This window comes from Photobacterium sp. DNB23_23_1, assembly GCF_052873815.1.
Genome location: NZ_JBNNXT010000025.1, coordinates 1 through 57671 on the forward strand (window position 1 = coordinate 1; position 57671 = coordinate 57671).

The 57671-nt window shown below is 50.1% G+C and carries 55 protein-coding genes and 1 riboswitch (1 of these 56 running past the window's edge); of the genes, 35 read left to right on the plus strand and 20 right to left on the minus strand.

Annotated elements, in window-relative coordinates; genetic code table 11:
- Nucleotides 1-219: 219 nt before the first annotated feature.
- Genes hemG through ACVA53_RS15525 form a run of 3 tightly spaced genes read right to left on the minus strand, consistent with a single transcriptional unit; the run spans nucleotide 220 to nucleotide 2880 of the window.
- Complete coding sequence (gene hemG / locus ACVA53_RS15515) at nucleotides 220-744, minus strand: menaquinone-dependent protoporphyrinogen IX dehydrogenase (protein WP_446505583.1); 525 nt, start codon at nucleotides 742-744, stop codon at nucleotides 220-222.
- Between the two features lie 11 nt (nucleotides 745-755).
- Complete coding sequence (locus tag ACVA53_RS15520; RefSeq protein ID WP_255045416.1) at nucleotides 756-2213, minus strand: TrkH family potassium uptake protein; 1458 nt, start codon at nucleotides 2211-2213, stop codon at nucleotides 756-758.
- Between the two features lie 43 nt (nucleotides 2214-2256).
- Nucleotides 2257-2880, minus strand: a complete 624-nt coding sequence (locus ACVA53_RS15525) for a YigZ family protein (protein WP_446505584.1) — start codon at nucleotides 2878-2880, stop codon at nucleotides 2257-2259.
- A gap of 456 nt (nucleotides 2881-3336) precedes the next feature.
- Between ACVA53_RS15525 and fadB the strand changes: the two genes are divergently transcribed.
- The 3 genes from fadB to acuI all read left to right on the plus strand — a co-directional run bounded on the left by fadB (nucleotide 3337) and on the right by acuI (nucleotide 7837).
- Nucleotides 3337-5499, plus strand: a complete 2163-nt coding sequence (gene fadB / locus ACVA53_RS15530) for a fatty acid oxidation complex subunit alpha FadB (RefSeq protein ID WP_255045413.1) — start codon at nucleotides 3337-3339, stop codon at nucleotides 5497-5499.
- 27 nt (nucleotides 5500-5526) lie between these two features.
- Entirely contained in the window at nucleotides 5527-6693 is a 1167-nt protein-coding gene (gene fadA / locus ACVA53_RS15535) for an acetyl-CoA C-acyltransferase FadA (RefSeq protein WP_255045412.1), read from the plus strand.
- A gap of 163 nt (nucleotides 6694-6856) precedes the next feature.
- A complete protein-coding gene (gene acuI, locus ACVA53_RS15540; protein WP_255042787.1) occupies nucleotides 6857-7837 on the plus strand; it encodes an acrylyl-CoA reductase (NADPH) in 981 nt (326 codons plus the stop codon).
- A 71-nt stretch (nucleotides 7838-7908) separates the two neighbouring features.
- Here the strand turns inward: acuI and ACVA53_RS15545 are convergent, their stop codons facing one another.
- On the minus strand, nucleotides 7909-8850 hold the full coding sequence (locus ACVA53_RS15545; RefSeq protein ID WP_255042788.1) for a LysR family transcriptional regulator: 942 nt from the start codon (nucleotides 8848-8850) through the stop codon (nucleotides 7909-7911).
- 114 nt (nucleotides 8851-8964) lie between these two features.
- Nucleotides 8965-9147, minus strand: a complete 183-nt coding sequence (locus ACVA53_RS15550) for a hypothetical protein (protein ID WP_255042790.1) — start codon at nucleotides 9145-9147, stop codon at nucleotides 8965-8967.
- A gap of 139 nt (nucleotides 9148-9286) precedes the next feature.
- On the opposite strand from ACVA53_RS15550, the gene tusA reads away from it, so the two are divergent.
- Complete coding sequence (gene tusA, locus ACVA53_RS15555) at nucleotides 9287-9535, plus strand: sulfurtransferase TusA (RefSeq protein ID WP_255042792.1); 249 nt, start codon at nucleotides 9287-9289, stop codon at nucleotides 9533-9535.
- 63 nt (nucleotides 9536-9598) lie between these two features.
- On the opposite strand, the gene ACVA53_RS15560 is transcribed toward tusA, so the two are convergent.
- From ACVA53_RS15560 to ACVA53_RS15570, 3 genes are all read right to left on the minus strand, one after another.
- Complete coding sequence (locus ACVA53_RS15560; protein WP_255042793.1) at nucleotides 9599-9859, minus strand: hypothetical protein; 261 nt, start codon at nucleotides 9857-9859, stop codon at nucleotides 9599-9601.
- 175 nt (nucleotides 9860-10034) lie between these two features.
- Nucleotides 10035-10592: a TMEM165/GDT1 family protein gene (locus tag ACVA53_RS15565; protein ID WP_255042794.1), complete on the minus strand. Its 558-nt coding sequence runs from the start codon at nucleotides 10590-10592 to the stop codon at nucleotides 10035-10037.
- 93 nt (nucleotides 10593-10685) lie between these two features.
- A riboswitch (yybP-ykoY riboswitch) is annotated at nucleotides 10686-10787 on the minus strand.
- Nucleotides 10788-10874: 87 nt separating this feature from the next.
- On the minus strand, nucleotides 10875-11564 hold the full coding sequence (locus tag ACVA53_RS15570; protein ID WP_255042795.1) for an OmpA family protein: 690 nt from the start codon (nucleotides 11562-11564) through the stop codon (nucleotides 10875-10877).
- A gap of 286 nt (nucleotides 11565-11850) precedes the next feature.
- Here ACVA53_RS15570 and glyQ point away from each other — a divergent pair, with 286 nt between their 5' ends.
- The 3 genes from glyQ to ACVA53_RS15585 all read left to right on the plus strand — a co-directional run bounded on the left by glyQ (nucleotide 11851) and on the right by ACVA53_RS15585 (nucleotide 16517).
- Entirely contained in the window at nucleotides 11851-12762 is a 912-nt protein-coding gene (gene glyQ / locus ACVA53_RS15575) for a glycine--tRNA ligase subunit alpha (protein WP_255042796.1), read from the plus strand.
- 9 nt (nucleotides 12763-12771) lie between these two features.
- Nucleotides 12772-14841, plus strand: coding sequence for a glycine--tRNA ligase subunit beta (glyS, locus tag ACVA53_RS15580; protein ID WP_446505585.1), 2070 nt, complete (start codon nucleotides 12772-12774; stop codon nucleotides 14839-14841).
- 425 nt (nucleotides 14842-15266) lie between these two features.
- Entirely contained in the window at nucleotides 15267-16517 is a 1251-nt protein-coding gene (locus tag ACVA53_RS15585; protein ID WP_446505586.1) for a valine--pyruvate transaminase, read from the plus strand.
- Between the two features lie 329 nt (nucleotides 16518-16846).
- Here the strand turns inward: ACVA53_RS15585 and ibpA are convergent, their stop codons facing one another.
- From ibpA to dnaA, 5 genes are all read right to left on the minus strand, one after another.
- A complete protein-coding gene (ibpA, locus tag ACVA53_RS15590; RefSeq protein WP_255042799.1) occupies nucleotides 16847-17287 on the minus strand; it encodes a small heat shock chaperone IbpA in 441 nt (146 codons plus the stop codon).
- A 312-nt stretch (nucleotides 17288-17599) separates the two neighbouring features.
- Entirely contained in the window at nucleotides 17600-20014 is a 2415-nt protein-coding gene (gene gyrB / locus ACVA53_RS15595) for a DNA topoisomerase (ATP-hydrolyzing) subunit B (protein WP_446505587.1), read from the minus strand.
- 19 nt (nucleotides 20015-20033) lie between these two features.
- Nucleotides 20034-21113 (minus strand): DNA replication/repair protein RecF, encoded by a 1080-nt coding sequence (gene recF, locus ACVA53_RS15600; protein ID WP_255042801.1) that lies wholly within the window; start codon nucleotides 21111-21113, stop codon nucleotides 20034-20036.
- 4 nt (nucleotides 21114-21117) lie between these two features.
- Nucleotides 21118-22218 carry a DNA polymerase III subunit beta gene (gene dnaN, locus ACVA53_RS15605; protein ID WP_255042805.1) on the minus strand — a complete coding sequence of 367 codons (1101 nt, stop codon included), beginning with the start codon at nucleotides 22216-22218 and terminating at the stop codon, nucleotides 21118-21120.
- 1 nt (nucleotide 22219) lies between these two features.
- Nucleotides 22220-23647, minus strand: a complete 1428-nt coding sequence (gene dnaA / locus ACVA53_RS15610; protein WP_255042806.1) for a chromosomal replication initiator protein DnaA — start codon at nucleotides 23645-23647, stop codon at nucleotides 22220-22222.
- A gap of 307 nt (nucleotides 23648-23954) precedes the next feature.
- On the opposite strand from dnaA, the gene ACVA53_RS15615 reads away from it, so the two are divergent.
- From ACVA53_RS15615 to ACVA53_RS15745, 27 genes are all read left to right on the plus strand, one after another.
- On the plus strand, nucleotides 23955-24710 hold the full coding sequence (locus tag ACVA53_RS15615; protein WP_255042808.1) for an amino acid ABC transporter substrate-binding protein: 756 nt from the start codon (nucleotides 23955-23957) through the stop codon (nucleotides 24708-24710).
- A gap of 86 nt (nucleotides 24711-24796) precedes the next feature.
- Complete coding sequence (locus ACVA53_RS15620; RefSeq protein WP_446505588.1) at nucleotides 24797-25468, plus strand: amino acid ABC transporter permease; 672 nt, start codon at nucleotides 24797-24799, stop codon at nucleotides 25466-25468.
- Entirely contained in the window at nucleotides 25465-26202 is a 738-nt protein-coding gene (locus tag ACVA53_RS15625) for an amino acid ABC transporter ATP-binding protein (RefSeq protein ID WP_446505589.1), read from the plus strand. Before ACVA53_RS15620 ends, ACVA53_RS15625 begins: the two co-directional genes overlap by 4 nt.
- A 184-nt stretch (nucleotides 26203-26386) precedes the next feature.
- The gene (gene rpmH, locus ACVA53_RS15630; protein ID WP_006233350.1) at nucleotides 26387-26521 is read left to right on the plus strand and encodes a 50S ribosomal protein L34; all 135 of its coding nucleotides are present in this window, start codon (nucleotides 26387-26389) and stop codon (nucleotides 26519-26521) included.
- Nucleotides 26522-26534: 13 nt separating this feature from the next.
- Nucleotides 26535-26891 (plus strand): ribonuclease P protein component, encoded by a 357-nt coding sequence (gene rnpA / locus ACVA53_RS15635; protein WP_107351527.1) that lies wholly within the window; start codon nucleotides 26535-26537, stop codon nucleotides 26889-26891.
- Nucleotides 26858-27115, plus strand: coding sequence for a membrane protein insertion efficiency factor YidD (yidD, locus tag ACVA53_RS15640; protein WP_107351526.1), 258 nt, complete (start codon nucleotides 26858-26860; stop codon nucleotides 27113-27115). Before rnpA ends, yidD begins: the two co-directional genes overlap by 34 nt.
- Before the next feature lie 2 nt (nucleotides 27116-27117).
- A complete protein-coding gene (gene yidC, locus ACVA53_RS15645; protein ID WP_255042813.1) occupies nucleotides 27118-28725 on the plus strand; it encodes a membrane protein insertase YidC in 1608 nt (535 codons plus the stop codon).
- A gap of 136 nt (nucleotides 28726-28861) precedes the next feature.
- Entirely contained in the window at nucleotides 28862-30229 is a 1368-nt protein-coding gene (gene mnmE, locus ACVA53_RS15650) for a tRNA uridine-5-carboxymethylaminomethyl(34) synthesis GTPase MnmE (RefSeq protein ID WP_255042814.1), read from the plus strand.
- A 172-nt stretch (nucleotides 30230-30401) separates the two neighbouring features.
- On the plus strand, nucleotides 30402-30845 hold the full coding sequence (gene mioC, locus ACVA53_RS15655; RefSeq protein WP_446505590.1) for an FMN-binding protein MioC: 444 nt from the start codon (nucleotides 30402-30404) through the stop codon (nucleotides 30843-30845).
- A 433-nt stretch (nucleotides 30846-31278) separates the two neighbouring features.
- A complete protein-coding gene (gene mnmG, locus ACVA53_RS15660) occupies nucleotides 31279-33168 on the plus strand; it encodes a tRNA uridine-5-carboxymethylaminomethyl(34) synthesis enzyme MnmG (RefSeq protein ID WP_255042816.1) in 1890 nt (629 codons plus the stop codon).
- A gap of 9 nt (nucleotides 33169-33177) precedes the next feature.
- Nucleotides 33178-33798: a 16S rRNA (guanine(527)-N(7))-methyltransferase RsmG gene (rsmG, locus tag ACVA53_RS15665; protein ID WP_255042817.1), complete on the plus strand. Its 621-nt coding sequence runs from the start codon at nucleotides 33178-33180 to the stop codon at nucleotides 33796-33798.
- Nucleotides 33799-33814: 16 nt separating this feature from the next.
- Nucleotides 33815-34609 (plus strand): ParA family protein, encoded by a 795-nt coding sequence (locus ACVA53_RS15670; protein ID WP_255042818.1) that lies wholly within the window; start codon nucleotides 33815-33817, stop codon nucleotides 34607-34609.
- 15 nt (nucleotides 34610-34624) lie between these two features.
- A complete protein-coding gene (locus ACVA53_RS15675) occupies nucleotides 34625-35512 on the plus strand; it encodes a ParB/RepB/Spo0J family partition protein (protein ID WP_446505609.1) in 888 nt (295 codons plus the stop codon).
- Between the two features lie 179 nt (nucleotides 35513-35691).
- Entirely contained in the window at nucleotides 35692-36081 is a 390-nt protein-coding gene (locus ACVA53_RS15680) for a F0F1 ATP synthase subunit I (protein ID WP_255042819.1), read from the plus strand.
- A gap of 8 nt (nucleotides 36082-36089) precedes the next feature.
- Nucleotides 36090-36878 (plus strand): F0F1 ATP synthase subunit A, encoded by a 789-nt coding sequence (gene atpB, locus ACVA53_RS15685; protein ID WP_255042820.1) that lies wholly within the window; start codon nucleotides 36090-36092, stop codon nucleotides 36876-36878.
- A gap of 66 nt (nucleotides 36879-36944) precedes the next feature.
- Nucleotides 36945-37202: a F0F1 ATP synthase subunit C gene (atpE, locus tag ACVA53_RS15690; RefSeq protein ID WP_005302247.1), complete on the plus strand. Its 258-nt coding sequence runs from the start codon at nucleotides 36945-36947 to the stop codon at nucleotides 37200-37202.
- A gap of 49 nt (nucleotides 37203-37251) precedes the next feature.
- Entirely contained in the window at nucleotides 37252-37722 is a 471-nt protein-coding gene (gene atpF / locus ACVA53_RS15695) for a F0F1 ATP synthase subunit B (protein WP_255042821.1), read from the plus strand.
- A gap of 16 nt (nucleotides 37723-37738) precedes the next feature.
- A complete protein-coding gene (gene atpH, locus ACVA53_RS15700) occupies nucleotides 37739-38272 on the plus strand; it encodes a F0F1 ATP synthase subunit delta (protein WP_446505591.1) in 534 nt (177 codons plus the stop codon).
- Between the two features lie 16 nt (nucleotides 38273-38288).
- Nucleotides 38289-39830 (plus strand): F0F1 ATP synthase subunit alpha, encoded by a 1542-nt coding sequence (atpA, locus tag ACVA53_RS15705; RefSeq protein ID WP_255042823.1) that lies wholly within the window; start codon nucleotides 38289-38291, stop codon nucleotides 39828-39830.
- A gap of 44 nt (nucleotides 39831-39874) precedes the next feature.
- Nucleotides 39875-40741 (plus strand): F0F1 ATP synthase subunit gamma, encoded by an 867-nt coding sequence (atpG, locus tag ACVA53_RS15710; protein ID WP_255042824.1) that lies wholly within the window; start codon nucleotides 39875-39877, stop codon nucleotides 40739-40741.
- 32 nt (nucleotides 40742-40773) lie between these two features.
- The gene (gene atpD / locus ACVA53_RS15715) at nucleotides 40774-42180 is read left to right on the plus strand and encodes a F0F1 ATP synthase subunit beta (protein WP_107351512.1); all 1407 of its coding nucleotides are present in this window, start codon (nucleotides 40774-40776) and stop codon (nucleotides 42178-42180) included.
- A 17-nt stretch (nucleotides 42181-42197) separates the two neighbouring features.
- On the plus strand, nucleotides 42198-42620 hold the full coding sequence (locus tag ACVA53_RS15720; RefSeq protein WP_446505592.1) for a F0F1 ATP synthase subunit epsilon: 423 nt from the start codon (nucleotides 42198-42200) through the stop codon (nucleotides 42618-42620).
- Between the two features lie 204 nt (nucleotides 42621-42824).
- Entirely contained in the window at nucleotides 42825-44183 is a 1359-nt protein-coding gene (glmU, locus tag ACVA53_RS15725; RefSeq protein ID WP_446505593.1) for a bifunctional UDP-N-acetylglucosamine diphosphorylase/glucosamine-1-phosphate N-acetyltransferase GlmU, read from the plus strand.
- 196 nt (nucleotides 44184-44379) lie between these two features.
- On the plus strand, nucleotides 44380-45147 hold the full coding sequence (locus ACVA53_RS15730; RefSeq protein ID WP_446505594.1) for a DeoR/GlpR family DNA-binding transcription regulator: 768 nt from the start codon (nucleotides 44380-44382) through the stop codon (nucleotides 45145-45147).
- A gap of 18 nt (nucleotides 45148-45165) precedes the next feature.
- Nucleotides 45166-46998, plus strand: coding sequence for a glutamine--fructose-6-phosphate transaminase (isomerizing) (gene glmS / locus ACVA53_RS15735; protein ID WP_255042828.1), 1833 nt, complete (start codon nucleotides 45166-45168; stop codon nucleotides 46996-46998).
- 318 nt (nucleotides 46999-47316) lie between these two features.
- Nucleotides 47317-47697, plus strand: coding sequence for a helix-turn-helix transcriptional regulator (locus ACVA53_RS15740; protein WP_255042829.1), 381 nt, complete (start codon nucleotides 47317-47319; stop codon nucleotides 47695-47697).
- 228 nt (nucleotides 47698-47925) lie between these two features.
- Nucleotides 47926-48315 carry a helix-turn-helix transcriptional regulator gene (locus tag ACVA53_RS15745; protein WP_255042830.1) on the plus strand — a complete coding sequence of 130 codons (390 nt, stop codon included), beginning with the start codon at nucleotides 47926-47928 and terminating at the stop codon, nucleotides 48313-48315.
- Nucleotides 48316-48376: 61 nt separating this feature from the next.
- Here ACVA53_RS15745 and ilvA read toward each other — a convergent pair whose 3' ends face one another.
- The 5 genes from ilvA to ilvG all read right to left on the minus strand — a co-directional run bounded on the left by ilvA (nucleotide 48377) and on the right by ilvG (nucleotide 54699).
- Nucleotides 48377-49930, minus strand: coding sequence for a threonine ammonia-lyase, biosynthetic (gene ilvA, locus ACVA53_RS15750; protein WP_255042858.1), 1554 nt, complete (start codon nucleotides 49928-49930; stop codon nucleotides 48377-48379).
- 6 nt (nucleotides 49931-49936) lie between these two features.
- Nucleotides 49937-51778 carry a dihydroxy-acid dehydratase gene (gene ilvD / locus ACVA53_RS15755; protein ID WP_255042831.1) on the minus strand — a complete coding sequence of 614 codons (1842 nt, stop codon included), beginning with the start codon at nucleotides 51776-51778 and terminating at the stop codon, nucleotides 49937-49939.
- Nucleotides 51779-51848: 70 nt separating this feature from the next.
- A complete protein-coding gene (gene ilvE / locus ACVA53_RS15760; protein WP_255042832.1) occupies nucleotides 51849-52784 on the minus strand; it encodes a branched-chain-amino-acid transaminase in 936 nt (311 codons plus the stop codon).
- Between the two features lie 20 nt (nucleotides 52785-52804).
- Nucleotides 52805-53053 (minus strand): acetolactate synthase 2 small subunit, encoded by a 249-nt coding sequence (gene ilvM, locus ACVA53_RS15765; RefSeq protein ID WP_255042833.1) that lies wholly within the window; start codon nucleotides 53051-53053, stop codon nucleotides 52805-52807.
- Nucleotides 53053-54699, minus strand: a complete 1647-nt coding sequence (gene ilvG, locus ACVA53_RS15770) for an acetolactate synthase 2 catalytic subunit (RefSeq protein ID WP_255042834.1) — start codon at nucleotides 54697-54699, stop codon at nucleotides 53053-53055. The genes ilvM and ilvG overlap by 1 nt, the downstream gene beginning before the upstream one ends.
- 415 nt (nucleotides 54700-55114) lie before the next feature.
- On the opposite strand from ilvG, the gene ACVA53_RS15775 reads away from it, so the two are divergent.
- Nucleotides 55115-56644, plus strand: a complete 1530-nt coding sequence (locus ACVA53_RS15775) for a YifB family Mg chelatase-like AAA ATPase (protein ID WP_446505595.1) — start codon at nucleotides 55115-55117, stop codon at nucleotides 56642-56644.
- A 101-nt stretch (nucleotides 56645-56745) separates the two neighbouring features.
- Here the strand turns inward: ACVA53_RS15775 and ACVA53_RS15780 are convergent, their stop codons facing one another.
- Nucleotides 56746-57348 carry a DsbA family protein gene (locus ACVA53_RS15780; protein ID WP_255042835.1) on the minus strand — a complete coding sequence of 201 codons (603 nt, stop codon included), beginning with the start codon at nucleotides 57346-57348 and terminating at the stop codon, nucleotides 56746-56748.
- A 72-nt stretch (nucleotides 57349-57420) separates the two neighbouring features.
- Nucleotides 57421-57671, minus strand: the end of a protein-coding gene (locus tag ACVA53_RS15785) for a serine/threonine protein kinase (RefSeq protein WP_446505596.1). Its footprint extends 742 nt past the window's final position; the window shows 251 of its 993 coding nt (coding positions 743-993); its start codon lies beyond the right edge, outside the window; its stop codon occupies nucleotides 57421-57423.

Genomic DNA, 57671 nt, shown 5'->3' on the forward strand with positions numbered 1-57671 from the left:
ATTCTTTTGTTGACTATCATTTCACGAGTGCCCACACAGATTGCATGGTCAAATTGTTAAAGAACAATACTGATTGGTTAGCGGCTTAAGTTGCCGTGCTCCGTGTCAGTGAGGTCGCATTATAGAGAGTTCGATCTGGTTGGCAAGGGGCTATTTAAAAAAAAATGGCCAAAGCTGATAGTTCGAACAAAAAACAAACAAGGCTATCAAAAAGGCAGCTTAAAAGCTCTTAAAACGGTCTGCGAACGCCTCAACTTTTTGCCAATCGGTGTATTCGACCTCTTTGCTGGTGTCGGTTTCCCCACCGGTAATACGCATAATGAACTGAATCATCATCCGATCAAACCAACCATAACGAGGGTAACGCAACGCTCCTGCAAAAACAGCTTGCAGTTCAGGTTGCCAAGGTGAACGCCTGAGGAACGTCTTCATATATACACTTGTCTCTGGTGTATTCTTTCCTTCTTTACGTGCCGTAAGGTTCACACAGAAAAAACCAACCTTTGCTTGTTTCAGGGCAAGGAGGTTATTTTCTATAAATTTATATAGCTTTTTATTCAAATGCCCATAGCGGATAGAGGCGCCGATTAGGACGCGACTATAGTCGGCAAAGTTCACTGAGGTTATCGTATTCAGATCAACAAGCTCACATGCACAGCCTTCACCCAGGTTTTTTTCTATATATTTTAAAATCTTAACCGTTTGACCATCACTGCTGGAGTGAAGCAATAATACTTTTTCCATACCGTCCTCTACTAATTACGCCAAAACGTTGGAGTAAATAACACTAATAACGTAAAGACTTCTAAACGACCAAAGAGCATCGAGATAATGAGAACCCACTTAGCAGGGTCATTAACTTCGCCAAAATGCACTGCCACTTCACCAAGGCCTGGTCCTAGGTTATTCAACGTAGCGGCGACCGCAGAGAAGGCAGTAAGCTCATCGAGACCAGTGGCAATCAATGCCAGCATACAGATCACAAACACCAGAGCATAAGCTGAGAAAAATCCCCATACCGCATCGACAACACGTTGCGGCAGGGCTTTATTGCCAACCTTGATAGTATAAATTGCTCTCGGGTGAACCAACCGCTTAAGCTCCCTGACACCTTGTAATAACAACAAGAACATCCGGATCACCTTTATCCCCCCGCCCGTTGAGCCAGCACAACCGCCAACAAAAGAGGAAAACAGCAATAAGACCGGCAGAAACAGTGGCCATTCCGAGAATCCAGTGGTGGTAAAGCCAGCCGTGGTTGATATTGAGACAGTTTGGAACAGTGCCTGATCAAACGCATCGTGATACGAGTTATAGGAATGGTGTTTGAGCAACATTCCAAAGCAGATCAGAAACAATATTAATTGTGATGCAAAAAAGGCCCGAAACTCCGGGTCCCGCCAATAAGTACGCAGATGAATGCCGCCATTAGCGAACGCGGCAAAGTGCAATGAGAAATTACAGGCCGATATTAGCAGGAACACAACAGTGATCATGTTAATCGTTGGGCTATTAAAGTAGCCCATACTGGCATCATGAGTAGAAAAGCCCCCAATCGCCACGGTCGAAAAGCTATGTGCTATCGCATCAAACGCCGTCATACCTGCCAGCCAAAAGGCCAACGCACAGCTTATAGTCAAGGCGAGATAGATGTACCAGAGAGCCTTGGCAGTCTCGGCAATACGCGGGGTCATCTTGCTATCTTTAACCGGGCCAGGAATTTCCGCCCGATATAACTGCATCCCACCGATACCAAGTACAGGCAAGATGGCAACGGCCAAGACGATGATCCCCATGCCTCCGAACCATTGCAACATCTGGCGGTAAAATAAAATAGCCTTGGGAAGATAATCGAGCCCGACAATCACCGTAGCACCGGTTGTCGTCAGTGCCGAAAAGGATTCAAAAAAGGAGTCAGTCGTGGACAAGTCGGGGGTTTTGGCCAAAATAAAAGGTACCGCACCGGCACTGCCGATAACAGTCCAGAACAACACGACAATAAGGAAGCCATCCCTTGCCTTGAGCTCCCTGCGGTAATGCCTGTTTGGCACCCACAACAATGCACCACCGGCAAAAAGAAGAAAGAAAGTCACGACAAACGGCAAACCTGCACCGTCACGATAGATAAATGCCACCAACGCTGGCGCCAGCATGGTGACACTGAATAAGGCGAGCAATAGCCCGACAATCCTGATAATGGAACGAAATTGCATTGCCTATTAGGCTCTCATCTATATATTGAAAAAGTTAACAGAGCTACTCTGAACGGTCGACCGCACTCACCTGCCCACCGCTGCGGCTGAAGAGTGTCGCACTGAATGCCTCGACCTGACGGCGATCCAATTCAATCACCAGTGTGACCCGCTGCCCATAGTCAGCTTCGATCTGGCGGCCTAAGAATTCCGTGGCCAATGACTCCACCAGCGATACCTGATTATACCCGCAGCTGATCAGCAGTTCCGAAGTTATTAACTTTTCTTTGGTTTGCAGCACAGTTAAGGCTTGTTGAACACCCCCACCATAGGCTTTAACCAAGCCACCAGTCCCCAACTTTATACCGCCAGAATAGCGGGTAACAACGGCGGTGATCTCCCCGATGCCTGATCCAGCCAGTTGAGCAAGGATAGGTTTACCGGCTGTTCCCGATGGTTCCCCATCATCACTGAATCCCCACTTCATCGAATCTTCAGGCCGCCCAGCGACAAAAGCCCAACAATTGTGTCTAGCATCATGGTGCTGGTTTTTGATGTGCTGGACGAATGCCTTGGCTGCCTTCACATTTGGGGTATGTGCCAAATAAGTAATAAAGCGGCTTTTTTTAATTTCTTCTTCGAAGGTCGCACTACTTGCCGGGATCAGGTAAGGCTCACTGACGGTCATATCCTGCCGCATTTCTCTGTTATAGGTGGAATATCTCAGGATACCACAACCTCGGTAGTTGCTGTAATTTGTCCACGGGGCTGCACATAGACACGAATGTTAGTCGATTCTTCAAACCGATCGCTCCTTCGATTGAAATACGTCCGCAGCACTGTGCTCACAGATAGTCCCATTTACGATTAACAAACCGCTCAACACTACAAATTAATAACAACATAATAAAAATCTTAGGCGCACCCCAAAAACAACTACCCACTTGATATAAAAAACAAAAAAACCTTATCCGCCCACACACTCCTGATCGATTGAACCTCTTACCAACCACAAAAGTTAAACAAATGTTTAAAATAAGTATTGTAATAGTTGCACAACAGGTTCAGACTATAATTTAACCTACTGACAGGTCAAACCAGTTAAATCAAATTCGGCACAGACCGGAACTCATGGAGATAGAAGATGATTTACCAAGGTGAAACCCTATCCGCTCGCTATCTGGAAGATGGCATCGCCGAGCTCAACCTCAATGCTCCCGGCGCAATCAACAAGTTCGATCTAAAAACCCTTGAAAGCTTCAATGAAGCCCTTAATGCGCTCTACCATCAGAGCGACCTCAAGGGCCTATTGATCACTTCAAGCAAAGACGCGTTTGTCGTCGGGGCTGATATCACTGAATTTCTCGGCTTATTTACTAAGCCGGTAGAGGAGTTGTCACAGTGGGTAACCCATGCCAACGACATCTTCAATAAATTGGAAGACTTATCGGTTCCAACCCTGTCAGCCGTCAATGGCCATGCTCTGGGCGGGGGGTGTGAGTGTATTCTGGCCACCGATCTACGCTTGGCCGATAGCAAAGCCCGCATCGGTTTGCCAGAAACCAAACTCGGTATCATGCCTGGCTTTGGTGGCACCGTTCGCCTGCCCCGCCTGATCGGTGCTGACTCCGCCATGGAGATCATCACTGCCGGTAAAGACAAAAAAGCCCTCGATGCTCTTAAGCTAGGTCTTGTCGATGGCGTTGTCGAACCCGAGCAATTACATTCTGCAGCACTGGCCATGCTAAAAGACGCTATTGCCGGTAAGCTAGATTGGCAATCACGCCGCGCCCAGAAAAAAGCACCACTGACTCTTAACAAAATCGAAGCGACCATGAGCTTTACCATGGCCAAAGGCATGGTTGCACAAGTCGCCGGACCACATTACCCGGCGCCAATGGCTGCCGTAAAGGCCATCGAGGAAGCAGCAAGGTGCCAACGAGACGAAGCACTGGCGATTGAAAGCAAACATTTTGTCACCTTGGCTAAAACCGATGTCGCCAAATCGCTGGTTGGGATCTTCCTTAACGACCAGTACATCAAGGGGCAAGCAAAAAAAGCGGCTAAAGCCGGACAACCGACCAGCAAGGCAATGGTGCTAGGTGCCGGGATTATGGGTGGTGGCATAGCCTACCAATCGGCGCTTAAAGGCGTACCAGTACTGATGAAAGACATCAGCGATGCGTCCCTTGATCTTGGTATGGGAGAGGCCGCTAAACTACTGAACAAGCAGCTCGAACGCGGGCGTATTGATGGCCTAGGCATGGCGAAAGTTCTTAGCGGGATCACTCCAAGCCTACACTACGCCGGTGCAGAAGAGACCGACATAGTGGTTGAAGCCGTGGTCGAAAACCCCAAAATCAAAGCGGCAGTACTTAGTGAAGTCGAAGGCTTGGTGGGTGAAAATACCGTAATAACCTCTAATACTTCGACGATCCCTATCAACTTACTCGCCAAGTCACTAAAACACCCAGAGAAGTTCTGTGGGATGCATTTCTTCAATCCAGTGCACCGCATGCCTTTGGTCGAGATTATCCGCGGTGAACAGACCTCTGACGAAACCATCAACCGAGTTGTCGCCTATGCTGCCAAGATGGGTAAATCCCCTATTGTGGTAAACGACTGCCCGGGGTTCTTCGTCAACCGTGTGCTGTTCCCTTACTTCGCTGGCTTTAGCCTACTGTTACGCGACGGGGCCAACTTCCAGCAAATCGACAAAGTGATGGAAAAACAATTTGGCTGGCCAATGGGTCCTGCCTATCTCTTGGATGTAGTCGGTATTGATACTGCGCACCATGCTCAGGCCGTGATGGCCGAAGGCTTCCCTGCGCGAATGGGCAAAGACTACAAAGATGGCGTCGATGTGATGTTCGAAAATGGCCGCTACGGTCAAAAGAGTGGCCAAGGATTCTATGCTTACAGCACCGATCGCAAAGGCAAACCAAAGAAAACGGCCGATCCGGATGTTACTAAGCTGCTTGCGCCGGTTTCGGGCAGTGCCAGTCAGTATGATGCCGAGGCAATCATTGCCCGGATGATGATTCCAATGATTAACGAAGTGGTTCGCTGCCTAGAGGAAGGGATCATTGCCAGCCCGGCTGAAGCCGATATGGCTCTGGTGTACGGCTTGGGCTTTCCCCCATTCCGTGGTGGTGTATTCCGTTACCTAGACACCCTTGGCCTGGCCAACTACGTCCAGCTGGCAGATAGCTATGCTCACCTTGGCGCCGTTTACGAAGTACCGGCTGGGCTGCGTGAGAAAGCCGCCCAAGACGGCCGTTACTACCCTGTACCGAGCAACGCGTGATCATGGCTTAAGGATGAGGAATTAAAAATGAATAACGTTGTAATCGTTGATTGTATCCGGACACCGATGGGGCGCTCAAAAGGCGGAGCCTACCGCCATGTCCGCGCAGAAGACTTGTCAGCTCACCTAATGAAAGGACTACTAGCACGCAACCCGCAAATTGATCCGGGTAGTATTGAAGATATCTACTGGGGCTGTGTCCAGCAGACACTGGAGCAAGGTTTCAATATTGGCCGCAACGCCGCTCTACTCGCTGGGATCCCTCACACCGTTGGCGCAACAACCGTCAACCGTCTATGCGGCTCCTCTATGCAGGCGCTACATGATGCAGCCCGTGCGATCATGGTTGGCGATGCCGATACCTGTATCATCGGTGGGGTCGAGCACATGGGCCACGTCCCAATGAACCACGGAGTCGACTTCCATCCCGGAATGTCAAAGTCCGTCGCAAAGGCGGCAGGAATGATGGGGCTGACGGCAGAAATGCTGGGGCGTATGCACGGTATCAACAGGGAAATGCAGGATGCCTTTGCTGCCCGCTCCCACCAGCGTGCCCATGCCGCCACGATAGAAGGTCGGTTTGCCAGCGAGATCCTTCCGACTGAAGGCCATGATGTCGATGGCCGCCTGACACTGTTGACCCAGGATGAGGTGATCCGCCCAGAGACCACAGCTGAGTCCCTAGCCACACTACGTCCGGTGTTCGATCCGGTCAACGGCACTGTTACCGCTGGCTCTTCTTCTGCTTTATCTGATGGGGCTTCGGCCATGATGGTGATGAGCGAGGATAAAGCCAAGGCGTTGGGGCTGACGATCCGTGCCCGAGTCAAAGCTATGGCAATTGCAGGCTGCGATCCTTCCATTATGGGTTATGGGCCGGTCCCGGCCAGTCAAAAAGCACTCAAGCGTGCAGGACTGACTATCGATGATATTGGCATGGTAGAACTCAATGAAGCCTTTGCCGCCCAGTCTTTGCCATGTGCCAAAGATCTCGGGCTGCTGGATGTAGTAGAAGAAAAGGTCAACCTCAATGGTGGTGCCATCGCCCTCGGTCACCCACTCGGATGCTCCGGTGCCCGTATTTCAACCACTCTCATCAACCTAATGGAACATCAAGATGTTCAGTTTGGTCTTGCGACCATGTGTATCGGCTTAGGTCAGGGAATCGCTACCGTCTTCGAACGGGTTGAGTAAGTTCCTGTAATTATTAACAAGCCCGCATTTGCGGGCTTTTTTTGATCTATACCCACTATGCGTAATAAACATAGATAAAATGATTAACTTTCATTTTATTCATAGTTATTTCAGGTCTACACTCATAGCCAATTAAGACGCTGGTATAATTTGGAGCATCCCAATGTTTAAGGCACTAGTTCTAAACCAAGAAGAGAAAAAAACCATCGCAACTATCGAGCAGTTGGACGACAGCCATCTTCCTGAAGGTGATGTTCTGATTGATGTCGATTACTCTTCCCTGAACTACAAAGACGGCTTGGCCATCACAGGTAAAGGTAAAATCATCCGTAACTTCCCTATGGTGCCGGGTATTGACCTTGCTGGTACTGTCGTCAGCTCTGAAGATAACCGCTACCAGACCGGCGACAAAGTGGTTCTGACTGGCTGGGGTGTGGGTGAAAACCATTGGGGCGGTATGGCACAACGTGCTCGCCTAAAAGCTGATTGGCTGGTTCCACTACCAACAGGTTTTGACAGCAAGAAAGCGATGATGGTAGGGACCGCTGGTTTCACCGCCATGCTATGTGTACAAGCGCTACTCGATGCCGATGTTAAACCTGAATCAGGTGAAATTCTGGTAACCGGTGCCAGTGGTGGTGTCGGCTCAGTCGCTGTTACTCTACTCGCACAGCTAGGCTACAAAGTGGCAGCAGTAACCGGCCGTGTTGAGCAGAACGGTCCGCTACTAGAGAAATTAGGTGCGAGCCGCATTATTGACCGCACTGAATTCGAAGAACCAGCCCGTCCGCTTGAAAAGCAAATTTGGGCAGGTGCCGTCGATACGGTAGGTAGCAAGGTATTAGCGAAAGTACTGGCACAGATGGACTACAACAGCGCAGTTGCAGCATGTGGTCTAGCAGGCGGTTTTGATCTGCCAACAACAGTTATGCCATTTATCTTGCGTAATGTCCGCCTGCAGGGTATTGACTCGGTAATGTGTCCAACAGAAAAGCGTATCGCGGCTTGGGAGAAATTGGTTGAATTACTGCCAGAAAGTTTCTATCAGCAAGCCTGTACCGAAGTTGAACTCGACGAAGCGCCTAAATATGCTGACGATATTACCAACGGTCAAGTAACCGGTCGTGTTGTGATCAAGCTGTAATTTGCCACGACAATATCACAAGCAAAAGCCGGGATTAGTCCCGGCTTTTTTGTGCCTGTTTGTTTGTAATTTCAGCCCAGCCCCATGTCATCAATTCGCTTGGCGATCAAACGGCTGCACTCTTCTTTAACAATCGCCCGCAACCACTCCTGGGCAGGCGAATGCTCACAGCGAGGGTGCCAGATCATTGAATAATCAAACGGCGTAAAGGCAAACGGCAAAGGTTTCACTGCCAAGTCATAACGTTCAGCAACCAAATAGGCCAAATCGGCCGGGACAGTAATGATCAGCGGCATGGTATCGACAATAGCCAAAGCTGCCTCAAGGTGGTACGCCCGCAATACCATTTTGCGTTTGGGCAGCCCCACCAAGGATTGCTCTATCAATGCCTTCACTCCATCACTGATCGCAATCATCGCATGGGGATACGCCAGGTAATCCGTCAAACTCATGTCTTTATCAGCCAACGGATGCTGCTTCGAGAGCAGGCACAACACACCGACCCGGCCGAGTATTTCGCTGCGCAACGGTTCAACGGGTCCGGTCGGTCGGCATATGGCCAAGTCTGCCCCTTCATAGGTCAGTTGATCCGCCAACCGGTCATGCTGCAGCGGCAAGAACTCGAACGACACCTCCGGTGCCTCCTCGTAAATCCGCGGCAAAGCAAACGGCAAAATGGTCTGCATGGCGTAGTCCGTTGTCGCGATAGTAAAGGTTTGATCGCAGCAACGCGGATCGAACTCAATCGGAGAGAGTAACTGCCGCAGAGACTCCAGCGGATCACCCAATGCCCGATCAAACTCCAATGCCTTTTCGGTCGGGATCAAATGCTGGCCCTGTCGGGTAAACAGCGGATCACCCAATAAATCACGTAACCGGCCCAACACTCGGCTCATTGCCGATTGACTGAGATTCAAACGGCTTGCGGCCTTGCTGACACTGCTTTCTTCTATAAGTACCCGCAACGCCACCAGCAAATTCAAATCACGGCGATAGATGTCTTCTAATTCCACAATGCGCTACCTTGGGAGGAGGTTTGGTATTATTCTATCGTGCAGATAAAAAAAATCCCGCTATTAAAGCGGGGAAGCCCAAGAAAACTGGGGGAGTGTAGTAGATGTGTGATATTAGCTTTCTTCTTCCTCAAGCTCGGGAGAATTGGTGAGCTCGAGCCAAAGTCCTAGCGCGGCGGCAATCAAACCGCTAAGCGCCATAAAGCTGGTGTTATCGGGCGCACGTAGCATCAGTGAGCAAAATGTAATGAAGCACAGTACGCTGTAGATAGTCAGGCGATCCATTTGAGTCAACATAGCTCCTCCTAATCCTTCAGAAGACAAACGTTAACGACCTGTTAAATAAGTTACACATTTTACTTTGATTTGCCAAGCCTTATTGATTAATTCTTGCCCGTAAGTATGATCACGGTCTTCAACAGAAGATATAGATGCTATGACTGCTATTTTTGACAATCCCACCCACAGCTTGGAAGCAGAAGGACTTCGCTGCCCTGAGCCGGTGATGATGGTGCGTAAAACCGTAAGGAAAATGGCCGAAGGCGATACCCTGCTCGTTACTGCCGATGACCCCTCAACAACAAGGGATATTCCAAGTTTTTGCCGATTTATGGATCACACCTTGATCGCAGCCGAAACGGAAAGCCTGCCTTACCGTTATCTGATCAGAAAAGGCACCAACTAACCCCCCAATCAAAAAAGGCAGCTCGATGAGCTGCCTTTTTACTATTTGGGTACCTGCTAGTCGCTAGTCATCATTTCGATAAGAGTCACGCAATTGTCGGTTGGCCTTCTCAAGCTCATGACGCAAATCGCGGATCTCCTTTTTCATCGGTAACACATAGCGCAAACGCACCAACGCATCCACCGATAGGTAAGTCGTCACAATTGCCCCGACAACCATAGGTAACCACATATCTGTCAGCACCATCCCAAGAATATTCAGCGCCAACGCGAAATGGAACAACCAGAATTGACTCTGGGGTGATATTGCAAGAAAACGGTTCATAACCCCCTCCTGTACAGCGACAACCGTCCATAAATTCTGGTTTCAACATATCACGCTAACCTTCCCGGCTCTGCTGCCATGCTCACACTTTAAGCCCTTGTTATTAATGAGTCATATGGGCTTGTGAATTGGGCTAAAGAACCTATCAGTTTCACGTGAAACACAGCGTCTGAAATTACAGCCCCAGCGCAGCCGCCACAGCCAAACCGAAGAACAGAGATGCTGTAATTTTGCGAATAAGGCCTAACGGCATACGCTCTGCAGACAGTTTACCGATCAACACCACCGGCACATTCGCCAACAACATACCTATGGTCGTTCCCAGTACAACCCACACCAGAGCATCGCTGTATTTGGCTCCCAGCATGGTGGTCGCCACTTGCGTTTTGTCACCAATTTCAGCAATAAAGAACGCAATAAAGCTGGCTACGAACGGGCCACGGTTCGACACGGCTTCGTCGTCATCCAATTTATCGGGGATCAGAATCCAACCGGCCATGGCGACAAAGCTCACCACCAAGACCCACTTAAGCACTTCAGGGGTTAGATAATCCGCCACTACAACACCGAGCCAGGCAGCCAAGGCATGGTTGGCAATAGTGGCAAAGAAGATCGCTAAAATGATAGGAATAGGTTTACGGTAACGACTGGCCAACAGCAATGACAACAATTGGGTTTTATCGCCAATTTCCGCCAAGGCAACAGAAGTAATAGAAATAGCTAAAACACTCACGACATGCTCTTTGGGGCGAGGATAGTAATAAAAAACCACGGGTAAACGCACACGCCCCACCCCGGTTCATGCTGGTTTACCGATGGTCTCGCCAAACTCACTAGTAGGATAAACGTGAGTCACAAACGCCATGAAGATTTTGCTTCAATTATGTTGACGATTGTCTTGTCAGGACAAGAGGCTACTCCCCAAAGGAGCGGCAATTCTACACACAGCCCCCCGCGATAGCAAGGTACAAAAAAAGAGCCCCATGGGCTCCTTTTAACCAATCAAGGTAATAAATTAACCTTGCGGTGATAGAACGATCTCTACACGGCGGTTTTGTGCACGGCCTTGCTCGTTATCATTCGACGCGATCGGATGCGACTCACCCATACCTTTAGTCACTAGACGGTTACTTGCGACACCGCCGCGTAGTAGCTCGTTACTGACTTCGCTAGCTCGCACCTGTGAAAGGCGAAGGTTGTAAGAGGCTGCACCAGTGCTATCGGTAAAACCATACACGTTGAGCATGGTCTCATTATATTCTTTAGCCACTAACGCCACACTGGACAACGCCTGTTTAGCCTGACCACTTAATGCCGTATCATCGATACCGAAGGTGATCGTATTTGGCATATTGAGCACGATATTATCGCCATCACGGGTGACACTGATACCCGTTGATTGCAATTGTTTACGTAGTTCAGCTTCCTGCACGTCCATGTAGTAACCAATGCCACCACCCAGCGCAGCACCAGAGGCAGCACCGATCAAGGCGCCTTTGCCACGGTCACTCTTACTCGAAGATGCCACACCGATCGCCGCACCAGCAACAGCACCAATGATAGAACCACTGGTCGCTTTTGCCGTTTGCTCTTCACCGGAATACGGGTTGGTTGTAGAACACCCTGTCGCAACCACAGCCGTTGCCGTAGCAAACACCAAGTTACGAATCCATTTGCTAGACTTAGCGCAATTTGTCAAATCCATATTGTTTACCTTATGTCTTCTCGGCTCTAAGCCGATGTCTTTGTGTGCAACGTCTTTGGCAACCCAAAGCTGTTTCATTGGCGAACGTATTGTATCTGTCTACCAACAGTAGATATCAGAACAATGTCAAAAATCCCCATGCCCTACCAGAGCAGACACATTAATTTAAGCAAATTAAACAAAGATGACCAAAAAACATGCACTAGCCCTACTAGCCTAGGGGATGGCGAGGTATACTGGATAGTTACTAAAAATCTCTCAATCCATTAATCACGCGAAGCTGACAATGCAGAAATACGATATTAAAACCTTTCAGGGCATGATCCTCGCGCTGCAGGATTACTGGGGCCAACAAGGTTGTACTATTGTGCAACCTCTGGACATGGAAGTAGGTGCAGGTACCTCTCACCCAATGACATGTCTTCGTGCTCTGGGTCCAGAACCAATTGCAGCGGCGTATGTTCAACCATCTCGCCGTCCGACCGACGGTCGCTACGGCGAAAACCCAAACCGCCTTCAGCACTACTACCAGTTCCAGGTGATCATCAAACCATCACCAGACAACATCCAGGAGCTATACCTGGGTTCGCTGGAAGCACTGGGCATCGACACCAAAGTGCACGACATCCGCTTTGTAGAAGATAACTGGGAAAACCCAACATTGGGAGCCTGGGGTCTTGGCTGGGAAGTATGGCTAAACGGTATGGAAGTCACCCAGTTTACTTACTTCCAGCAAGTCGGTGGTCTTGAGTGTAAGCCGGTGACCGGTGAGATCACTTACGGTATCGAGCGCCTGGCCATGTACATTCAGGGCGTTGACTCTGTGTACGATTTGGTATGGACCGACGGCCCGCTAGGTAAAGTTACCTACGGTGACATTTTCCACCAGAACGAAGTGGAACAGTCTACTTACAACTTCGAACACGCTGATGTTGATTTCCTTTTCACCTTCTTCGACCAGTGCGAAAAAGAGTGTAAAGAACTGCTTGCGCTTGAGACGCCACTGTCGCTTCCAGCGTACGAGCGAATTCTGAAAGCCGGTCATGCCTTCAACCTTCTGGATGCGCGTAAAGCCATCTCGGTTACCGAACGCCAGCGCTACATCCTGCGTATCCGTAATCTGACCAAGCAGGTTGCAGAAGCCTACTACGCATCTCGTGAAGCCCTAGGCTTCCCTATGTGTAAAACAAACAAGTAAGGATACGGCATGAGCGATATGAATTTCCTGATTGAACTCGGTACCGAAGAGCTACCACCAACGGCTCTGCGTACCCTTGCCGAAGCATTTGCAACGAACTTCGAAGCAGAACTTCAAACGGCTGACCTTGCTCATCAAGGTGTAAAGTGGTTTGCGGCTCCTCGCCGTCTGGCATTGAAAGTCTCTGCGCTTGCTGCTGGTCAGCAGGACAAAATTGTCGAGAAGCGTGGTCCAGCTGTTGCTGCCGCATTCGATGCTGACGGTAACCCGACCAAGGCAGCTCAAGGCTGGGCTCGCGGTAATGGTATCAGCGTTGATCAAGCAGAACGTCTGAAAACAGACAAAGGCGAATGGCTACTTTACAAGCAAGAAGTCAAAGGTAAGCCAGCTCAAGAACTGCTGTGTGATCTCGCAGCTGCAGCCCTAGCTAAGCTACCGATCCCTAAGCCAATGCGCTGGGGCGACAAAGAAACGCAGTTTATCCGTCCGGTGAAAACACTGACCATGCTACTGGGTGAAGAGCTGATCCCGGGTACCATTCTGGGTGTTGAGTCTGACCGTGTGATCCGTGGTCACCGATTCATGGGTGAAGCCGAGTTTACTATCGACAATGCCGATCAATACCCAACTCTGCTTGAAGAGCGCGGTATGGTAATGGCTGACTACGAAGCACGTAAAGCGATCATCCTTGAAGGTGCCAAGAAAGCGGCTGAGGAAGTTGGCGGTATTGCCGACCTTGAAGATGAACTGGTTGAAGAAGTGACTTCTCTGGTTGAATGGCCAGTCGTACTGACAGCCTCATTCGAGCAGGACTTTTTGAATGTACCTTCTGAAGCCTTGGTTTACACCATGAAAGGTGATCAGAAATACTTCCCAGTCTACGATGCTGATGGCAATCTGCTGCCGAAGTTTATCTTCGTATCTAACATCATCTCGAATGACCCAAGCCAGATCATAAGTGGTAATGAAAAAGTGGTTCGCCCTCGCCTGGCGGATGCGGAGTTCTTCTTCAACACTGACCGTAAGCGCCCGTTGATCGAACGCCTATCTGAGCTAGACGGTGTATTGTTCCAGAAACAACTTGGTTCACTACGTGACAAGACAGATCGTATTACCGCCCTGGCTGGCTACATTGCCCAGCAAATCGGTGGGGATGTCGAGCATGCTGAACGTGCAGGCCTGCTGTCTAAGTGTGACTTGATGACCTCTATGGTATTTGAGTTCACCGACACCCAGGGTGTGATGGGCATGCACTATGCCCGCCACGACGGTGAAGCGGAAGAAGTCGCGGTTGCATTGAATGAACAGTACATGCCTCGCTTTGCCGGCGATGACCTACCAAGCAGTGATGTCTCTGCTGCCGTTGCAATGGCTGATAAGCTAGATACCTTAGTGGGTATCTTCGGTATCGGTCAGGCGCCGAAAGGGAGTGATCCGTTCGCCCTTCGTCGTGCCGCATTGGGTATCCTACGCATCATCGTAGAGAAGGGTTACAACCTTGACCTTATCGATCTGATTGGCAAAGCGCGTGAGCTACTGGCTGACAAACTGACCAACCAAAACGTTGAAGAAGAAGTTATCGACTTCATGCTTGGCCGTTTCCGTGCTTGGTACCAAGACGAAGGCCACAGTGTTGATGTTATCCAGGCAGTATTGGCACGTCGCCCAACCCAGCCTGCTGACTTCGACAAGCGTGTTAAAGCCGTTAGCCACTTCCGCGCACTAGATGCCGCAGAATCACTGGCTGCAGCAAACAAGCGTGTCGGTAATATCCTAGCGAAGTTCGATGGTGAGCTGTCAGCTGAAATCAACCGCGAGCTATTGGTTGAAGATGCAGAAAAAGCGTTGGCAGAGAACGTTGAAACCATGCTGGCTTCACTATCACCTGTCTTTGACAACGGTGACTACCAGCAAGCGCTATCTGAGCTAGCTACCCTACGCGAAGCCGTAGATGCTTTCTTCGATAACGTTATGGTTATGGCTGATGATGAGCAGCTGAAAGTGAACCGCCTAACGATGCTTAACCTGCTTCGTAACGAGTTCCTGAAAGTCGCCGATATTTCGCTTCTGCAGAAATAATTACGTATTAGCCAACACCGACACTGAAGCCCCAGTTTATACTGGGGTTTTTTTATGCCAGCCATCAAGCCCCCCTCCGGCGTCCTGACCCCTATCTTCACCCCGAGCAGACATCGCCAGATCTTTCGCCCCGAAATCTCATCTCTGTTTCACGTGAAACATTCTCCCAAAGAAACATCACACGAAGTTTAAAGCCTCGGTGTCACGTGAAACAAACAGCCAATCAAAAGACCATACTCGCGCCCACTACACTTTATAAGTCACTTGATACCACAACGATAATAAGAGCTAAATTCTGGTAAAAAAATCAGCAGCTACAAAGGGTTTAATAAACTGCTTTGTTGAGGTATGTTGACGAACAGTACAACATTAACCATAACCATATTGAGCAATATAAATACAGCACACCGAGGTCAGATGTAAAGATGGAGTTTTCTATATTTGGTGACAAGTTCGCCCGCTACTCAGGTATCACTCAATTGATGGATGATTTGAACGACGGATTACGTAACCCCGATGCCATCATGCTCGGCGGCGGTAACCCAGCCCAGATCCCTGAAATGGTAGAGTACTTCAATCAACTGTGCAGCCAAATGGCGACCACAGGAGAGCTTACTCAAGCACTGACCAACTACGACGGCCCGCAAGGCAAGAATGTCTTCATCAACACCCTCGCCAAGCTACTTAGCTCACGCTATGGCTGGGACATCAGCGCCAAGAATATTGCCCTGACCAACGGTAGCCAAAGTGCCTTCTTCAACTTGTTCAATCTGCTTGCTGGTAAATTCGAGAACGGTAAAAAGAAAATAATCTTATTGCCACTGGCGCCGGAATACATCGGTTACGGTGACTCCGGCCTGAGTGATGATATGTTTATTTCATACAAACCGGAAATCAGCCTGCTTGATAACGGATTGTTCAAATACCATGTCGACTTCAACCACTTGGTGGTCGATGACAGTATTGGGGCTATCTGTGCCTCACGTCCAACCAACCCTACAGGCAATGTCCTGACCGATGAAGAAATCCGCCACCTGGATCAGTTAGCCCGCGAGCATGACATTCCACTGATCATCGACAACGCCTATGGTATGCCATTTCCAGATATCATCTTTGAAGATGTTACCCCGCTTTGGAATGACAACACTATCTTGTGTATGAGTCTGTCCAAACTTGGGTTGCCCGGTGTTCGCTGCGGTATTGTCATTGCCAAGGAGGAGATAGCAACGGCCATTGCCAATATGAACGGAGTACTCAGCCTCGCACCCGGTAGTGTTGGTCCTGCACTTGTCTACAAAATGATTGAACAAAACGATTTGATGCGCCTCAGCGAAGACGTTATAAAACCTTTCTACTTGCGTAAATCTAAGCATGCCGTAGAAATGTTGCAGCAGGCCATCACCGATCCAAGGTTCCGGATCCACAAGCCCGAAGGGGCTATGTTCCTGTGGCTGTGGTTCAAAGATTTACCCATCAATACCATGGAACTATACCGCCGGCTCAAGGCCCGTGGTGTGCTGATTGTACCTGGCGAGTACTTCTTTATTGGTCTTGACGAAGATTGGCAACATGGCCATGAGTGCCTGCGTATGAATTATGTTCAAGAGGATGATGTGATGCGCAGGGGCATCGATATCATTGCAGAGGAAGTAGAAAAGGCCTACCTACACAAGTAATAGGCATAGCCCCTCACCTAATTAGGAACGCTCACCCAAACAGGCTACAGAGTAGCCTGTTTTTATTTGTCCGTCCGTACAAAACAGACCGAGCCATAAAATCCCCCCACTGGCTTCCGTCATCTTCTCCACAAGCTATTGCCTACGTACAAACTTTGGTTGATGAGAGATAACAGGCTCGATGCCAACAGAGTTTCACGTGAAACATGGAAAGGCTGGTTCGCTACCAATTTAATACAGGATAAGTTGTCACTGACAAGGAATACAAAAAAGGCCAGCCTCCTGGCTGACCTTTCACTACTCTATCAGTTAATCAGGACAAATCCCGATCACTCACTTTCTAGCAGACGACTGCCATTAATGGCAATCTTGCGAGGCTTCTGCTCTTCAGGGATCTCACGTTCGAGGTCAATATGAAGCAGGCCATTTTCCATTTCGGCACCAACGACTTTTACGTAGTCGGCCAACTGGAATTTACGCTCAAAGTCGCGCTCAGCGATACCTTGATATAGATACTGGCGCTCAGTCTCGCCAGTGGCTTCACGGGTACCACGGACAATCAGTTTATTTTGTTGCTGGGTGATATCCAGATGCTCATCGGCAAAGCCGGCCACTGCCATAGTAATGCGGTAATGGTTCTCGTCTTGTTGCTCAATGTTATACGGAGGATAGCCAGCGTTGGCATTCGGTGCTGATTTTTCCATTTGGTTGAACAGACGATCAAAGCCGATTGCAGAGCGGTATAGAGGAGTGAAATCTAGGTTTCGCATAGGGTTTATCCTTCTTTAGAAGCAATATAATTTACGATTGAATTGTCGAAGTGGCTTTCCTTCTGCGGACAAGCCGGTTGCAGGCCCAACCTGTGGCACCGTGCTCTTCATTAATAGATATAGGGGCGGCTAAATCTCATTCCAACCCCTGTCGCAAAAATTATTTTCGTCTCCTATCCACCTCGCCTAAACACTAACCTTGAACGCATAACGGCCACTATATGCATCACAACCTGAGTTCCAAAAAAAACGCCGCACGAATGTGCGGCGTTTTCAATCTTGCTCTTGCAAGTGGATATCAATAATTAAATGTTAAATATCCAGGTTTGCATTCAGGGCGTTGGCTTCAATAAAGTTACGACGAGGCTCAACATGATCCCCCATCAACGTCGTAAACAGCTCATCAGCAGCAACCGCATCGTTGATGTTGACCTGCATCATACGGCGGGTTTCAGGATCCATCGTTGTTTCCCACAACTGATCTGGGTTCATCTCACCCAGACCTTTGTATCGCTGTAGAGAAAGACCACGGCGTGACTCTTTGATCAGCCAGTCTAGCGCTTCTTTGAAGCTGGTTATCGGCTGCTTGCGTTCACCACGCTGAACATAAGCAGACTCGTCAAGTAGCTCAAACAACGCTTCAGATAAATCCGCTAGCTTTCTGTACTCTTTCGAATTAATCAGATCAGCACTTAACAAGTATTCATGTTCAACACCATGGGTACGAACGATGACTTTAGGTAACCACAGGCTGCTTTCCTCATCACGCACAACCTCGAAGCTGTACTGGCTCTCACCAGACTGCTTAGCATTCAGTGCAAGGATCAGTGCTTTCACCCAACCTTCCACGTCGCTTTCGCTGTTAAGCATATCGGCTGACAAACGCGGTTGGTAGATAAACTCATTGAGCATCAGTGTCGGGTAGCGACGGCTCATGCGCTCAACCAGCTTGGCCGCACCATTGAATTGCTTAACCAAGCTCTCCAGAGCTTCACCAGAAATCGCAGGTGCATCTTCTGAAGTAAACAGTGCTGCGTTGTCCAATGCCAAGGCCACCTGGTACTGGCCCATGTCTTCGTCATCCTGGATATATTGCTCTTGTTTACCTTTCTTCACTTTGTACAGTGGTGGCTGGGCAATATAGATGTGGCCACGCTCGATAAGCTCAGGCATTTGACGGTAAAAGAACGTCAGCAATAGCGTGCGGATGTGGGAACCATCGACATCGGCATCGGTCATGATGATGATGTTGTGGTAACGCAGTTTATCCGGGTTGTACTCGTCACGGCCGATACCACAGCCCATTGCAGTGATAAGCGTTGCAACTTCCTGAGAAGACAGCATCTTATCGAAGCGTGCTTTCTCAACGTTCAGGATCTTACCTTTCAGCGGCAGGATAGCCTGGTTCTTACGGTTACGACCCTGCTTGGCACTACCGCCTGCAGAGTCACCCTCCACTATGTATAGTTCAGAGAGTGCTGGATCTTTTTCCTGACAATCGGCTAGTTTGCCCGGCAGGCCGGCAAGATCTAGCGCGCCTTTTCGGCGAGTCATTTCGCGCGCTTTACGCGCCGCTTCACGTGCACGGGAAGCATCGATAATCTTAGAACAAACGGTCTTAGCATCCGATGGGTTTTCTAGCAGGAATTCACTCAGCTTCTCACCCATGGTTGATTCAACGGCCGGCTTAACTTCACTCGATACCAGCTTGTCTTTAGTCTGGCTTGAGAATTTAGGATCCGGCACTTTCACTGACACAACCGCCGTCAGGCCTTCACGGGCATCATCACCCGACGTTGCTGTCTTGGCTTTCTTCGAATAGCCTTCTTTATCCATGAAGTTATTCAGAGTACGGGTCAATGCACCCCGGAAACCAGCCAGGTGGGTACCGCCATCACGCTGTGGGATGTTATTGGTGAAACAGTAAATATTTTCCTGGAAGCCATCATTCCACTGCATCGCCACTTCAACACCGATACCGTCTTCACGGGTGAAATCGAAGTGGAAGACTTTCGGGTGGATAGGCGTTTTATTGCGGTTCAAGTGCTCAACAAAAGCACGGATACCACCTTCGTACATGAAGTGATCTTGCTTGTCTTCTTCACGTTCGTCGATCAGTCGGATAGACACACCAGAGTTCAAGAACGACAGTTCACGTAGGCGCTTGGCAAGAATCTCATAGTGAAATTCGATGTTAGTGAAGGTTTCAGCACTCGGCCAGAAACGGATGCGAGTACCGGTTTTATCAGTATCAGCAATCACACCCAAAGGCGCTTCAGGCTCACCATGACGGTAAACCTGCTGGTGTACAGAACCACCGCGGTTAATCGTCAGCTCCACTTTCTCAGATAAGGCATTCACCACTGATACACCTACCCCGTGCAGACCACCGGATACCTTGTAGGAGTTGTCATCAAACTTACCACCAGCGTGAAGTACCGTCATGATAACTTCCGCTGCCGACACGCCTTCTTCAGGGTGCAATTCCGTCGGGATACCACGACCATCATCACTGACAGATACAGATCCATCTTCGTGGATGGTGACAATGATATCTTCACAGTGGCCAGCAAGAGCTTCATCGATAGAGTTATCGACTACCTCAAATACCATGTGGTGCAAGCCTGTACCGTCATCGGTATCGCCAATATACATCCCTGGGCGCTTACGTACCGCATCAAGGCCCTTAAGTACCTTGATACTTGATGAATCGTAGTTGTTGGACATTGAGTTACTCTCGCTTAAATTATCCTGCGGTTATTTTACCGTGTTCCACATGAAACATCTTACCATTTTCATCATGCATTTCCGCTATTTGCTCAATGCTGATTGCACTGATAAAAACTTGCGCTCCGGTCTCTTTCAACCGCTGCGCCAACAGTGCCCGACGATGGCTATCCAGCTCGGAAGCAAAATCATCAATTAAATATATACACTGCTTTCCCGTTGCTTCGGTCAGGTGCAATCCTTGCGCAAGGCGCAAAGCACACATCATCAGCTTGAGCTGACCTCGGGAAAGCACATCCTCTACTGGGGTGCCGGCCACTTTCACCCGCAAGTCCGCCTTGTGCGGCCCGCTGGCGGTGTAACCCAACTGGCTATCCCGTTCGAAATTACGCTGAAGTAATTCAGCATAGGGGGTGTCTTTTTCCCAACCCCGGTAATACCCGAGTTGGATATCAAATTCAGGCAAAAAGACTGCACAGATCTCTTTGGCTTTTAACTTTACCGCCTCGAGATAATCATGGCGCCATTGCGAAATCTGTTCAGCCAAGACACTGAGCTCCTGATCCCAGTAGCTCAACTCGCGATAATGCCGTGCGGTTTTGAGCAAGGCATTACGTTGTTTGGTCAGTCGTTTCACTCGCGCCCAAGCATGAAAGAACTGTGGTTCCACGTGAAACACACCCCAATCAATGAAAGAGCGGCGGAACTTCGGCCCACCAATTAATAAGTCAAAGCCTTCCGGCGTGATCAGTTGCAAGGGGAGCAACTGGGCGAGCTGAGCCAGTTTCTGACTCCCTTCCCCACCGACTTTGAGCTCGGTGGTGCCATCGCGCTTTTTGTTGATCCCAACAGGCATTTCGATAGCCGAAAACGACTTCAGCCGACCATGAACAAACAGCTCCTGCTGTTCATGGCGGATCACCCGGCCTGTCAGGTGGCTACGGAAAGAGCGGCCATGGCCGAGAAAGTGGATCGCTTCCAAAACACTGGTCTTGCCGCTGCCATTGGCCCCGACAAGAAAGTTGAAGCCTGGTGACAACGACAAGTCACAGGCTTCAATATTTCGAAAATCTTTAACGATCAGACGTGTTAACGACATGACCCTACAGCCTAATTGGCATCACCACGTACATGGCATCACCGTTGGCACTGTCTTCCAACAAGGCACTGGCATTGGCATCGGTCAGCGACCAGCGTACCTGCTCACACTTGAGGGTGTTGAGCACATCCAATACGTAGCTGACGTTGAAACCAATTTCGAGAGCTTCACCCTGGTAGTCGACATCCAAAAATTCTTCGGCTTCTTCCTGCTCAGGGTTATTGGCAGTAATGCGCATCTCGCCCGGAGAAAGATTCACTCTCACGCCACGGAACTTTTCATTCGACAAAATGGCGGCACGAGAGAAAGCTTTGCGCAATTCGTCACAGCTCGCTTCAACGACTTTATTGCTGTTCTGCGGCATCACGCGGCGATAATCAGGGAAACGACCGTCAACCAATTTGGAAGTAAAAATGTAACTATTCACTTCGGCACGGATATTGGATTGACCAATTTGCAGGCGGACCTCATCTTCAGGGCTATCGAGCAGACGCATCAACTCCATCACCCCTTTGCGCGGGACAATGATTTGCTTGGCTGGCAGGACGTCATTAGTTGCGACCGCACACACCGCCATTCGGTGACCATCGGTAGCAACCGAACGCAATTGCTGACCATCGGTTTCAAACAGCATACCGTTCAGGTAGTAACGCACATCCTGGTGGGCCATCGAAAACTGAGTGCTGTCGATAAGCTGGCGCATCTGACCTTGAGGAAGCGTAATTTCAACATCACTCTGCCAATCTTCGATATTCGGAAAATCTGCCGCTGGCAGCACTGACAGCGTATAGCGGCTACGGCCAGAGCGGATAATCGCGCGATCCCCTTCAAGAGAGATAGCGATATTAGCGCTATCAGGCAGGCCACGGCAAATATCAAGGAACTTGCGCGATGGAACTGTTACAGCCCCTTCTTCAACATCGCCTTCCAAAGCCAACTTGGCAATCATCTCGACTTCAAGGTCGGTACCAGTCATCGACAGGCAACCCTGTTCGACAACCAACAGAATATTGCCCAGAATCGGCAATGAAGGTCGGCTACCCAACGCACCAGAGACCTGCTGCAAGGGTTTTAATAGCTGTTCGCGTGCAACTGTAAATTTCATATTAAGATGACAGTGTTCTTATTAGGTTAGAATAATCTTCTTTGATGTCATGGCTTTCCTCACGCAGCTGCTCTATTTTGCGGCACGCGTGCAGCACCGTTGTATGATCCCGTCCACCGAAAGCATCGCCGATCTCCGGCAAGCTGTGGTTGGTCAACTCTTTTGCCAGTGCCATCGCCATCTGGCGCGGGCGGGCAACCGAACGGGATCGGCGCTTGGATAGCATATCAGCCATCTTAATCTTATAGTACTCAGCCACGGTCTTTTGAATATTATCGATCGTGACTAACTTTTCCTGCAAGGCGAGCAAATCTCGCAGCGCCTCACGGACAAAATCAATCGTAATGGCACGGCCAGTAAAGTTGGCATTGGCGATCACCCGGTTCAGAGCCCCTTCTAACTCACGGACATTAGAACGCAGACGCTTGGCTATAAAGAACGCTACTTCATCGGCCAAACGGATATTGTGATCTTCAGCCTTCTTCATCAGGATAGCAACACGGGTTTCCAACTCCGGCGGCTCAATAGCCACCGTCAGGCCCCAGCCAAAGCGCGATTTAAGGCGGTCCTCTACCCCGTTTATTTCACGAGGATAACGGTCAGACGTCAGGATGATCTGCTGGTTGCCTTCCAGTAGCGCATTAAAGGTGTGGAAGAATTCTTCCTGCGAGCGCTCCTTGTTGGCAAAGAACTGGATATCATCGATCAATAGCGCATCGACGCTGCGGTAGTAGCGCTTAAACTCTTCGATGGCATTGTTCTGCAGTGCCTTGACCATATCCTGAACAAAACGCTCGGAGTGCATATACACCACTTTGGCATTGGGCTTGCGATCGGCAATAGCATTACCCACCGCGTGCAACAAGTGGGTTTTACCCAGACCGGTTCCACCATAGAGGAATAACGGGTTATACGCAGCCCCCGGGTTATCGGCCACCTGTCGACAAGCGGCCAACCCCAGCTGATTGGATTTACCCTCAACAAAATTGTTGAAATTATGCTTAGGGTTCACGTTGGAGCGGTAACCAGACTGCGACTCGGGCTGCACCGGCGACGGCGCAGGCTCCCAGGTACGCGAAGGTGTATCGTCTACAGCTCTCGGTGTCGGTGCCGCTACGACAGCAGCAGGCGCCGGTGCCAGAGTCGGCGGTGGCGAAACACGCTGTGGTGACGGCGCGATAACACGACGGCTACCCACCTCAAACCGCAGGATCGGCAAATCGTTACCGCAGAACTCATTGAGCAGACGGTTGATGTTGTTGAGGTACTTATCGCGGACCCAATCCAGCACGAAGCGGTTGGGCGCAAACAAGGTCAACGTATTGTCGCTCAACTCGGCTTGAAGCGGTCGAACCCACATACTGAATTCTGTTGCAGGGAGTTCTTCTTGAAGGCGTTGAAGGCACTGCAACCAAAGCGAAGATGACAAGCTCGACTCCACACTGAATAACTAAACACGAAAAGGGATGCAATTTTATACCTGCTGGCTCAGGATCGCCAGCAAAGAGATCGCAGATCAAGTGAATAAGATCTGACTTATTCACATGGATCGCACAATTATACTCGCGATCACCACAATTTTACCCCTGCTTACCCACAAATCTATAAACATTGCCCGCTCACAGTCATTACTGAGGGTTATTTAAAATAACTCCAAGTTATTTAAAGAAACCTATTATTAACAGATAGGATAATTCCAACAGAACATCATCACAGCAACCTGAGGAGTAAACAGGATGAAAAGCTGGGTAACAACTTCATTGACTGCAATCGCCCTAACTTTATCGGTTAGCCAAACCGCGATGGCAGCCACCGATGTAAAAGTAGGGATGTCAGGACGCTATTTCCCTTTTACCTTTGTCAAGCAAGATCAGCTACAAGGCTTTGAGGTCGATCTATGGAACGAGATCGGCAAACGCAATGACTACAACGTCGAATTTGTTACCGCTAACTTCTCCGGTTTGTTCGGATTGCTGGAAACAGGTCGCATCGATACGATTTCCAACCAAATCACCATGACCGATGAGCGCAAGGCCAAATACCTGTTCTCACAGCCTTATGTCGTCGATGGGGCACAGTTGGTCGTACGCAAAGGCAATGACACCATCGCAGGCACAGCTGATTTATCTGGCAAGACCGTCGGGGTTAATCTGGGCTCAAACTACGAGCAGCTTCTACGCAAGCTTGATGTTGATGGCAATATCAATATCAAAACCTACGACACCGGCATCGAACACGATGTTGCCCTTGGCCGTACTGATGCCTTCGTGATGGATCGCCTGTCGTCGCTCGAGCTGATCAAAAAAGCCAAGCTGCCACTGGAATTGGCCGGTGAACCGTTCGAGACCATCGAGAATGCCTGGCCATTCGTACAAAACGAGAAAGGTGAAAAACTGCGTGACGAAGTCAACGTAGCAATCGATGCAATGCGCAAAGACGGTACCCTATCCGAGATATCCATCAAGTGGTTTGATGCCGACATCACCCACTAATAACACCTGCTATTCTTCATAATCACAAGGCTCACCTTCGGGTGGGTCTTTGTCGCTGAAAAACCACCGTAAAAAGAAGACACCATATGGGTTTTGATTTTGACTACATGCTTTCCCTGATGCCGACCTTGTTCAAATATCTCGGCACCACGATGGGAATGGCACTCTGGGGCTTAGTTTTCGCCCTGATCATCGCATTGGTACTGGCATTGTTGCGAACTTACCGTATCCCGGTGCTCGATCAGCTCAGCCAGCTCTATATTAGTTTTTTCCGTGGTACGCCACTGCTGGTACAGCTCTTCTTGCTCTATTACGGGTTGCCGCAAGTGATGCCAGTCTTCGTTGGGCTCGATGCCTTTACTGCCGCGGTCATTGGCTTGAGCCTGCATTTCGCCGCTTACATGGCCGAGAGTATCCGCGCAGCCATCCTCGGTGTCGACCGCAGCCAACGCGAAGCTAGCCTGTCCATTGGCATGACCGAACTGCAAGCCATGCGCCGGATCATCCTGCCACAGGCTACGCGGGTCGCCCTGCCATCATTGATGAACTACTTCATCGACATGATCAAATCAACCTCCCTGGCTTTCACCCTCGGGGTAGCAGAAATCATGGCGATGGCCCAAATGGAGGCCTCTTCAAGCTTCAAGTTCTTCGAGGCATTCCTTGCCGTTGCCCTTATCTACTGGGGTATCGTTCTTGTCCTAACCCGGATCCAAAACTGGGCAGAAGCCAAACTCAATAGGGCTTATACACGATGATTAAAATTGAAAATCTAACCAAGCGCTTTGGTGATGCGACCATTTTCTCCGGACTAGATTTAACTATTAGCAAAGGTGAAATCGTCGTCGTGATCGGCCCATCGGGGACTGGCAAATCGACCCTGCTACGCTGTGTAAATTTTCTTGAAACCGCCGATGAAGGACACCTCACCCTTGGCGATGTCTCGGTCGACAGCCAGCAGGCCAGCAAAAAAGAGGTGCTGGCACTGCGCCGCAAGACCGGGTTTGTATTCCAGAATTACGCCCTATTTGCTCACTTGACAGCACGACAAAATATCGCCGAGGGCCTGATCACCGTCAAAGGCTGGAGCAAAGAGGAAGCTCACCACAAAGCTCAGCAGATCCTTGACGACATCGGCCTTGGCGACAAGGGCGAACATTACCCTGCCGCCTTGTCAGGCGGCCAGCAACAACGGGTCGGGATCGGCCGTGCAATGGCACTCGAAGCTGAGCTGTTGCTATTTGACGAACCGACATCAGCACTGGATCCCGAGTGGGTCGGTGAGGTATTAAGCTTGATGCAAAAACTGGCCACCCGGCACCAAACTATGCTGGTGGTCACCCACGAAATGCAATTTGCCCGCGAAGTGGCCGATCGGGTGATCTTTATGGCCGATGGCGGCTTTGTCGAACAAGGCACTCCGGATCAGATCTTCGGTAACCCGCAAGATCCGAGGCTGAAGAAGTTCCTAAGCCAAGTGGGGATCCGTTAAGGATCCTTGCACTCAGGCAAATAGGAAGTATAATTCAGCGCCCGTAGTTTCTGCGGGCATAATTATTGACTATTTAAGAGTCAGTGATTACAATTCCGCCTCTTTGATTAGAGGCAACGACTGAAATCAGTCGCTAAACTCTAACCAAACTTAAAAACTGATCAGTTAATTTAAGGTAAAACCCATGAAACGCACTTTTCAACCTTCAGTTCTAAAGCGCAAGCGTAGCCACGGTTTCCGTGCACGCATGGCTACTAAGAACGGTCGCGCAACAATCAACGCTCGTCGCGCTAAAGGCCGTAAGCGTCTTTCTAAGTAATCATCAGATTATTTTGAGTAAGAACGCTTTCTCTCGGGAGTTACGTCTGTTAACTCCCGAACATTATAAAAAAGTCTTCCAGCAAGCTCATCGTGCTGGCTCTCCCCATTTAACTATTCTTGCCCGCAATAACAACCTCGACCATCCGCGTCTTGGCTTGGCAGTCCCTAAGAAACAGATCAAAACCGCCGTTGGCCGTAACAAATTCAAACGTATCGTACGTGAGAGTTTCCGCCTCCAGCAACATGATCTGCCAGCTAAGGATTTTGTCGTTATCGCCAAGAAGAGTGCCAGTGAGTTGAGCAACGAAGAACTTTTCAAGCTTCTAGAGAAATTATGGCATCGCCTGTCTCGCCCTTCGCGTGGCTAGTCATCAGACTAGTCCGCTTTTACCAGCTAGCAATAAGTCCGCTTATTGGCCCCCGCTGTCGCTTTACCCCTACATGTTCCCAATACGCTATCGAGGCGATAAAAACGCATGGAGCGATAAAAGGTGGTTGGTTCGCGGCGAAACGTCTATTAAGATGTCATCCTTTAACCGACGGTGGTTATGACCCCGTTCCGCCAACCAAGCATAACGACAGAGATAATTAACGATGGATTCCCAACGCAATATTCTGTTAATTGCCCTACTGTTTGTCTCTTTCCTACTGTTCCAACAGTGGAATACTGACAGCAACCCGCAAACGCAGGGTGTAGCGCAACAAATCAACAACAGTGGTGATGTGCCTTCGCATTCCGCTGACGGCCAGACTATCACTGACCAAAGCACGTCAAACAACCTTATCACCATTAACACTGATGTACTGGCGCTTACTGTCGATACGCTTGGTGGTGACATCATCGAAGCCAAACTGCTGGCCTACGACAACGAACTGGAATCGGAAGACCCATTCGTTCTCCTTAAAAACGACCAGGGCCACAGCTACACGGCTCAATCAGGCTTGATCGGTGCACAAGGTATCGATACAGCTGCCGGTCGCGCTCAACTACAAGCAACCGCTGACAGCTTCGCCCTAACCGATGGCCAAGACGAGCTGCGCGTACCGCTTACTTACGAGCAAGACGGTATCAGCTACACCAAAACCTTCATCGTTAAACGCAACAGCTACGCGGTTGATGTTGAATACAGCATCGATAACCAATCAGCTCAGCCTGCCAGCGTGCAAATGTATGCTCAGCTGAAGCAGAACCTGATGGATGATGGTGGCAGCCTGACCATGCCAACTTATCGCGGTGGTGCATACTCGGCTGACAACGTGAAATACAAGAAGTACAGCTTCGATGATATGCAGGACAAAAATTTGAACCTGGATATGAATCAAGGCTGGGCTGCCATGATGCAGCACTACTTCGTGACAGCATGGATCCCGCGCACAGAAGAAGCCACCAACCTATACACCCGTACCGGTAATGGCCAGGGCTACATTGGTGTTCGCATGCCAACGGCTAACATTGCACCTGGCAGTGAGCAGTCACTAACAGCTACGCTATGGGTAGGTCCTAAGCTACAAGACCAAATGGCAGCAACGGCCTCGAACCTGAACCTGACAGTTGATTACGGTTGGCTATGGTTTATTGCAAGCCCGCTGCACAGCCTACTGTCGTTTATCCAAGGCATCGTGGTGAACTGGGGTCTGGCAATCATCATCTTGACTTTCATTGTTCGTGGTGCGATGTACCCGCTGACTAAAGCGCAGTACACCTCAATGGCGAAAATGCGTATGCTGCAGCCAAAACTGCAAGCAATGCGTGAGCGTCTGGGCGACGACCGCCAGCGCATGAGCCAGGAAATGATGGAGCTGTACAAGAAAGAGAAAGTGAACCCGCTGGGTGGCTGTCTACCAATCTTGCTACAAATGCCTATCTTCATCGCGCTTTACTGGTCACTGATGGAATCAGTTGAGCTACGTCATACGCCATTCTTCGGCTGGATCCACGACCTGTCAGCACAGGACCCGTACTACATCCTACCGATCTTGATGGGTGCGACGATGTTCATGATCCAGAAGATGAGCCCGACGACGGTTACTGACCCAATGCAGCAGAAGATCATGACCTTCATGCCAGTGATGTTCACCTTCTTCTTCCTGTTCTTCCCGTCAGGTCTAGTCCTTTACTGGCTAGTATCTAACGTCGTAACACTTATCCAGCAGACATTAATTTATCGTTCACTGGAAAAGAAAGGCCTGCATAGCAAATAATGCAGTCCTGAGTTAAGAAAAAGGCGGCCTGCAGGCCGCCTTTTTTATTATCCCAATCCCAAGCGCTTGCCATTGCTGGGCAATCGCCACTACTCTGTTTACAATTGCAACGTATTTATCAAGCTAAGCCAAAATTATGACTGAACATACAGATACCATTGTTGCCCAAGCCACCCCTCCGGGACGTGGCGGCGTCGGGATCATCCGCGTCTCGGGCCCGAAAGCCAAAGAGGTCACCCTTGCCGTTGCCGGCCGTGAGCTCAAACCGCGCTATGCCGAATACCTATCGTTCAAAAATGAAGATGGCACAGCATTGGATCAGGGTATAGCTTTGTTCTTCAAAGGCCCGAACTCCTTTACCGGTGAAGATGTCCTTGAGCTTCAGGGCCATGGCGGTCCGGTACTGATGGATATGATGATCCGCCGTATCTTGGAAATTGATGGCATCCGTGCCGCGCGCCCGGGGGAATTCTCCGAGCGTGCGTTCATGAATGACAAACTCGACCTGGCGCAAGCTGAGGCGATTGCCGATCTGATTGATGCAAGTTCAGAGGAAGCGGCAAAAAGTGCCTTTAAATCGCTTCAGGGTGCCTTCTCGACCCGCATTAATGAATTAGTTGAGGCCCTTATCCACCTGCGCATCTACGTCGAAGCTGCGATTGACTTCCCAGAAGAAGAAATCGACTTCTTGTCCGACGGCAAGGTCTCCGGCGATCTCAATGGCATTATCAGCCGTTTAGAGGCTGTGCGCCGTGAAGCCAACCAGGGCGCTATTATGCGTGAAGGGATGAAGGTTGTGATTGCAGGCCGTCCAAACGCCGGCAAATCAAGCCTACTCAACGCCCTTTCCGGCAAGGACAGCGCGATTGTCACCGATATTGCCGGTACGACCCGCGACGTACTGCGCGAACATATTCACATTGATGGCATGCCACTACATATCATCGACACCGCAGGCCTACGCGAGGCCTCTGACGAAGTGGAGCGCATCGGTATCGAACGGGCCTGGGAAGAAATCCAGCAGGCCGACCGTGTGTTGTTCATGGTCGATAGCACCACCACTGATGCCACTGATCCGGCGGAGATATGGCCGGAGTTCGTCGAACGTTTACCGCAAGGATTGGGCATTACCGTGATCCGTAACAAGGCAGAGCTGACCGGGGAAAGCACCGGGATCTGCCACGTTAACAATCCTACCCTTATCCGCCTGTCAGCCCGAACCGGTGAAGGGGTTGATCCGCTGCGTGAACACCTCAAGGAGTGCATGGGCTTTGCCGGCACCACCGAAGGTGGCTTTATGGCCCGCCGTCGCCACCTTGACGCCCTGGAACGCGCAGCCAACAACCTGGAAACAGGCAAAGAGCAGTTGGAAGGTTTCATGGCAGGAGAAATCCTTGCCGAGGAGCTGCGCCTTGCCCAGCAGCACCTGAGTGAAATTACCGGTGAATTCACTTCCGATGATTTACTCGGCCGGATCTTCACCTCGTTCTGTATCGGCAAATAGCCGATCCCCACTCGCGATCATTTCCACAGCCTGTTTCGGATCCTCGTGACAGGCTGTGTATAAACTGCCGATAAAAGATCCCTTCCCAATAAGATCAAGCTTCCTTCCTGCGTCCAAGCCAGTACAATGCTGTGCATAAACCCTTTGTAAATATCTACACGGATTTAAGGACATGAGCCACATTACCCTGATCACCGGCAGCACCCTTGGCGGCGCCGAATACGTTGCCGACCACTTGAGCGACCTACTGGAACAAGCCGGCCATAGTACCGATATAACCAACCAGCCCGATCTCGGACAGCTGTCTACCGGTAATATCTGGCTGGTGGTCTGCTCTACCCATGGCGCAGGTGAATATCCCGACAATTTCCAGCCCTTCGCCGAACAACTGCTCAGCCAGCAACCGGATCTCGCCGCTTTACACTATGCAGTTATCGGTTTGGGTGATTCCAGCTACGATACCTTCTGTGCAGCAGCCAGAAAAATTGATCAACAGCTGACAAACCTGGGAGCGATCCGCCTTGGGGAAAGGCTCGAAATTGATGTCTCACAGGATCCAGTACCGGAGGATCCTGCAGAACTATGGCTAGAAAACTGGAAAAACAACCTAGATTGAATGAAAAATAGACAGTTTTTTACCCAGTTTTTGCCGATCTTTAAACTTTTTTCTGTGGATAACTATAGATCTAAACGGTGATCAACCCATAGTTATCCATTTAATAACTTCTCTTCAGATATTCAGCTGTTGATAAGTGGCATTTTTGATCCCAGCTAATCCTTGCGTTGATCCATGCCACTCCACAGCAAATGATCCGACATAACAGCATGATCATTAGGATCATTTATCACTTATCCACACGATCGGCGGATCTATATAATAGATCTAACAGAAGATCTATTTAAAAGATCTTATCTATATTCAAAAGCGGTATCCTCCTAGGATCAAATGATCGTCAGGAAAAGTTCTCTCCACGACTGAAACAGGATAGAATATTGCTCCTTCGCTCAAAGATAACTCACTGCCAATTTTGAATATCCGAGGTAGTTTCATGTTTTACCAGGAAAATTTTGATGTCATCGTCGTAGGTGGCGGCCATGCAGGGACTGAAGCTGCACTGGCGGCAGCCCGTATGGGACAAAAAACCCTACTGCTGACACACAACATCGATACGCTGGGACAGATGTCATGTAACCCAGCAATCGGCGGGATCGGGAAAGGACACCTGGTTAAAGAAGTTGACGCCCTTGGTGGTTTAATGGCCCGGGCGATCGACAAAGGCGGGATCCAATTCCGCACTTTGAACTCGTCAAAAGGCCCTGCGGTGAGGGCAACACGCGCTCAGGCAGACCGCGCCTTGTACAAGGCTGCTGTGCGTGAAGTGCTGGAAAACCAGCCGAATCTAAAGCTATTCCAACAGGCGGTTGATGATCTGATCATCGAAAATGATCGAGTCGTCGGCGCCGTGACTGAAATGGGACTAAAGTTCCGTGCCAAAGCGGTCGTTTTGACCGTAGGGACATTCCTCGGTGGTAAGATCCACATCGGTCTGGAGAACTACAACGGTGGTCGCGCTGGGGATCCACCGTCGATCACTTTGGCATCACGTTTGCGTGAAATGCCATTCCGTGTTGATCGTCTCAAAACCGGTACACCTCCGCGTATTGATGCACGTAGTGTCGACTTTAGCCAGCTGCAGGCCCAGCATGGTGACAACCCAACACCACTGTTCTCATTTATGGGAAAAGCCTCGGATCATCCACGCCAGATCCCATGCTTTATTACCCACACTAACGAGAAAACCCACGATGTGATCCGTAATAACTTGGATCGCAGTCCGATGTATTCCGGAGTGATCGAGGGGATCGGCCCGCGTTACTGCCCGTCGATCGAAGACAAGGTGATGCGTTTTGCCGACAAGGACAGCCACCAGATCTTCATCGAGCCTGAAGGTCTGACAACCCATGAGCTATACCCTAACGGTATTTCCACCAGCTTGCCGTTTGATGTCCAGATGCAGATTGTCCGTTCGATGAAAGGCTTCGAGAATGCCGATATCGTCCGTCCGGGTTATGCCATCGAGTATGATTTCTTCGATCCACGTGATTTGAAGCAGACGTTCGAAACTAAGTTTATCAATGGCTTGTTCTTTGCCGGCCAGATCAACGGCACCACCGGTTATGAAGAGGCTGCAGCCCAAGGCTTGTTGGCCGGGATGAATGCCGCTCTGCTGGCTCAGGACCGTGAAGGCTGGAGCCCGCGTCGCGATCAGGCTTACATGGGCGTACTGATTGACGATTTGTCGACTATGGGTACCAAAGAGCCGTACCGAATGTTCACTTCCCGTGCTGAATACCGCTTGCTGTTGCGTGAAGACAATGCCGATTTGCGTTTGACCGAAATTGGCCGCGAGTTTGGTTTAGTTGATGACGAGCGCTGGGCGCGTTTCAACCAGAAGCTGGAAAATATCGAACAGGAGCGCCAGCGGCTGAAAAATATTTGGGTGAACCCGACTTCGGAGAACGTTGAGTCGGTCAATCAGATCCTCAAGACACCTATTGCCCGTGAGGCAAGTGGTGAAGATTTGCTTCGTCGCCCTGAAGTGACTTACAACCAGCTTACCGACATCGAGTTGTTCGGTCCGGCCCACGAAGATAGCCAGGCCAGCGAACAGGTCGAAACCCAGGTTAAGTACCAAGGGTATATCGACCGCCAGAAAGACGAAGTGGAAAAATCCCTGCGCCATGAGAAGACCAAGCTGCCGCTGGATCTTGATTACAGTGTGGTCAAAGGCTTGTCTAACGAAGTGATTGCCAAGCTAAATGATGCCAAACCGGAAACTATCGGTATGGCATCACGTATTTCAGGCATCACCCCGGCAGCTATTTCCCTGTTGTTGGTGTATCTCAAGAAGCAAGGCCTGCTGAAAAAAGGCGAATAGGAGTAATTTGTGAAACAACGTCTGTTGCAACTGGTAGCGCAAACTGATCTCACAGTCACAGATCAGCAAATTGACCAGCTTGTCGGCTATGTAGCCATGCTGGATAAATGGAATAAGGCGTATAATCTGACATCGGTACGAGATCCGTATGAGATGTTGGTGAAACATATTATGGATAGTATTGTGGTAAGCCCTCACCTTAACGGTGAACGGTTTATCGACGTCGGTACCGGTCCGGGCCTGCCAGGGATCCCTCTGGCGATCATGAACCCGGACAAACAGTTCACGTTATTGGACAGCCTGGGTAAGCGGATCCGTTTTATCCGCCAGGTGATCCATGAACTGAAGATCAGCAATGTCACCCCGGTCCAGAGCCGAGTTGAGGAATTCCAGCCTGAAATCGGTTTTGATGCCGTACTCAGCCGTGCCTTTGCCTCAATGAATGATATGGTATCTTGGTGCCACCACCTCCCTGCCAGCAACGGGTGTTTCCTGGCGCTAAAAGGGCAATTCAATCAGCAGGAAGTGACAGAACTGCCTGAATGGTGTTCTGTGACGGAAGTCAAATCTTTGCACGTTCCTGAGCTGGAAGGCGAGCGCCATCTAGTAATCTTGACGGCAAAGGATTAAAGGATGAGGTTTTTTTGTGGGAAGAGTCATAGCGGTAGCCAACCAGAAGGGAGGCGTGGGTAAAACCACAACATGTGTCAACTTGGCAGCGTCATTGGCGGCCACGCAACGTAAGGTCTTGGTCATTGACTTGGATCCCCAAGGTAACGCCACCATGGCCAGCGGCGTGGATAAATACCAAGTCGATGCAACGGCTTATGAGCTTCTTGTCGAAGAAACCCCGTTCGACGATGTCGTGATCACCGACACCACTGGCGGCTATCACCTGATAGCCGCTAACGGTGATGTCACGGCGGCAGAAATCAAGCTGATGGAAGTCTTTGCTCGCGAAGTTAGGCTGCGTACAGCCCTTGAGAGTGTTCGTGGTAACTATGATTTCATCTTTATTGATTGTCCTCCAGCCTTAAACCTTCTTACAATCAATGCAATGACAGCATCAGACTCTGTTCTGGTTCCGATGCAGTGCGAATATTTCGCGCTCGAGGGGCTGACGGCATTGATGGATACCATCAGTAAACTTACCGCTGTCGTCAACAGCGAATTGAAAATTGAGGGATTGCTGCGGACCATGTATGACCCGCGCAACCGGCTGGCGAACGAAGTGTCCCAGCAGCTCAAGAAGCATTTTGGCGACAAGGTCTATCGTACCGTTATCCCGCGCAATGTCCGTCTTGCCGAAGCACCGAGCCATGGTCGACCGGCTATGTACTACGACAAGTATTCGAGTGGTGCCAAAGCCTACTTGGCCTTGGCCGGTGAAATTATCCGCCGTGACGAGCTGGCAGCCAATGCCAGCGCGGTCGATGCATAAAGGTTAACCATGAACATGAATAAACGAGGCCTAGGAAAAGGTCTTGATGCCCTATTGGCCACTAGCTCTGTTGCGGCCACTAAGCTGCAGCAGGCTGATAAAGCACAAACACTGTCGGCTGACGGTAGCCTCAAAGAGTTGGCTATCAGCCAGCTGGTACCGGGCCGCTACCAGCCACGCAAAGATATGTCGGACGAGGCGCTGGCAGAACTGGCAGAGTCGATCCGAGCTCAAGGAGTGATCCAACCGATTGTGGTGAGAGAAACGGCTCCGCAACAGTACGAGATCATTGCCGGAGAGCGGCGTTGGCGTGCTTCACGTCAAGCGGGCCTTCAGAAAGTACCTTGTATCATCAAGGATGTTAACGACAGGGCCACCGTGGCCATTGCCTTGATAGAGAATATCCAGCGTGAAGATCTCAACGCGATAGAAGAAGCGCAGGCACTGGAGCTGTTGCAGAGTGAGTTTTCACTTACTCACCAACAGGTCGCCGAAGCGGTGGGCAAGTCCCGTGCAGCGGTATCAAACCTGCTGCGCTTAAACCAGCTTGAAGCACCGGTTAAACGCATGGTGGAGCAAAAACAGCTGGAAATGGGTCATGCCCGTGCTTTGTTGGCTCTGTCCAATGAACGGCAGCTGGAAGCGGCACAAATAGTTGTAGCTAAGATGTTAACGGTGCGTGATGCAGAACGCTTGGTGAAGAAAATGCTGACGCCGGAGCCTGAGCCCAAAGTAGCTGCTGCCAATCCGAAAATCGAAGCGGTTGAAAACCAGCTTAGTGAGCAGTTTGGCACTCAGGTGGCGATTAATCAGCAGAAAAGTGGCAAAGGAAAGATCGTTATAAGCTTCGATCAAGCTGACAAATTGCAGCAAATTGTTGCAATGTTAGGCCATGAAATGTGATACTGAACGTGCATATTTTGTTGCAAAGATTGCGATGTTGTGATCAGGTTATTGTGTTGTAAAATATAGCTGTTTTTTTTGCTGCAATTAGATTGCATTCAATCTAGTGAAACGTATAATTTTTGCTGTTTTCCCCGCATATCGTATGTGCAAGTGGAACGGACTCGAGGAACGAATACATGGTATCGGCGCTAGTTCGACCGGGACGCCAGTTGGCGAAACGGTTATTGTTACTACAATCTGGCGTCGTTTTGATAACGGCAATCATGGCAGTGTTTGCTGTCAATGTTGACTGGGGAATCTCTGCATTAATCGGCGGCGGCATCTTTGTGATCGCTAATGCTGTCTTTGCGACCTGTGCGTTTTTGTTCAGCGGTGCCCGCAAGGCCCGCCTGGTCATGGCGTCATTCTTTGGTGGTGAAGTGCTGAAAATCCTCATTACAGTCATCTTGTTTGCCTTTGTTTACCTGTATGTCGAGGTGGAACTTGTTCCCCTCAAACTGACCTATTTGCTGGCTCTTGGAATTAATATCTTTGGGCCGGTTTTATTCATTAACAACAACAAATAGGATGAGTTATGGCTGCGCCAGGTGAAGCGCTAACGCCGTCAGGTTACATCACTCACCACCTGACAAATTTGTCGATTGGTGATGGTGGTTTCTGGACGGTACATATAGATAGCCTGTTTTTCTCAGCCCTGACCGGTCTACTCTTTCTTTGGGTATTCCGTAAGGCTGCGAAAACAGCGACATCAGGAGTTCCAGGGAAACTACAGTGTTTTGTGGAAATGGTAGTAGAGTTCGTTGACGATAACGTCAAGGAAACCTTCCATGGCCGCAACCCGCTGATAGCTCCTTTGGCTCTTACCATTTTCTGCTGGATTCTACTGATGAACATCATGGACTTGGTGCCAATTGATTTTCTTCCGTATCCTGCTGAACATTGGTTGGGTATTCCTTACCTTAAGGTGGTACCGAGTGCTGATGTCAACATCACCATGTCAATGGCGCTGGGTGTTTTTGCCTTGATGATCTACTACAGCATCAAAGTAAAAGGTCTCGGTGGCTTTGCGAAAGAACTGGCTCTTCACCCGTTCAATCACCCAATCATGATCCCGTTTAACCTGCTTCTTGAAATTGTTTCGCTACTGGCGAAGCCGCTTTCATTGGGTATGCGTCTGTTCGGTAACATGTTTGCTGGTGAGGTGGTGTTTATCCTAATCGCGGCATTGATGCCGTGGTGGGCACAATGGCTGGGCTCGGTACCGTGGGCAATTTTCCACGTTCTAGTCATTACAATTCAAGCATTCGTGTTTATGATGTTGACTATTGTGTACCTGTCTCAGGCGCATGAAGACAATCATTAACGATTATTTGTAAATTATTCAATTTTTACTGGCACTTTAGCCGACAACTATAAACTGGAGATAGTGATGGAAACTTTACTAAGCTTTTCTGCAATTGCCGTGGGCATCATTGTAGGTCTTGCTGCACTGGGTACAGCGATTGGTTTCGCCCTTCTTGGTGGTAAATTCCTTGAAGGTGCAGCACGTCAGCCTGAAATGGCTCCAATGCTACAAGTTAAGATGTTCATCATTGCTGGTCTGCTTGATGCGGTTCCAATGATCGGTATCGTAATCGCTCTACTATTCACATTCGCAAACCCATTCGTTGGTCAGCTAGCTGGTTAATAACACAAAACGAACGGACCCATAGCAACCCTTTTTAAGGAGATGCGTTGTGAATATGAATGCAACTTTGCTGGGTCAGGCTATCGCCTTCTTTATGTTTGTGGTGTTCTGCATGAAATATGTATGGCCACCAATCATGGAAGCGATTGAAGAGCGTCAGAAAAAAATTGCTGACGGTTTGGCAGCCGCTGATCGCGCTGCCAAAGACCTGAACCTAGCGCAGTCAAATGCTTCTGACCAACTGAAAGAAGCAAAACGCACTGCAACTGAAATTGTAGAGCAAGCTAACAAGCGCAAAGCTCAGATCGTCGACGAAGCGAAGGCTGAAGCCCTCGTTGAGCGTGAAAAAATTCTGTCTCAAGGTCTTGCTGAGATCGAAGCAGAACGTAACCGCGCGCGCGATGAACTAAGAAAACAAGTTGCAACTCTGGCTGTGATTGGTGCTGAGAAAATCATTGAGCGTTCTATCGATAAAGATGCGCACGCTGATCTTCTTAACAAAGTCACTGCAGAACTGTAATTAAAGGGGCAAGCACATGTCGGATATGACTACTATCGCACGCCCCTACGCTAAAGCAGCCTTTGACCTTGCGGTTGAGAAAGGTGAGCTGGCCCAATGGGCGGAAATGCTTTCCTTTGCTGCCGAAGTCACCCGTAACGAAACCATCCAGGATATTTTGGATAGTGGTTACGCGGCGGACAAGCTGATGGAAATTTTCCTGTCGGTATGCGGCGAGCAACTCAACGAAACCGGCCAGAACCTGATTAAGGTGATGGCCGAGAACGGACGCCTGAAAGTACTTCCTGCGGTATGCAGCGAGTTCCTGCTCCTGAAAAGTGAGCTGGAAAAAACTATCGATGCCACTGTGACCTCTGCGGTTGCTCTGGATGATAGTCAACTTGCTGCTATCAGTGAGAAGCTGGAACAGCGTTTGAGCCGTAAGGTTAAGCTGAATTGCAGTGTAGACGAGACCCTGATTGCTGGGGTCGTGATTAGAGCTGGAGACTTAGTAATCGATAACTCAGTACGCGGCAAGTTAGACCGCCTGAGCGATACTTTGCAGTCTTGATTTGGGGAATTGGAGCATGCAACTTAATTCCACGGAAATTAGCGAACTGATCAAGCAACGTATTGAAAACTTCAACGTTGTAAGTGAAGCGCGTAACGAAGGTACTATCGTGTCGGTAAGCGACGGTATCATTCGTATCCATGGCCTTGCTGATGTAATGCAAGGTGAAATGATTGAATTACCTGGTGGCCGTTATGCACTAGCACTTAACCTTGAGCGTGACTCGGTGGGTGCGGTTGTAATGGGCCCATATGTCGACCTTCAGGAAGGCATGAAAGTAACGGGTACTGGTCGTATTCTTGAAGTACCAGTCGGCCCTGCACTTCTAGGCCGCGTAGTGAATACACTGGGTGAGCCTATTGATGGAAAAGGTCCAATCGAAGCAGATGTTTACTCTCCTGTTGAAGTGATTGCACCTGGGGTTATCGACCGTAAATCTGTTGACCAGCCAGTTCAGACGGGTTACAAGGCAGTTGACTCGATGATCCCAATCGGCCGTGGCCAGCGTGAGCTGATCATCGGTGACCGTCAGACGGGTAAAACCGCCATGGCAATCGATGCCATCATCAACCAGAAGAACTCTGGTATTTATTCTGTTTATGTCGCAATCGGCCAGAAAGCTTCTACTATCGCAAACGTGGTACGTAAGCTGGAAGAGCACGGTGCACTGGAAAACACCATCATTGTTGTAGCGTCAGCTTCTGAATCAGCAGCACTGCAATACCTAGCGCCTTATGCTGGTTGTGCGATGGGTGAATACTTCCGTGACCGTGGTGAAGATGCACTGATCGTATACGATGACCTGTCTAAGCAGGCTGTTGCTTACCGTCAAATTTCACTATTGCTGAAGCGTCCACCGGGCCGTGAAGCATTCCCTGGTGATGTTTTCTACTTACACTCTCGTCTTCTAGAGCGTGCGTCTCGCGTCAGCGAGCACTACGTAGAAAAATTCACAAACGGTGAAGTGAAAGGTAAAACCGGTTCACTGACTGCGCTTCCAATTATCGAAACGCAAGCCGGTGACGTATCGGCATTCGTACCGACCAACGTTATCTCAATCACCGATGGTCAGATCTTCCTGCAAACAGAGCTGTTCAATGCTGGTATTCGTCCAGCGGTTGATCCAGGTATCTCTGTATCGCGTGTAGGTGGTTCTGCTCAAACTAAAATCATCAAGAAACTGTCTGGTGGTATTCGTACCGCACTGGCACAGTACCGTGAACTTGCTGCATTTGCACAGTTCTCGTCTGACCTTGATGAAGCAACTAAGAAACAGCTTGATCACGGCCAGAAAGTTACTGAGCTGATGAAGCAGAAGCAGTACTCACCGATGTCTGTATTTGAACAGGCTGTGGTTATTTTTGCTGCGGAAAAAGGCTATTTGAATGATGTTGAGCTGACAAAGCTTGCTGATTTTGAAGCTGCGTTGCTTTCATATGCCAAAGGTCAATTCGCTGAGCTTGTGTCTCAGGTTGATGAAACGGGTGCGTGGAACGATGAAATCGAAGCTCAGTTTGTAAAACTGGTTGAAGGTTTCAAAGCGACCCAGACTTGGTAATTGGTTGGTGGTCGCTTGCGATCACCTACTAACGGAGAGTAACGATGGCCGGCGCAAAAGAGATTCGTAACAAGATCGGTAGTGTTAAAAACACTCAGAAGATCACTAAAGCGATGGAGATGGTTGCTGCTTCTAAGATGCGTAAAACGCAAGAAGCAATGGAATCATCACGTCCATACGCACAAACTATGCGCAAAGTGATCGGTCATATCGCCCTTGGTAGCCTCGAGTATAAGCACCCTTATCTTGAGGAGCGTGAAGCCAAGCGCGTGGGTTACATCATTGTTTCTACTGACCGTGGTCTGTGTGGCGGTTTGAACATTAACCTGTTCAAGCAAGTGATGGCAGATATTCAAGGTTGGAATGAAAAAGGCGCAGATATTGACCTTGCACTGGTTGGTGCAAAGGCAACTGGCTTTTTCAATAGCTACGGCGGTAACGTACTGGCTCAGGTATCCGGTTTGGGTGACAACCCATCGGTAGATGAGCTGATTGGTACTGTTGGTGTCATGCTGAAGAAATATGATGAAGGCCAACTGGATCGCCTTTACCTGGTGTACAACAAGTTTGTAAACACCATGGTCCAGGAACCAGTGATCGATCAATTGCTGCCTTTGCCTAAGTCAGAAGACGAAGAAATGCAGCGTAACCATTCTTGGGATTACATTTATGAGCCCGAGCCGAAAGCCCTGCTGGATACCCTATTGATTCGCTATGTCGAATCACAGGTATACCAGGGCGTTGTCGAGAACCTTGCCAGTGAGCAAGCGGCACGAATGGTTGCGATGAAAGCAGCAACAGATAATGCAGGAAATCTGATTGATGAATTGCAGCTTGTGTATAACAAAGCCCGTCAGGCGGCGATTACACAAGAGCTGTCAGAAATCGTTTCTGGTGCATCTGCTGTTTAAGGCAAAGAATTAATAAGTTTAGAGGATTAACGATGGCTACAGGTAAGATCGTACAGATCATCGGTGCGGTAGTCGACGTAGAGTTTCCACAGGACTCTGTACCACAGGTATACGACGCCCTACACGTTGATGCGAAAGAAAACGGTACGCTAGTACTGGAAGTTCAGCAACAGCTTGGTGGTGGTGTTGTTCGTGGTATCGCTATGGGTACTTCTGATGGCTTACGTCGTGGTTTGTCTGTTGAAAATACAGGCCGCCCAATTGAGGTTCCAGTTGGTACTGCAACACTAGGACGTATCATGAACGTTCTGGGTCAGCCAATTGATGAGTGTGGTGAGATCGGTGAGAAAGAGCGCTACTCTATCCACCGTGAAGCACCTAGCTACGAAGAGCAATCAAACGAAACCGCACTTCTAGAAACCGGCGTTAAAGTAATCGACTTGATTTGTCCGTTCGCTAAGGGTGGTAAAATCGGTCTATTCGGTGGTGCTGGTGTTGGTAAGACCGTTAACATGATGGAACTTATCAACAACATCGCCCTACAGCACTCTGGCCTATCTGTATTTGCCGGTGTTGGTGAGCGTACGCGTGAAGGTAACGATTTCTACTTTGAGATGCAGGAAGCGGGCGTTGTTAACGTTGAGAAGCCTGAAGAATCAAAAGTAGCGATGGTTTACGGTCAGATGAACGAGCCACCAGGTAACCGTCTTCGTGTTGCTTTGACTGGCCTAACAATGGCAGAACGCTTCCGTGATGAAGGCCGTGATGTACTATTGTTTATCGATAACATCTACCGCTATACCCTTGCGGGTACAGAGGTATCGGCGCTATTGGGCCGTATGCCATCTGCGGTAGGCTACCAGCCAACGCTTGCAGAAGAGATGGGTGTTCTTCAGGAACGTATCACATCGACTAAGTCAGGCTCTATCACATCTGTTCAGGCCGTTTACGTACCTGCGGATGACTTGACGGATCCATCGCCAGCAACGACGTTTGCTCACTTGGATGCGACGGTTGTACTTTCTCGTCAAATCGCATCGCTTGGCCTATACCCAGCGATCGATCCACTAGACTCAACATCTCGTATGCTTGATCCTCTAGTGGTTGGCCAAGAGCACTACGACATTGCTCGTGGCGTTCAGAGCTTGCTACAGCGTTACAAAGAGCTGAAAGACATCATTGCAATCCTTGGTATGGACGAGCTATCTGAAGAAGATAAGCAAGCTGTATCTCGTGCACGTAAGATTGAACGTTTCCTAACTCAGCCTTACCACGTTGCAGAAGTCTTTACTGGCGACCCTGGTATCTACGTATCTCTGAAAGAGACACTGCGTAGTTTCAAAGGCATTCTAGCGGGCGAATACGACGATATCCCAGAGCAGGCATTTATGTACTGTGGTGCGATTGAAGACGTGTTGGAAAACGCGAAGAAGCTTTAAGCTGACTAGGAGGCGACATGGCAGCGATAACCTTCCATCTGGACGTAGTCAGTGCAGAGAAACGTTTGTTCTCTGGCCGCGCTGAAGACATTCAGGTGACCGGTAGCGAAGGTGAACTGGGTATTCACGCAGGACACACTCCGCTGCTGACCGCTATAACGCCAGGTATGGTCCGTATTACCAAACAGCATGGTGACGAAGAGGTGATCTACCTCTCTGGTGGCATGTTGGAGGTTCAGCCGGGCACGGTGACCGTGCTGGCTGACACTGCTATCCGCGGTGAAGATCTGGACTCAGCGAAAGCGCAAGAAGCGAAACGTCAGGCTGAGGAACGTATCCATAATCAGCATGGCGATATCGACTTTGCCCAAGCGGCCAGTGACCTAGCTAAAGCGATTGCTCAGCTTCGAGTTATCGAGTTGACAAGAAAAGCGCGCTAAGTTGGCGCATGATGTAAAAAGGCGACCTTAGGGTCGCTTTTTTTATGCCCAGTCTCACACTGGCTGTTTTTTGCCATGCTCTGCTGCCGTGCCAAGTGTGAGTTATTACTCATAAAAAAAGATCTATTTTCCTGCCGCCATTGCCTTTGTCATTATACAATGCCCCAAAGAAACTAATTTAATATGCACCAAGAGGATTAATTCATGAGCTTCAGTGCTGTGATTCTCGCCGCGGGAAAAGGAACCCGCATGTACTCCAACCTGCCTAAAGTGCTGCACACACTGGCGGGCAAACCCATGGCCAAACACGTTATTGATACTTGTGCCGGACTTGGCGCCAACAGTATTCACCTGGTTTATGGCCACGGTGGCGATCAGATGCAGGCAGCCTTGAGTGCCGAGCCGGTTAACTGGGTGCTTCAGGCCGAGCAGCTGGGTACGGGGCACGCGGTTAACCAGGCTTGCCCTGGCTTGGCGGACGACGAGAAGGTGCTTATTCTTTATGGCGACGTACCGCTGATCAGCAGTGAAACGCTGGAAAATCTGCTTGATGCCCAGCCTGAAGGCGGCATCGCCTTGTTGACCGTGGTGCTTGATAACCCGACCGGCTATGGCCGTATCGTGCGTCGCAATGGCCCTGTGGTGGCGATTGTCGAACAGAAAGATGCGTCGGAAGAGCAAAAGCTGATCAAGGAAATCAATACTGGAGTAATGGTTGCCAATGGTGGCGATCTCAAGCGCTGGCTGTCATCATTGAAGAACGATAATGCCCAGGGTGAATACTACCTGACCGATATCATCGAAATTGCCCACAACGAAGGTCGTGCAGTAGAAGCGGTTCACCCGGTGCGTACTATTGAAGTTGAAGGCGTCAACAACCGCGTACAGCTGGCTCGGCTGGAACGTGCCTTCCAAGGCATGCAGGCTGAGCGTTTGTTGGAGCAAGGCGTGATGCTGCGCGATCCGGCCCGTTTTGATCTGCGTGGTGAACTGCAGTGCGGCACTGATATCGAAATCGATGTGAATGTCATTATCGAAGGCAGCGTATCACTGGGTAATAATGTGATGATTGGTGCCGGTTCAATCCTGAAAGATTGTGAGATTGATGATAATACGATTATCCGTCCTTACAGCGTGATTGAAGGCGCGACGGTCGGTGAAGATTGTACTGTTGGCCCGTTTACCCGCTTACGTCCGGGGGCTGAGCTGATGGGGGATTCGCACGTTGGTAACTTCGTTGAGATGAAGAAGTCTCGTTTGGGCAAGGGCTCGAAGGCAAACCACCTCACTTACCTTGGTGATGCAGAGATTGGCGACCGTGTGAACATTGGTGCCGGTACCATCACCTGTAACTATGACGGTGCTAACAAGTTCAAGACCGAGATAGCCGATGATGTGTTTGTTGGCTCTGATACCCAGCTGATTGCTCCCGTGAAAGTGGGTAAAGGGGCTACGATTGGTGCCGGTGCGACGATCAACCGCAATGTGGGTGAAGGCGAGCTGGTGATCACCCGAGCGCCTGCCCGTACCGTCAAAGGCTGGAAGCGCCCAGAGAAGAAGTAATTACCCTCCGTAATCCTTCTTGAATGAGCAAAGGCAAGGCGTAGTCCTTGCCTTTTTTATGCCTGCGGCAAATATTTACTGTCTCTTCCCCCTCTTCTTTCGAATAAAAAATTAATTGCACATGGTTGATCAAAAAAGTTTTGATCTGCTAATATTGCTTTCAAATCGAAACTTATGGTTATCAGTTCGTAAATTCATGTCCAAGCGAAATACCCAACAGCGCCGTCATGCCATTCTTTCCATGGTCAATGAACAGGGCGAAATCAGTGTTGACACACTGGCTAAGCACTTCGCTACATCCGAAGTTACTGTCCGCAAAGACCTAGCAGCGCTAGAAAAAAATGGCTTGTTGTTGCGCCGTTATGGTGGTGCGGTTTCCATACCAACAGAAATGGTCAATGAGCCGGAAGAGCAAGTTTCGGTTCGTAAGTTGGCTATTGCTAAGGCGGCTGCCGCACGGATCCGTGACCATAACCGGATCATTATCGACAGCGGTAGTACCACAGCCAGCTTGATCAGCCTGCTTAATGACAAGCATGGTCTGATTGTGATGACCAACTCGCTTAATGTCGCCAACGCCCTTAATGCATTGGAAAACGAGCCGACCCTGTTGATGACAGGGGGCACATGGGATCCGCATTCCGAGGCATTCCAAGGCCAAGTGGCTGAATCAGTTCTGCGCTCGTATGACTTTGATCAGCTCTTTATTGGGGCCGATGGCATAGATATTGCGCGGGGTACAACGACGTTTAATGAATTGGTGGGCTTGAGCCGGGTAATGGCCGAGGTATCGCGCGAAGTCGTCGTGATGGTTGAGTCGAGCAAGATCGGCCGCAAGATCCCCAACCTTGAGTTGCCGTGGAGCAACATCAGTACATTGATCACCGATGACGGCTTGGACATGGAAGCCAAACAACAGATTGAACAGCATGGCGTGCAGGTTATTTGCGCGGCGGCGGAATAAATTTAGGAGCAAGAAACTATGTGTGGAATTGTTGGTGCAGTAGCACAGCGTGATGTGGCGGAAATTCTGGTTGAAGGGCTACGTCGCCTTGAGTACCGCGGCTATGATTCAGCCGGTGTTGCGGTTGTTGATGGTGAGTCGAACCTGACTCGAGTCCGTCGCTTGGGTAAAGTGCAAGAACTCGCAGATGCCGTTAACTCCCAAGATGTACTGGGCGGTACTGGTATCGCACATACTCGTTGGGCTACTCACGGTGAACCGTCTGAAGCGAATGCCCACCCACACATGTCCGGTGATATCGCGGTTGTACATAACGGAATTATCGAAAACCACGAAGAGCTTCGCGCTACCCTACAAGCGCGTGGCTACGTATTTACTTCACAAACAGATACTGAAGTTATTGCTCACCTTGTTGAATGGGAACTTCGTACTTCAGAGTCTCTCGTTGAAGCGCTACAGAAAACCGCGAAGCAACTTGAGGGCGCATACGGAACCGTTGCTGTTGATCGTAAAGATCCAAGTCGCATTGTGGTGGCCCGCTCTGGTAGCCCTATCGTAATTGGTTTTGGTGTTGGTGAGAACTTCCTTGCTTCTGACCAACTCGCGCTACTTAGTGTCACGCGTCGCTTCATGTACTTGGAAGAAGGTGATGTTGCTGAGATCACCCGTCGTGACGTCACTGTTTTTGACGCCACTGGTGAGCGTATCGAGCGTGAAATCGTTGAATCAAATGCTGAACACGATGCGGGTGATAAAGGTAAATACCGTCACTTCATGCAGAAAGAGATTTTCGAGCAACCGACGGCCTTGATCAACACCATGGAAGGTCGTATCTCAGAAACGGCTGTGATCACCAATGCGATTGGCGTTAAAGCAGAAGAGATCTTACGTAAAGTTGAGCACGTTCAAATCATCGCTTGTGGTACGTCTTACAACTCAGGTATGGCTGCTCGCTATTGGTTCGAATCGCTCGCTGGCGTTAGCTGTGACGTAGAAATCGCATCTGAGTTCCGCTACCGAGATTTTGTCGTTCGTCCAAATAGCCTACTTGTGACTCTCTCCCAGTCAGGTGAAACAGCCGATACGCTGGCCGCACTTCGCCTAGCGAAAGAGAAAGGTTACATGTCAGCAATGACTATCTGTAATGTTGCTGGCTCTTCTTTGGTTCGTGAGTCGGATTTTGCCTTCATGACCCGTGCAGGAACCGAAATCGGCGTTGCGTCAACCAAAGCCTTCACAACCCAACTTGCTGCAATGCTAATGATGGTAACGTCAATAGGGCGCTTGCAAGGTCGCATTAATGATGAGAAAGAAGCAGAAATCGTTAAGGCACTGCATGAACTGCCAGCGCATATCGAACAAGCACTGACGCTTGATAAAGAGATTGAAGCACTGGCACCCGATTTCGCGGACAAACACCACACCCTATTCTTAGGTCGTGGCGAGTTCTACCCTATTGCGATGGAAGCATCGCTGAAACTGAAAGAGATCTCTTACATCCACGCAGAAGCTTATGCGGCGGGTGAGCTTAAACATGGCCCGTTAGCACTGATTGACGCAGACATGCCGGTTGTTGTTGTTGCCCCAAGCAATGACTTACTCGAAAAGCTAAAATCGAACGTTGAAGAAGTACGTGCACGTGGTGGCCTACTTTACGTCTTTGCCGACCAAGACGCAGGGTTTGAAGCCGATGAAGGCATGAAGATTATCACTATGCCCCACATCAGTGAAATCACAGCACCTATCTATTACACGGTTCCAATGCAATTATTGTCTTACCATGTTGCATTAATCAAAGGTACCGATGTCGATCAGCCACGTAACCTAGCCAAGGCTGTAACAGTAGAATAAAAATCAGGCTGTTAGCTGTTAGATGACAGCTTCGTAGTTTGTCTCAAAAGTGAGAAAAGGCACCCAAGTGGGTGCCTTTTTTATTGGGTCAAGACGGGAGGGTCTACTATCTAGACAGGGCTGAAGGATTTCTTTGCGAATTACAAAACCCAGACAGCCTGGTTACTATTTGCAAACCAAATTACAACATTACAAATAGTGCTTGAGCTTAACTTGTTGTTATTAAATTGATTGTTAGAATTACTTCAAGTTGGCTTATGTTGTGCAATCCAGTAATGAAAGCTAGGCATTATTCATTGTGTGTATTGGAGGTGTGACATGACAGATCCGAAAGCTCAAATAGCAGCCCGTATTAAAGAAGCCAGGGAATGGAAAGGCTTGACCCAGGTTCATATGGCTCAGCAACTTAAGGTCGCACGGCAGACCTATCTGGATTTGGAAACGGGTAAAACCGAGCCCAAGGTGCGGATGCTGTCGGAAATTTCGGCGATAACTGAACGGCCATTGACTTGGTTTGTGTATGGTGATGAAGGCATTGAAATACTGGAAAGTGAGTACAAGGAAGAAATTGATCGTTTGCTGCAGTATTTTAGTCGATTACCCCACTCTGCGAGGAACGTTATTCTGCAGCAAAGCATTAATTTGGCCGGATTTATGGCGGAGTATACCCGAGCGTTAACCCAGCGAGATAAGTCGTGATGAAGCCAGATGAGTGTCGGAGTATGCTGACATATAGATTTGCAATGTGCCTTAATAGCTGGTCAACAAAGGGAGGGGCTCACAGTTTATAAATTTGCCTGATGTGTAAATCATTGTTCTTAATGAATAATTGTCATATGAATGACATTATACTCATTAAGGAAGTGAGATATTCCTCCCAGCTGCTCAGAGTATGCTCTGTAGATGGGGGGTATACATGGGGACGCTATGGAACAGGAAAAATCGTGGATTGCACAAAGAATCAAGGATGCGCGGGAGTGGAGGGGGATCTCTCAGGTTGCGATGGCCAAACATCTGGATGTTGCCAGACAAACTTATCTGGATCTCGAGTCGGGAAAAACAGAGCCAAGGATTTCCACCTTGGTGAGGATTGCTGAACTGACCGATCAACCGCTCGGGTGGTTTGTATTTGATATTCAGCGTCCGGAGATGCAGCATGAGCAACTAAAATCTGAACTGCTGCAACTGACTGCTTTGTATGAGCAACTTGCAGAACCATTGCGTAGTAAGTTGCTTATCGGCCACATTAATCAGCTCAAAGTCATGGTTGAATACTTAGGTGTGAATGGAGGTCGGGAAATCAAAGCAGCCCAGTAGGCTGCCTTGTGTGTGATAGTGGTTTGCTTCAGTTTTCGATTGTTACCAGCAAGCTTAGTAGTTACTGAGCGAGGAAAAACTGGTAAGCCGGATTGTCTGTTTCGTCTTTCCAACTGTAACCGAGCTCACGCAGGTGGCTGGTAAAGGACAATAAATCTTGCTCTTCCAGCTCAAATCCACACAGCACCCTGCCATAATCTGCACCATGGTTACGGTAGTTGAACAGGCTGATATTCCAGTGAGTGCCTAAGGTATTGAGGAACTTGAGCAGAGCACCGGGATACTCCGGAAACTCAAAACTGTACAGCCGCTCCTTCAATGGCTTGGAAGGCCGGCCGCCAATCATATAGCGGACATGGACTTTGGCCATTTCGTCATCGGATAAATCGACTACCGGGTATCCGCCCTTGCGCAAGTCAGCAATGATGTTATCGAGCTCTTCTTGCCCTTGGAGCAATCTTACCCCGACAAACACATTGGCCAAGCTGTCGTTGTTGTAACGGTAGTTGAATTCGGTGACGGCACGGCCGCCAAGGATATGGCAGAAATCAAGAAACGCTCCAGGCCGCTCAGGGATAGTAACGGCTAATAACCCTTCACGTTTTTCGCCCAGCTCACAACGCTCAGACACATAACGCAAGCCGTGGAAGTTGAGGTTTGCGCCCGATAGTACCGCGGCAAGCTGTTTGTCTTTGAGCTGGTGGCGATCAGCAAACTTCTTCAGTCCGGCCAGAGACAGGGCACCTGAAGGTTCAGCGATCGCCCGGGTATCTTCGAAAATATCTTTAACCGCCGAGCAGATTTCATCGCTGCTGACGGTGATGGAGTCATCGAGGTACTGCTGGCACAGACGAAAGGTCTCTTCTCCGATGCGTTTTACCGCAACACCATCGGCAAACATGCCGACTTGATCTAGGGTTACCGGCTCTCCGGCATCGAGTGCTGCACGTAGGCAGGCAGAATCTTCAGCTTCGACCCCGATCACTTTGATTTGTGGCATCAGCTGTTTGATAAGTACTGCGACACCTGCTGCAATTCCCCCGCCACCAACAGGAACAAAGATATAGTCGAGATGACCATTTTGTTGCACAAGCTCAACACCAATAGTGCCTTGACCGGCGATCACAGCGGGGTGATCGAAAGGCGGGATGAAGGTATAGCCGTGTTGCTTGGCTAAGGTTTCTGCATGGGCTTTGGCTTCGTCAAAGTTACCACCATGTAGAACCACTTTCCCACCAAAGCTACGCACAGCATCGACTTTGATATCCGGGGTGGTACGTGGCATGACAATCGTTGCCGATACTCCGAGGTGCTTGCCTGACATGGCAAGCCCCTGGGCATGATTACCTGCTGAAGCGGCAATCACCCCAGCCTGACGCTGGGTTTCGGTAAGTTGGGACATCATGTTATAGGCACCACGCAGCTTGAACGAGTGGACCGGTTGGCGGTCTTCTCGCTTAAGTTGTACGTGGTTGCCAATCCGTGCTGCCAGACGATCCATCGTTTGTAATGGGGTGACTTGTGCCACCTCATACACAGGTGCTCGGAGAATATCGCGAAGGTAATCGGCTCCGCTTAACAGCTCTACATCCTTGGCCAGGGTTACTTCGCTCATCATGTTTTATCCTTCTAGTTTCGATTTATCACGCACAGCCCCTTGGTCGGCACTGGTGGCGAGGTTGGCGTAGGCACGCAGGGCAAACGAGACTTCGCGCTGGCGGTCTAGTGGCTTCCAGCCTCGTCGCTCTGTTTGCGCACGGCGACTGGCTAGTGTTGCCTCATCAACCTGTAGGTCGATACTGCGGTTCGGGATATCAATGGCAATGGTATCGCCATTTTCAATCAAGCCTATGGTGCCGCCGCTGGCCGCTTCCGGTGATACGTGGCCGATCGACAAGCCGCTGGTACCGCCGGAGAAACGTCCGTCGGTGATCAGGGCACACTCTTTGCCCAGCCCCATTGATTTGAGGTAAGTGGTTGGGTAAAGCATTTCTTGCATGCCCGGGCCGCCTTTCGGTCCTTCGTAGCGAATAACGACGACATCGCCGGCTTTCACTTTGCCGGCTAAGATGCCCTCTACTGCCGTTTCCTGGCTTTCGAAGACAATTGCCGGACCGGTAAAGGTTAGGCAGCTCTCATCAACGCCAGCGGTTTTCACGATACAGCCGTCGAGTGCCATGTTGCCGGAAAGCACGGCCAGGCCACCGTCTTGGCTAAAGGCATGTTCTTTGTTGCGGATACAGCCATTTTCGCGGTCGTCATCCAGGCTGTCCCAGCGGCAGTCTTGCGAGAAAGCCTGGGTAGTACGGATCCCTGCAGGTCCAGCACGGAAGAAGGACTTCACTTCTTCTGACTGGGTCTGGACGATATCGTAGTGTTTGAAGCTTTCCGAGAATTGCTCACCCAGGATGTTGTAGCAATCATTGTGGAACAAATTGGCGCGATCGAGCTCGGCAAGAATGCTGTATACCCCACCCGCACGGTGGACATCTTCCATGTGGTATTTCTGGGTTGATGGTGCCACTTTACATAAGTGTGGTACGCGGCGTGACATGCGGTCGATGTCTTCCATGGTGAAGTCAATTTCACCTTCCTGCGCGGCAGCCAGCAGGTGGAGTACGGTATTGGTCGAGCCGCCCATGGCAATATCAAGGGCCATGGCGTTTTCGAATGCTTGCTTGGTTGCAATGTTGCGAGGCAAGGCGCTTTCATCATCTTGTTCGTAGTATCGCTTGGTTAGCTCAACCACGCGTTTACCGGCATTGATAAACAATTGTTCACGATCGGCGTGGGTGGCCAACATCGAGCCGTTACCTGGTTGGCTCAGCCCTAGAGCTTCGGTCAGACAGTTCATCGAGTTGGCAGTGAACATACCCGAGCATGAACCACAGGTCGGACAGGCGGAGCGTTCGATCTGCTCGCTCTGTTCGTCGGAAACATTTGGATCGGCACCCTGGATCATTGCGTCAACCAGATCAAGCTTGAGGATCTGATCCGACAGTTTAGTCTTACCGGCTTCCATTGGACCGCCGGAAACAAAAATTACCGGAATATTGAGGCGCAGTGAGGCCATCAGCATCCCGGGGGTGATTTTATCGCAGTTCGAGATACATACCATGGCATCGGCACAGTGGGCGTTGACCATGTATTCAACTGAGTCGGCGATCAGCTCACGCGATGGCAATGAGTACAGCATCCCGCCGTGGCCCATAGCGATACCATCATCAACGGCAATGGTGTTAAATTCTTTGGCGATACCGCCCGCCGCTTCAATTTCCTTCGCGACTAACTGGCCCAGATCCTTAAGATGGACGTGACCCGGAACAAATTGGGTGAACGAGTTCACCACCGCAATAATCGGCTTGCCGAAATCTTCATCTTTTACGCCGGTGGCGCGCCATAGGGCACGGGCACCAGCCATATTGCGGCCGTGGGTGGTGGTGGCGGAACGGTACTTGGGCATAACGAAAAATCCTTTTGCTGTATTGCATGGCCGGTGGGTGTGGTTTGGTCACCGGCCGCTAAGTCAGTGTTTACTTATTGGTAGGGTAAACGTAGTCAAGCCAACCCCACTTGTCTTCGGTGGTACCATTGAACAGGCCGAAGTAGGCTTCCTGCAGTACCTTGGTCACCGGGCCGCGCTTGCCTTCACCGACAGTGATCTGATCGACGCTGCGGACCGGGACGATTTCGGCTGCGGTACCGGTCATGAAAATTTCATCGGCCAGGTACAGGGCTTCGCGGGCAATGTTCTCTTCGCGGACTTCATAGCCATGTTCTTTGGCTAGGATCATGATGGTATCGCGGGTGATACCCGGTAAGATGGCACTGGTTGCTGGTGGTGTCGACAAGATGCCGTTACGGATCACGAACAGGTTCTCACCTGCCCCTTCAGACAGGTAGCCGTCAACACTTAGCGCGATCCCTTCGGCATAACCATGGCGACGGGCTTCACCACCCACAAGTAGGGAAGACAGGTAGTTACCACCAGCTTTTGCCGCGGTTGGGATAGTATTCGGTGCAGCACGGTTCCAACTCGAAATCATTGCATCGACCCCATTTTCTAACGCCTCTTCGCCGAGGTAAGAGCCCCAAGGGAAAGCGGCAACCATGACGTCCATTTCAGTATCCACTGGTGGGCAGACACCCAGGCCAACATTACCCACATAGGCGAGCGGGCGGATATAAGCGGAATCGAGCTTATTCACTCGCAATGTTTCACGGCATACTTCCATTAGCTCATCGGCGCTGTATGGGATCGGGAAGCGGTATATTTTGGCTGAGTTCTTCAGACGATCCATATGCTCTTTGTGACGGAAGATCGCTGGACCTTTCGGGGTGTTGTAGCAGCGAATACCTTCGAAGACCGAGGTACCGTAGTGCATGGCATGCGTTAGCACATGTACCTTGGCATCGCCCCAAGGCATCATTTCACCGTTGAACCAAATAAAATCCGCTGTGTTGGCCATGTTTGTTCCTTCCTTAAAATCTAATCTCGGTTAGCTACGAGTGTGGTTTCTACGGTACGAATATCCCAAAGTTTCTCGATTTGATCGATCAGCGTCGTTATTGGGCGGTCGCTGTCGACAAGGATTTCGATACTGGCGATTTTGCTTTCGTGGTTTTGAGTTGCATTCACTTGTTTTATCACAAAACCACGGTGACGGATCACCCGCAAGATACGTTCTAGTAATACTGGCTTATCATCCGCTTTGATGTCGAGTAAATATCTGTCCATTAAGTATTCTCCAGCATATCTTGATTCGCTGCGCCAGGTGGTACGAGGGGCCATACATTGTCTTCTTCAGAGATCAATACATGGAGTAAATAAGCCGTCTTGCTTGCCAGCATCTCTTTCAGGGCCGGCTCCACATCTTCTTTACGGGTGATGGTTTTACCCGGGATATCGAAGGCCTTGGCCAGCATCACAAAATCAGGGTTGTCATCGAGGATGGTTTCGCTGTGGCGGCCATCGAAGAACAGGGACTGCCATTGGCGCACCATACCCAGACGCTGATTGTTGATAAGGACCATCTTGACCGGGATCTGGCGTCGTTTGAGGGTACCCAATTCCTGGATGTTCATCATGAACGAGCCGTCACCGGTGATCAGAATGGATTCGTCATCCGGACGGGCGACTTTGGCGCCCATTGCTGCCGGCAGGCCGAAGCCCATGGTGCCGAGACCGGCTGAGGTGATGTAATTCTGCGGTTCGCGGGGCTGCATATGCTGGGCTGCCCACATTTGGTGTTGGCCAACGTCGGTTGAGATCATGGCGCTGTCAGGCATCATGTCAGACAGTTGTTTCATTAGCAGTGGGGCATAGATTAAGTCGCCCGGATGATCATAGCGCCACTTGTTTTGCTGACGCAGGCTGGCGGTATAATCAGCCCAATCATTGATGTTTTGGCTTAGCTCCAGCTGCGGCAGGATGACATTAATATCTCCGCGCAGCGGGGCGTGGGCATGGCGTAATTTGTTGAACTCGGCAGCATCGATGTCGATATGGATCACCTTGGCGTGAGGGGCGAAGGTATCCAGTTTGCCGGTGACTCGGTCATCGAAGCGGGCACCGACGACAATCAGCAGGTCACACTCCTGAACCACCAAATTGGCGGTTTTGGTGCCGTGCATCCCCAGCATACCTAAGTAGTGCGGGTCGTGGCGTTCAATGGTGCCCAGTCCTTTGAGGGTGCTGACCGACGGCATCGGGTTCATGGTAAGGAAAGTGCGCACGGTGTTGGTGGCTTTGGCTAACTGGACACCGCCACCCACGTAAAGCACCGGGCGCTGGCTTTCAGACAGTAGCTGCTGGGCAGTGGCTACCTGCTCGGTGGTAGCTACTGGCAGTGCTGGTGGGGTGATCGGTGTCAAATCCCCATCAGGTGCCTGGGCGAGTTGGACATCTTTGGCGATATCGACCACCACCGGGCCAGGACGGCCGGCTTTGGCGACTTCGAATGCCTCGGCCAAGGTGGGGATTAGATCGTCTATATCAGTCACCAGGTAGCTGTGCTTGGCACAGGCTAGCGACATGCCGATCACATCCATCTCCTGGAAGGCGTCGGTGCCGATGTGCGAGCTGGCAACTTGCCCTGTGATGGCGACAATCGGCACAGAGTCGAGGAAGGCATCGGCCAGTCCTGTCATCAGGTTGGTGGCGCCGGGGCCTGACGTGGCCATGCATACTGCCACGTCCTGTGTTGATCTGGCCATACCGATAGCGGCCATGGCTGCGCCTTGTTCGTGGCGGCACAAAATGTGCTCGACGCCACCGTCATAGAGGGCATCATAAATGGGCATGATGGCACCACCCGGATAGCCAAATATCGTTTTGATCCCCTGCTTCTGCAGCGCCGTTACGACTAACTCTGCTCCCGTCATCGCTGCTCTCCCCTGTTTCCTTGCCTGCGATATGCTGATTGGTTGTTGGTTTAATCGGCATATTTCATTAGATAGTCCAAAAAAAAGCCCCCTGGCCTGTTGGCTTAGGGGGCTTTTCTGCGTTTGTTGTGCTTGTCAGCTAATTTACGCCTGCCTGTCCCCCTCGTAGTGAAATAAGCACCACGATGACGTTGATAATGAGTTGGAGGGCGTTGGCCATAAATTGCATTGACTGTCTGTCCGGTTTTTATGTTTAGACGTTGTGTTGACCTAGTGGTAACACAGACATCGCTCGCATGACAAGAAAAAATTTAAAATTAATTTTCAATTAGACTGCATAAATAGGCTATTGATGAAACGTATTCAGTGAAAATATTTAACTTTTTTGTTTGAAATAACAGCAGGATGACTACAGATGAACCTTGCCATTATTCACAGCCGTGCCTGCGTAGGGGTACAGGCCCCTGCCGTCACCGTTGAGGTGCATATCAGTAATGGTATGCCAGCCTTAACATTAGTTGGCCTGCCGGAAACCAGTGTTAAGGAAGCCAAGGACAGGGTGCGCAGTGCCATTGTTAATGCCGGGTTCGAGTTTCCGTCCCGGCGTATTACGGTTAACTTGGCACCAGCCGATTTACCCAAGGAAGGTGGCCGGTTCGATTTGCCTATCGCACTTGGGATCCTTGCCGCTTCGGAGCAAATACCGGCCAATAAGCTTCATAACGTTGAATTTTTAGGAGAGTTGGCGCTATCCGGTGAGTTGCGCCCGATCAAAGGGGCCCTACCCGCAGCCTTAGCTGCCGGGCAGGCCAAGCGTTGCTTGGTGGTGCCCGATGGCAATGGTGATCAGGTCGCGTTGGTTGGCAAAGAGTGCCATAAATCGGCACCGAGCTTGTTGGCGGTCTGTGGCCATTTGCATGGGCAGGGTGAGCTTGCTCTGGCGCAGTCAGCAACCCTCGGTGTGGAAGATAGGGTGGCACCAGAGCGAGATATGCAAGATATCATCGGCCAGCAACAGGGCAAGCGAGCACTGGAGATTGCGGCAGCAGGTGGCCATAACCTGTTATTTCTTGGTCCGCCCGGAACCGGGAAAACGATGCTGGCCTCGAGGTTGTGTGATTTGCTGCCAGCGATGTCTATCGAGGAGGCGATGGAAACGGCGGCGGTGGCCTCGCTAACTCAACAGCATATCCATGAAGGTAACTGGCGCCGACGGCCCTTTCGCACTCCCCATCATTCCAGTTCGATGGCGGCCTTGGTCGGTGGCGGTTCGGTGCCTCGCCCCGGTGAAATATCCCTAGCCCACAACGGAATCTTATTCCTTGATGAGATGCCGGAGTTTGAGCGCAAGGCGCTGGACTCGCTGCGTGAGCCATTGGAATCCGGAGAAATCGTGATTTCCCGTGCCACCAGTAAGACCACCTTCCCGGCCCGGTTTCAGTTGATCGGAGCCATGAATCCAAGCCCGACCGGTTTTTATGAAGGTAACCAGTCGCGCACCAATCCCCAGGCCATACTGCGCTATCTTAGTCGGTTGTCAGGTCCGTTGCTGGACCGCTTTGATATGTCGATTGAGATCCCGGCTTTGCCAAGAGGGACCTTGGCCGATGGTGGCGATCGGGGCGAGCCCAGTACGGTGATCCGCGAGCGGGTATGGACCGCCAGAGAGGTCATGGTTGAACGCAGTGGCCGGGTCAATGCTTTGCTGGGAACGCGCGAACTGGATACCTTCTGTAAGCTCGGCAAGCAAGATGCTGAGTTTCTCGAAACGGCCTTACACCAGCTCGGGTTATCTATTCGTGCCTATCACCGGATCATCAAAGTGGCGAGGACTATCGCCGATCTCGCTGGGTGTGAGGCCATTGAGCGTAGGCATCTTGCCGAAGCATTGGGCTACCGAGCGATGGACAGGTTATTGCGCCAGTTGACGGCACAGGCTGTGTAGCGTGATAGTGGGGGAGAGATAAGGAGAGTGTGAAAACAGGTATAGAAAGCAAAAAAGGCCCGTAGGCCTTTTTGTCTTCTATCGCGTATTGTTGAGCAGGCTTACTTGGTAAGTAGGTAGTTCACCAACTCGAAGTACTCGTCAACGGATTTGACCTTGCCAGCCTCAACCAGGTACTTGTTGTTGACGATGATGGCAGGAACGCCAGTCAGGCCGCTGTCCTGGAAGGCCTTGTTGAAGCGGTTGACCATCGAATTCACTGCAAAGCTGTTGAAAGCACCGTCAAAGTCTTCTGCGCTAACCCCTTCATCAATGAATATTTGGCGTAGTTCATCATCGTTGCGTGGTGGCTTTTGCATGTCATGGACGCGGGCAAACAGCACTGGTGTGATTTTATCTTCGACACCAAGCACCACTGAGGTCGCATAGGCCTTGCTCATTGATTTACCCATGTTACCGCCCATGAACGATACGTGGTTCTTCTGCAGCTTGGCATTATCCGGCAGGTTTTGCTTCAGCTGCTGGATGATCGGCTCGAAGCTATTACAGTGTGGGCAGTAGAATGAGAAGAACTCGGTGACCACTGGGCTGCTGGATTTTGGCAGTTCCAATACCTTGTAATATTCCCCTTCAGTAAACTTGGCTGCCTGTACGGATAGCGACAGCAGTGCCACGCTGGCAAAAGCTAGGATTTTCTTAAACATGAATCAAATTACTCCCTTAAATCAAAGATCTGAAATAACGCGGTTATTTCTCTTATATTGTGATTAGTATTATTACCATTGTGGCATCAGTTGCAATGGCGGCTCATTGAGGGCGGCCAGCTGCTCCTTGAATGCCAGCACTTGCCCTTCCCAGTACTTGGCATCGGCAAACCACGGGAAGGCGTGTGGGAAAGCGGGATCTTCCCAGCGTCGTGCCAACCATGCCATGTAATGTACCATTCTAAGACCGCGCAAAGGCTCGATCAGTTGCAACTGTTTTTGATCAAAATCGGCAAACTCACAATAGGCTTCCAGAATAGTAT

Coding starts and splice junctions, on each gene's coding strand:
- hemG (WP_446505583.1), bottom strand. CDS start 744: ATGGAAAAAGTATTATTGCTTCACTCCAGCAGTGATGGTCAAACGGTT.
- ACVA53_RS15520 (WP_255045416.1), bottom strand. CDS start 2,213: ATGCAATTTCGTTCCATTATCAGGATTGTCGGGCTATTGCTCGCCTTA.
- ACVA53_RS15525 (WP_446505584.1), bottom strand. CDS start 2,880: ATGACCGTCAGTGAGCCTTACCTGATCCCGGCAAGTAGTGCGACCTTC.
- fadB (WP_255045413.1), top strand. CDS start 3,337: ATGATTTACCAAGGTGAAACCCTATCCGCTCGCTATCTGGAAGATGGC.
- fadA (WP_255045412.1), top strand. CDS start 5,527: ATGAATAACGTTGTAATCGTTGATTGTATCCGGACACCGATGGGGCGC.
- acuI (WP_255042787.1), top strand. CDS start 6,857: ATGTTTAAGGCACTAGTTCTAAACCAAGAAGAGAAAAAAACCATCGCA.
- ACVA53_RS15550 (WP_255042790.1), bottom strand. CDS start 9,147: ATGTTGACTCAAATGGATCGCCTGACTATCTACAGCGTACTGTGCTTC.
- tusA (WP_255042792.1), top strand. CDS start 9,287: ATGACTGCTATTTTTGACAATCCCACCCACAGCTTGGAAGCAGAAGGA.
- ACVA53_RS15560 (WP_255042793.1), bottom strand. CDS start 9,859: ATGAACCGTTTTCTTGCAATATCACCCCAGAGTCAATTCTGGTTGTTC.
- ACVA53_RS15570 (WP_255042795.1), bottom strand. CDS start 11,564: ATGGATTTGACAAATTGCGCTAAGTCTAGCAAATGGATTCGTAACTTG.
- glyQ (WP_255042796.1), top strand. CDS start 11,851: ATGCAGAAATACGATATTAAAACCTTTCAGGGCATGATCCTCGCGCTG.
- glyS (WP_446505585.1), top strand. CDS start 12,772: ATGAGCGATATGAATTTCCTGATTGAACTCGGTACCGAAGAGCTACCA.
- ACVA53_RS15585 (WP_446505586.1), top strand. CDS start 15,267: ATGGAGTTTTCTATATTTGGTGACAAGTTCGCCCGCTACTCAGGTATC.
- ibpA (WP_255042799.1), bottom strand. CDS start 17,287: ATGCGAAACCTAGATTTCACTCCTCTATACCGCTCTGCAATCGGCTTT.
- gyrB (WP_446505587.1), bottom strand. CDS start 20,014: ATGTCCAACAACTACGATTCATCAAGTATCAAGGTACTTAAGGGCCTT.
- recF (WP_255042801.1), bottom strand. CDS start 21,113: ATGTCGTTAACACGTCTGATCGTTAAAGATTTTCGAAATATTGAAGCC.
- dnaN (WP_255042805.1), bottom strand. CDS start 22,218: ATGAAATTTACAGTTGCACGCGAACAGCTATTAAAACCCTTGCAGCAG.
- ACVA53_RS15615 (WP_255042808.1), top strand. CDS start 23,955: ATGAAAAGCTGGGTAACAACTTCATTGACTGCAATCGCCCTAACTTTA.
- ACVA53_RS15620 (WP_446505588.1), top strand. CDS start 24,797: ATGGGTTTTGATTTTGACTACATGCTTTCCCTGATGCCGACCTTGTTC.
- ACVA53_RS15625 (WP_446505589.1), top strand. CDS start 25,465: ATGATTAAAATTGAAAATCTAACCAAGCGCTTTGGTGATGCGACCATT.
- rpmH (WP_006233350.1), top strand. CDS start 26,387: ATGAAACGCACTTTTCAACCTTCAGTTCTAAAGCGCAAGCGTAGCCAC.
- yidD (WP_107351526.1), top strand. CDS start 26,858: ATGGCATCGCCTGTCTCGCCCTTCGCGTGGCTAGTCATCAGACTAGTC.
- yidC (WP_255042813.1), top strand. CDS start 27,118: ATGGATTCCCAACGCAATATTCTGTTAATTGCCCTACTGTTTGTCTCT.
- mnmE (WP_255042814.1), top strand. CDS start 28,862: ATGACTGAACATACAGATACCATTGTTGCCCAAGCCACCCCTCCGGGA.
- mioC (WP_446505590.1), top strand. CDS start 30,402: ATGAGCCACATTACCCTGATCACCGGCAGCACCCTTGGCGGCGCCGAA.
- mnmG (WP_255042816.1), top strand. CDS start 31,279: ATGTTTTACCAGGAAAATTTTGATGTCATCGTCGTAGGTGGCGGCCAT.
- ACVA53_RS15675 (WP_446505609.1), top strand. CDS start 34,625: ATGAATAAACGAGGCCTAGGAAAAGGTCTTGATGCCCTATTGGCCACT.
- ACVA53_RS15680 (WP_255042819.1), top strand. CDS start 35,692: ATGGTATCGGCGCTAGTTCGACCGGGACGCCAGTTGGCGAAACGGTTA.
- atpB (WP_255042820.1), top strand. CDS start 36,090: ATGGCTGCGCCAGGTGAAGCGCTAACGCCGTCAGGTTACATCACTCAC.
- atpE (WP_005302247.1), top strand. CDS start 36,945: ATGGAAACTTTACTAAGCTTTTCTGCAATTGCCGTGGGCATCATTGTA.
- atpH (WP_446505591.1), top strand. CDS start 37,739: ATGTCGGATATGACTACTATCGCACGCCCCTACGCTAAAGCAGCCTTT.
- atpA (WP_255042823.1), top strand. CDS start 38,289: ATGCAACTTAATTCCACGGAAATTAGCGAACTGATCAAGCAACGTATT.
- atpG (WP_255042824.1), top strand. CDS start 39,875: ATGGCCGGCGCAAAAGAGATTCGTAACAAGATCGGTAGTGTTAAAAAC.
- atpD (WP_107351512.1), top strand. CDS start 40,774: ATGGCTACAGGTAAGATCGTACAGATCATCGGTGCGGTAGTCGACGTA.
- ACVA53_RS15720 (WP_446505592.1), top strand. CDS start 42,198: ATGGCAGCGATAACCTTCCATCTGGACGTAGTCAGTGCAGAGAAACGT.
- glmU (WP_446505593.1), top strand. CDS start 42,825: ATGAGCTTCAGTGCTGTGATTCTCGCCGCGGGAAAAGGAACCCGCATG.
- ACVA53_RS15730 (WP_446505594.1), top strand. CDS start 44,380: ATGTCCAAGCGAAATACCCAACAGCGCCGTCATGCCATTCTTTCCATG.
- glmS (WP_255042828.1), top strand. CDS start 45,166: ATGTGTGGAATTGTTGGTGCAGTAGCACAGCGTGATGTGGCGGAAATT.
- ACVA53_RS15740 (WP_255042829.1), top strand. CDS start 47,317: ATGACAGATCCGAAAGCTCAAATAGCAGCCCGTATTAAAGAAGCCAGG.
- ACVA53_RS15745 (WP_255042830.1), top strand. CDS start 47,926: ATGGAACAGGAAAAATCGTGGATTGCACAAAGAATCAAGGATGCGCGG.
- ilvA (WP_255042858.1), bottom strand. CDS start 49,930: ATGAGCGAAGTAACCCTGGCCAAGGATGTAGAGCTGTTAAGCGGAGCC.
- ilvD (WP_255042831.1), bottom strand. CDS start 51,778: ATGCCCAAGTACCGTTCCGCCACCACCACCCACGGCCGCAATATGGCT.
- ilvE (WP_255042832.1), bottom strand. CDS start 52,784: ATGGCCAACACAGCGGATTTTATTTGGTTCAACGGTGAAATGATGCCT.
- ilvM (WP_255042833.1), bottom strand. CDS start 53,053: ATGGACAGATATTTACTCGACATCAAAGCGGATGATAAGCCAGTATTA.
- ilvG (WP_255042834.1), bottom strand. CDS start 54,699: ATGACGGGAGCAGAGTTAGTCGTAACGGCGCTGCAGAAGCAGGGGATC.
- ACVA53_RS15775 (WP_446505595.1), top strand. CDS start 55,115: ATGAACCTTGCCATTATTCACAGCCGTGCCTGCGTAGGGGTACAGGCC.
- ACVA53_RS15780 (WP_255042835.1), bottom strand. CDS start 57,348: ATGTTTAAGAAAATCCTAGCTTTTGCCAGCGTGGCACTGCTGTCGCTA.